Source organism: Paenibacillus sp. Z6-24 (assembly GCF_054161335.1).
In genome coordinates this window covers 4,952,501-4,997,500 of record NZ_CP096398.1, presented here as the reverse complement: position 1 = coordinate 4,997,500, position 45,000 = coordinate 4,952,501, and the positions used below count along the sequence as shown (strand labels likewise).

General features: G+C 46.9%; 38 protein-coding genes, 1 tRNA gene, 2 rRNA genes, 1 other RNA gene and 1 riboswitch (2 of these 43 only partly in view). Of the genes, 34 read left to right on the top strand and 8 right to left on the bottom strand.

The window, feature by feature from the left end; genetic code table 11:
• Together M1D61_RS21645 and rrf are read left to right on the top strand one after the other, a co-directional pair.
• Nucleotides 1-1,385 (top strand): 23S ribosomal RNA (locus tag M1D61_RS21645); it begins 1,539 nt to the left of the window's first position.
• 71 nt (nt 1,386-1,456) lie between these two features.
• Nucleotides 1,457-1,573, top strand: a 5S ribosomal RNA gene (rrf, locus tag M1D61_RS21640).
• Nucleotides 1,574-1,888: 315 nt separating this feature from the next.
• Here the strand turns inward: rrf and M1D61_RS21635 are convergent.
• Nucleotides 1,889-2,512: a stalk domain-containing protein gene (locus M1D61_RS21635; RefSeq protein WP_458120563.1), complete on the bottom strand. Its 624-nt coding sequence runs from the start codon at nt 2,510-2,512 to the stop codon at nt 1,889-1,891.
• A 588-nt stretch (nt 2,513-3,100) separates the two neighbouring features.
• On the opposite strand from M1D61_RS21635, the gene guaB reads away from it, so the two are divergent.
• From guaB to M1D61_RS21595, 8 genes are all read left to right on the top strand, one after another.
• Nucleotides 3,101-4,558 carry an IMP dehydrogenase gene (gene guaB / locus M1D61_RS21630; RefSeq protein WP_046216667.1) on the top strand — a complete coding sequence of 486 codons (1,458 nt, stop codon included), beginning with the start codon at nt 3,101-3,103 and terminating at the stop codon, nt 4,556-4,558.
• A gap of 411 nt (nt 4,559-4,969) precedes the next feature.
• The gene (locus M1D61_RS21625) at nt 4,970-6,310 is read left to right on the top strand and encodes a D-alanyl-D-alanine carboxypeptidase family protein (protein ID WP_458122583.1); all 1,341 of its coding nucleotides are present in this window, start codon (nt 4,970-4,972) and stop codon (nt 6,308-6,310) included.
• Between the two features lie 274 nt (nt 6,311-6,584).
• Entirely contained in the window at nt 6,585-7,466 is an 882-nt protein-coding gene (gene pdxS / locus M1D61_RS21620; RefSeq protein ID WP_046216668.1) for a pyridoxal 5'-phosphate synthase lyase subunit PdxS, read from the top strand.
• A 16-nt stretch (nt 7,467-7,482) separates the two neighbouring features.
• Nucleotides 7,483-8,067, top strand: coding sequence for a pyridoxal 5'-phosphate synthase glutaminase subunit PdxT (pdxT, locus tag M1D61_RS21615; RefSeq protein ID WP_458120562.1), 585 nt, complete (start codon nt 7,483-7,485; stop codon nt 8,065-8,067).
• Nucleotides 8,068-8,355: 288 nt separating this feature from the next.
• Nucleotides 8,356-9,642, top strand: coding sequence for a serine--tRNA ligase (gene serS, locus M1D61_RS21610; RefSeq protein WP_458120561.1), 1,287 nt, complete (start codon nt 8,356-8,358; stop codon nt 9,640-9,642).
• 61 nt (nt 9,643-9,703) lie between these two features.
• Nucleotides 9,704-9,792, top strand: a tRNA-Ser gene (locus M1D61_RS21605).
• 198 nt (nt 9,793-9,990) lie between these two features.
• Entirely contained in the window at nt 9,991-10,890 is a 900-nt protein-coding gene (locus M1D61_RS21600; protein WP_458120560.1) for a YitT family protein, read from the top strand.
• 226 nt (nt 10,891-11,116) lie between these two features.
• Nucleotides 11,117-12,190 (top strand): hypothetical protein, encoded by a 1,074-nt coding sequence (locus tag M1D61_RS21595; RefSeq protein ID WP_458120559.1) that lies wholly within the window; start codon nt 11,117-11,119, stop codon nt 12,188-12,190.
• Between the two features lie 83 nt (nt 12,191-12,273).
• Here the strand turns inward: M1D61_RS21595 and M1D61_RS21590 are convergent, their stop codons facing one another.
• The 4 genes from M1D61_RS21590 to motA form a co-directional block, all read right to left on the bottom strand.
• Nucleotides 12,274-12,897 (bottom strand): GNAT family N-acetyltransferase, encoded by a 624-nt coding sequence (locus tag M1D61_RS21590; RefSeq protein WP_458120558.1) that lies wholly within the window; start codon nt 12,895-12,897, stop codon nt 12,274-12,276.
• 15 nt (nt 12,898-12,912) lie between these two features.
• Complete coding sequence (gene tadA, locus M1D61_RS21585) at nt 12,913-13,398, bottom strand: tRNA adenosine(34) deaminase TadA (RefSeq protein ID WP_052723929.1); 486 nt, start codon at nt 13,396-13,398, stop codon at nt 12,913-12,915.
• A 335-nt stretch (nt 13,399-13,733) separates the two neighbouring features.
• Nucleotides 13,734-14,585 (bottom strand): flagellar motor protein MotB, encoded by an 852-nt coding sequence (locus M1D61_RS21580; protein WP_458120557.1) that lies wholly within the window; start codon nt 14,583-14,585, stop codon nt 13,734-13,736.
• Nucleotides 14,569-15,375, bottom strand: a complete 807-nt coding sequence (motA, locus tag M1D61_RS21575; protein WP_458120556.1) for a flagellar motor stator protein MotA — start codon at nt 15,373-15,375, stop codon at nt 14,569-14,571. The genes M1D61_RS21580 and motA overlap by 17 nt, the downstream gene beginning before the upstream one ends.
• Nucleotides 15,376-15,561: 186 nt before the next feature.
• On the opposite strand from motA, the gene M1D61_RS21570 reads away from it, so the two are divergent.
• Nucleotides 15,562-15,855 (top strand): hypothetical protein, encoded by a 294-nt coding sequence (locus M1D61_RS21570; protein ID WP_458120555.1) that lies wholly within the window; start codon nt 15,562-15,564, stop codon nt 15,853-15,855.
• A gap of 138 nt (nt 15,856-15,993) precedes the next feature.
• Here the strand turns inward: M1D61_RS21570 and M1D61_RS21565 are convergent, their stop codons facing one another.
• Nucleotides 15,994-16,491, bottom strand: a complete 498-nt coding sequence (locus M1D61_RS21565; protein ID WP_458120554.1) for a GNAT family N-acetyltransferase — start codon at nt 16,489-16,491, stop codon at nt 15,994-15,996.
• A 429-nt stretch (nt 16,492-16,920) separates the two neighbouring features.
• On the bottom strand, nt 16,921-17,391 hold the full coding sequence (locus M1D61_RS21560; RefSeq protein ID WP_458122582.1) for a C40 family peptidase: 471 nt from the start codon (nt 17,389-17,391) through the stop codon (nt 16,921-16,923).
• A gap of 11 nt (nt 17,392-17,402) precedes the next feature.
• Nucleotides 17,403-17,541: riboswitch (cyclic di-AMP (ydaO/yuaA leader) on the bottom strand.
• Nucleotides 17,542-18,071: 530 nt separating this feature from the next.
• Here M1D61_RS21560 and M1D61_RS21555 point away from each other — a divergent pair.
• The 6 genes from M1D61_RS21555 to M1D61_RS21530 all read left to right on the top strand — a co-directional run bounded on the left by M1D61_RS21555 (nt 18,072) and on the right by M1D61_RS21530 (nt 25,298).
• The gene (locus tag M1D61_RS21555; protein WP_458120553.1) at nt 18,072-18,590 is read left to right on the top strand and encodes a YwhD family protein; all 519 of its coding nucleotides are present in this window, start codon (nt 18,072-18,074) and stop codon (nt 18,588-18,590) included.
• Nucleotides 18,591-18,939: 349 nt separating this feature from the next.
• Nucleotides 18,940-20,370 (top strand): ATPase domain-containing protein, encoded by a 1,431-nt coding sequence (locus M1D61_RS21550; RefSeq protein WP_458120552.1) that lies wholly within the window; start codon nt 18,940-18,942, stop codon nt 20,368-20,370.
• Between the two features lie 17 nt (nt 20,371-20,387).
• Complete coding sequence (locus M1D61_RS21545) at nt 20,388-20,639, top strand: hypothetical protein (protein WP_017815678.1); 252 nt, start codon at nt 20,388-20,390, stop codon at nt 20,637-20,639.
• Complete coding sequence (locus M1D61_RS21540) at nt 20,626-22,845, top strand: response regulator transcription factor (protein ID WP_458120551.1); 2,220 nt, start codon at nt 20,626-20,628, stop codon at nt 22,843-22,845. Before M1D61_RS21545 ends, M1D61_RS21540 begins: the two co-directional genes overlap by 14 nt.
• A gap of 428 nt (nt 22,846-23,273) precedes the next feature.
• Nucleotides 23,274-24,554: an MHYT domain-containing protein gene (locus M1D61_RS21535; RefSeq protein ID WP_458120550.1), complete on the top strand. Its 1,281-nt coding sequence runs from the start codon at nt 23,274-23,276 to the stop codon at nt 24,552-24,554.
• A gap of 60 nt (nt 24,555-24,614) precedes the next feature.
• A complete protein-coding gene (locus tag M1D61_RS21530; protein WP_458120549.1) occupies nt 24,615-25,298 on the top strand; it encodes an EAL domain-containing protein in 684 nt (227 codons plus the stop codon).
• Nucleotides 25,299-25,342: 44 nt separating this feature from the next.
• On the opposite strand, the gene M1D61_RS21525 is transcribed toward M1D61_RS21530, so the two are convergent.
• Nucleotides 25,343-25,990 (bottom strand): DNA-3-methyladenine glycosylase, encoded by a 648-nt coding sequence (locus M1D61_RS21525; protein ID WP_458120548.1) that lies wholly within the window; start codon nt 25,988-25,990, stop codon nt 25,343-25,345.
• 213 nt (nt 25,991-26,203) lie between these two features.
• On the opposite strand from M1D61_RS21525, the gene speE reads away from it, so the two are divergent.
• The 17 genes from speE to M1D61_RS21440 all read left to right on the top strand — a co-directional run.
• Nucleotides 26,204-27,034, top strand: a complete 831-nt coding sequence (gene speE / locus M1D61_RS21520) for a polyamine aminopropyltransferase (protein ID WP_046216635.1) — start codon at nt 26,204-26,206, stop codon at nt 27,032-27,034.
• Between the two features lie 275 nt (nt 27,035-27,309).
• Nucleotides 27,310-27,723, top strand: a complete 414-nt coding sequence (locus tag M1D61_RS21515) for a DUF1934 domain-containing protein (protein WP_458120547.1) — start codon at nt 27,310-27,312, stop codon at nt 27,721-27,723.
• Nucleotides 27,724-27,837: 114 nt separating this feature from the next.
• Nucleotides 27,838-29,517 carry an arginine--tRNA ligase gene (gene argS / locus M1D61_RS21510; protein ID WP_458120546.1) on the top strand — a complete coding sequence of 560 codons (1,680 nt, stop codon included), beginning with the start codon at nt 27,838-27,840 and terminating at the stop codon, nt 29,515-29,517.
• A gap of 216 nt (nt 29,518-29,733) precedes the next feature.
• Complete coding sequence (gene rpoE / locus M1D61_RS21505; protein WP_458120545.1) at nt 29,734-30,303, top strand: DNA-directed RNA polymerase subunit delta; 570 nt, start codon at nt 29,734-29,736, stop codon at nt 30,301-30,303.
• A 486-nt stretch (nt 30,304-30,789) separates the two neighbouring features.
• On the top strand, nt 30,790-32,391 hold the full coding sequence (locus tag M1D61_RS21500) for a CTP synthase (RefSeq protein ID WP_046216644.1): 1,602 nt from the start codon (nt 30,790-30,792) through the stop codon (nt 32,389-32,391).
• A gap of 389 nt (nt 32,392-32,780) precedes the next feature.
• Nucleotides 32,781-33,161, top strand: coding sequence for a response regulator (locus tag M1D61_RS21495; RefSeq protein WP_458120544.1), 381 nt, complete (start codon nt 32,781-32,783; stop codon nt 33,159-33,161).
• Nucleotides 33,162-33,327: 166 nt separating this feature from the next.
• A complete protein-coding gene (fba, locus tag M1D61_RS21490) occupies nt 33,328-34,182 on the top strand; it encodes a class II fructose-1,6-bisphosphate aldolase (protein ID WP_458120543.1) in 855 nt (284 codons plus the stop codon).
• Between the two features lie 211 nt (nt 34,183-34,393).
• On the top strand, nt 34,394-35,668 hold the full coding sequence (locus tag M1D61_RS21485) for a UDP-N-acetylglucosamine 1-carboxyvinyltransferase (RefSeq protein WP_458120542.1): 1,275 nt from the start codon (nt 34,394-34,396) through the stop codon (nt 35,666-35,668).
• 207 nt (nt 35,669-35,875) lie between these two features.
• Nucleotides 35,876-37,237 carry a transcription termination factor Rho gene (gene rho, locus M1D61_RS21480; RefSeq protein ID WP_458120541.1) on the top strand — a complete coding sequence of 454 codons (1,362 nt, stop codon included), beginning with the start codon at nt 35,876-35,878 and terminating at the stop codon, nt 37,235-37,237.
• Between the two features lie 64 nt (nt 37,238-37,301).
• Nucleotides 37,302-37,568, top strand: an RNA gene (ffs, locus tag M1D61_RS21475) — signal recognition particle sRNA large type.
• 210 nt (nt 37,569-37,778) lie between these two features.
• Nucleotides 37,779-39,509 (top strand): DNA polymerase III subunit gamma/tau, encoded by a 1,731-nt coding sequence (dnaX, locus tag M1D61_RS21470; RefSeq protein ID WP_458120540.1) that lies wholly within the window; start codon nt 37,779-37,781, stop codon nt 39,507-39,509.
• Between the two features lie 40 nt (nt 39,510-39,549).
• The gene (locus M1D61_RS21465) at nt 39,550-39,861 is read left to right on the top strand and encodes a YbaB/EbfC family nucleoid-associated protein (RefSeq protein WP_046216627.1); all 312 of its coding nucleotides are present in this window, start codon (nt 39,550-39,552) and stop codon (nt 39,859-39,861) included.
• Between the two features lie 51 nt (nt 39,862-39,912).
• The gene (gene recR, locus M1D61_RS21460; protein WP_458120539.1) at nt 39,913-40,509 is read left to right on the top strand and encodes a recombination mediator RecR; all 597 of its coding nucleotides are present in this window, start codon (nt 39,913-39,915) and stop codon (nt 40,507-40,509) included.
• A 217-nt stretch (nt 40,510-40,726) separates the two neighbouring features.
• Nucleotides 40,727-41,839 carry a LacI family DNA-binding transcriptional regulator gene (locus tag M1D61_RS21455; RefSeq protein WP_458120538.1) on the top strand — a complete coding sequence of 371 codons (1,113 nt, stop codon included), beginning with the start codon at nt 40,727-40,729 and terminating at the stop codon, nt 41,837-41,839.
• Complete coding sequence (locus M1D61_RS21450; RefSeq protein WP_458120537.1) at nt 41,836-42,711, top strand: carbohydrate ABC transporter permease; 876 nt, start codon at nt 41,836-41,838, stop codon at nt 42,709-42,711. The genes M1D61_RS21455 and M1D61_RS21450 overlap by 4 nt, the downstream gene beginning before the upstream one ends.
• Before the next feature lie 117 nt (nt 42,712-42,828).
• Entirely contained in the window at nt 42,829-43,704 is an 876-nt protein-coding gene (locus M1D61_RS21445; RefSeq protein ID WP_082097057.1) for a carbohydrate ABC transporter permease, read from the top strand.
• A 63-nt stretch (nt 43,705-43,767) separates the two neighbouring features.
• Nucleotides 43,768-45,000 carry the 5' portion of an ABC transporter substrate-binding protein gene (locus M1D61_RS21440; protein WP_458122581.1) on the top strand. The gene runs 51 nt beyond the window's last position, so only the first 1,233 of its 1,284 coding nucleotides appear in the window; its start codon is at nt 43,768-43,770; its stop codon lies beyond the right edge, outside the window.

Genomic DNA, 45,000 nt, shown 5'->3' with positions numbered 1-45,000 from the left:
TAAATCCGCACACTCCAAGGCCAGGCTGTGATGGGGAGCGAAAATTACAGTAGCGAAGGTCATGATCTCACACTGCCAAGAAAAGCCTCTAGCCAGGAAGCAGGTGCCCGTACCGCAAACCGACACAGGTGGGCGAGAAGAGAATTCTAAGGCGCGCGGAAGAACTCTCGTTAAGGAACTCGGCAAAATGACCCCGTAACTTCGGGAGAAGGGGTGCCCCGGTAGTGTGAATAGCACGAGGGGGCCGCAGTGAAAAGGCCCAAGCGACTGTTTAGCAAAAACACAGGTCTGTGCGAAGCCGCAAGGCGAAGTATACGGGCTGACGCCTGCCCGGTGCTGGAAGGTTAAGGGGAGTGGTTAGCGCAAGCGAAGCTATGAACCGAAGCCCCAGTAAACGGCGGCCGTAACTATAACGGTCCTAAGGTAGCGAAATTCCTTGTCAGGTAAATTCTGACCCGCACGAATGGCGTAACGATTTGGGCGCTGTCTCAACGAGAGATCCGGTGAAATTTTAATACCTGTGAAGATGCAGGTTACCCGCGACAAGACGGAAAGACCCCATGGAGCTTTACTGCAGCTTGATATTGAACTGGGGTGCGATTTGTACAGGATAGGTGGGAGCCTACGAAGAGGGAGCGCAAGCTTCCTTGGAGGCGCCGTTGGGATACCACCCTGATCGCATCTGAGTTCTAACCTGGTACCGTAATCCGGTACAGGGACCGTGTCAGGTGGGCAGTTTGACTGGGGCGGTCGCCTCCTAAAATGTAACGGAGGCGCCCTAAGGTTCCCTCAGAATGGTTGGAAATCATTCGAAGAGTGTAAAGGCATAAGGGAGCTTGACTGCGAGACCTACAAGTCGAGCAGGGACGAAAGTCGGGCTTAGTGATCCGGTGGTACCGCATGGAAGGGCCATCGCTCAACGGATAAAAGCTACCCTGGGGATAACAGGCTTATCTCCCCCAAGAGTCCACATCGACGGGGAGGTTTGGCACCTCGATGTCGGCTCATCGCATCCTGGGGCTGAAGTAGGTCCCAAGGGTTGGGCTGTTCGCCCATTAAAGCGGTACGCGAGCTGGGTTCAGAACGTCGTGAGACAGTTCGGTCCCTATCTGTCGTGGGCGTAGGAAATTTGAGAGGAGCTGTCCTTAGTACGAGAGGACCGGGATGGACGCACCGCTGGTGTACCAGTTGTTCCGCCAGGAGCATCGCTGGGTAGCTACGTGCGGAAGGGATAAGCGCTGAAAGCATCTAAGCGTGAAGCCCCCCTCAAGATGAGATTTCCCAATTAGTAAGACCCCTTGAAGACGACGAGGTAGATAGGTTGGGGGTGGAAGTGCAGCAATGCATGGAGCTGACCAATACTAATCGGTCGAGGGCTTATCCAAAAAGCTTCTAAAACAGCGAAGTTTCGTTTCGGATTCAGTTTTCAGGTGATTAACACCTGCAAGGTAAGACGTTTGGTGATGATGGCGGAGGGGTTCCACACGTACCCATCCCGAACACGACCGTTAAGCCCTCCAGCGCCGATGGTACTTGGACCGCAGGGTCCTGGGAGAGTAGGACGTTGCCAAGCGACGAAAAGAAAGACGTTATCCAACTGGATAACGTCTTTTTTGTATGGCTCCTGTTTAGATTAGTACTTAAATCATTGGTTTAATAAGAAGGAGCAATAGAGCGATAGAGTATTATAATACGCGATAAAGATTTTCATAACCTGTAAAACATAATTAATAGCAGTGTCTGCTGATTAGGCCACTCTACCATTTAATGTATAAATAAAAGACTCTTTCCCAATGGAAAGAGTCGTAGTAATATCTCACCAAACTATTTTTTTATGCATAATCTATTATTTACCTTAGTTTTTTGACTAACTTTAACACCATTACAATTAGTCGTCATTGCCAGTAGTATCATTATTCTGACTCGGGTTAGTCGATCCACCCGTAGTTGTGTCTACAGTAGTTCCAGAAGCAGGACTGCTTACTTCACCGCCAGTCGTAGAATCTACAGTTCCGCCATTGCTGTTTACCGTACCGCTATTGGTTGTTTCTGTGAACGGATTAGTTGTGCCTGTTGTATCTGTACTCGTACCTGTAGTACTACCATTTGAAGTTGTACCAGTTGTAGTATCAGTAGTCGTTCCTGTAGTGCTGCCAGTAGTACCTGTAGTGTCAGTAGTTGTTGTTCCATCTGAAGTAGAAGTACCTGCATACGTATTACCTGTAGTTGTAGTGAGCTGTACAGTGCTTGTAGCTGCATTATACACTACATTGGCGCCCATCAATTCTGCTGTAGCACGAATAGGAAGATAAGTAGTGCCGTTGTAGGTTAGAGGAGTTACGGCTTTGCCATTAGCGGTTTGCAGAGTCGCCGGATTACCATCTACCTCTACTTTGATTTGATCATTTAAATATGCAGTTACTTCCTCCATGTTTGTAGCAGCCAGTGCACCAGTACCTGTACCAATTAACAGAGCAGAACCAACGAGTAAAGAAGCAATACCTTTTTTCATAATCAATCTCCTTTCAATGCTATAGTGGTTTGTTTATAAAGTACCCAATATAATGGACCTTATTCATATATTTGGAAAAAACTTAGATGAAATTTTGAGTGGATTCGGATAAATGAGTCGGAACCAAAAATGTAACGCAGTTAAATACACTATGAAGTTATGGCTTTTTGCTTTGCATTGAAGGGTATAATTATGTTTTTATTTTTATATAAAGGTGGATGTACATGAGTATATGCTTGGTTAAAATGTTATTACACCCATGTCCTCTTAGAGAGGACATGAGTACTCCAGTTAAGAGCAAAGACTTGGAATTAGGGGATATTGTCGGAACGTTCTTGACAGCCTATAACCCCTTTGCTAAGATGGCAATAATATATTTTCAGAAACTTATTTTCAAGGCGTACATTTCCTTGTTATTTAAGGTTTTTAATAGAGTATCCGGTTGATTGAATACTTCTGAAAATAGCTTTAACGGAAGATTTCAGAGGGTTTACGATAGATGATCCTGGAAGTCTGTACAGAGTAGGCGAGCGGAATGAATTATTCAATATGGTGAGTATGAATTCAACTAAAGGGAGGAACATCCTCGTGTGGGAAACAAAATTTGCTAAAGAGGGACTAACATTTGATGACGTACTGTTAGTACCGCGTAAGTCCGAAGTGTTACCAAAAGAAGTGAGCGTAGCTACAACATTAAGCAAAAATGTAAAACTGAATGTGCCTTTGATCAGTGCAGGTATGGATACTGTTACGGAAGCTGCAATGGCTATTGCCATGGCTCGTGAAGGTGGTATCGGTGTTATTCACAAAAATATGCCTGTTGAACAGCAGGCTGAAGAAGTAGATCGTGTAAAACGTTCCGAGAGTGGTGTTATTACCAATCCATTCTCGCTCACTCCGGACAAAATGGTATCTGATGCAGAAGCAGTTATGGCTAAATACCGTATCTCCGGTGTACCGATTGTAGACGAAAACAAAACACTGGTCGGCATTATTACCAACCGCGATCTGCGTTTTATTCATGACTACAACATGAAAATCAGCGAAGTGATGACCAGCGAGAATCTGGTAACTGCTCCGGTAGGTACTACACTGCAGGAAGCCGAAGTACTTCTGCAAAAGCATAAAATCGAAAAACTGCCTCTGGTGGATGATAACAATATCCTCAAAGGTCTGATCACGATCAAAGATATCGAAAAAGCGATCCAATTCCCAAATGCAGCGAAGGATGCTCAAGGGCGTCTACTGGTCGGTGCGGCTGTTGGTGTGTCCCAGGATGCATTTGCACGTGCAGAAGCACTGGTTAACGCCGGTGTAGACCTTCTTGTCGTAGACTCCGCACACGGTCATCACATTAACATTTTGGATGCGGTTCGCAAGCTGCGCTCCATGTTCCCTGAGCTGACGATTGTAGCAGGCAATGTGGCTACAGGCGAAGCTACCCGTGATCTGATTCAGGCAGGTGCTTCTGTTGTTAAGGTTGGTATCGGTCCGGGATCGATTTGTACAACTCGTGTTATCGCTGGTATCGGCGTACCACAGGTTACCGCGATCTATGATTGTGCTACTGTAGCCCGTGAGTATGGCGTACCGATCATTGCAGATGGCGGTATCAAGTACTCCGGTGAAATCACCAAAGCACTGGCAGCAGGCGCGGATGCAGTTATGCTGGGCAGTATGTTTGCCGGTACAGAAGAAAGCCCGGGCGAATCCGAAATCTATCAGGGTCGTCGTTTCAAAGTATACCGTGGTATGGGTTCCATGGCTGCGATGAAGCAGGGTAGTAAAGATCGTTACTTCCAGGACGATGACAAAAAGCTCGTTCCGGAAGGCATTGAAGGCCGTGTCGCTTACAAAGGACCATTGTCGGATACTGTTCATCAGCTTATTGGTGGCCTGCGCTCCGGTATGGGTTACTGTGGTACAGCTGATTTGACTGAATTGCGCAATGATACGCAATTTGTCCGCATCACTGGTGCCGGTCTGCGTGAGAGTCACCCGCATGATATTCAGATCACCAAAGAAGCACCGAACTACTCTCTGTAATATAGAGTGTTCTGTTCTGCACTATATGATTGACGTTAGGACAAGCTTGTGATTTTCAGCAAGCTTGTCTTTTTTTGCATGTCGCCGTGTGCTAAAATGAGAAAGTCATTGTGATATTGGGCTTTTCCGTATGCTAGGCCTGTTACATAAGCAGCTATTGCATCGAATGGGTCATTGATTGGCTCTGGTGAATAGCTGAATTATCCGGGATTGAATCATTGTGATCATTCGGATATAGGATTTTACCGGCTATCATCATTATGGAACTGCAAGAATGCCAAATGCTGTATATTACATGAACAACATAAGCTACGATTTGAGGGGAGCATTAATACATTGGAACGCAAGTTATTAACGCAAAAAGGTAAGAAGTCGAAACGTCAATTGATCAAAAAAAGTGTAGCATCGCTGATGCTTGTAAATATGCTATGTATATCTACGATTATTCCTACGGCTGCTATGGCAGCATCTGCTGCTACATCCAATACTGCTGCAGATTCAAAGTCCACAGAAGCAGCTGATACTAAAACAGGGTCTGCTGTATCCAATATCAAGGCTCCTGAGCTGCAAGTAAAATCTGCAGTATTGATGGAAGCGTCAACCGGTAAGATTTTGCTTTCAATTAATAGCGATGAAGCTCTGCCGCCTGCGAGTATGTCCAAAATGATGACAGAGTACCTGGTGTCCGACTACGTTAAACAGGACAAGATCAAATGGGATGATGAAGTAACTGTATCCGAGAACGCAGCAGCCCAGATCGGTTCGCGTGTATTCCTGGCTGCAGGTGACAAACATACTGTGCTGGATTTATACAAAGCCATGGCTATTGGTTCAGCCAACGATGCTTCTGTAGCACTGGCTGAACATATTGGAGGAACAGAGAAAGACTTTGTTAAACTGATGAATGCCAAAGCCAAAGAATTTGGGATGAAAACAGCTCATTTCGCTAACTCTACAGGCCTTAACGTTGCCGATATGCCGGAAGCGAGCCGTCCGGATGATGGTAAAGAAACGATTATGTCGGCGATGGATACGGCTATTCTGGCTCGTCATATTGTCGATGATCATCCAGACTTTAGCGATGTAACCAGTATTCAATCGTTCAAGTTCCGTCCAACAGATAAAGATCCGGTTGTAAACTGGAACTGGATGCTGGAATCTAACTCTTCCATTACTAACTTCAAAGCTTATGCCTACCCAGGTCTGGATGGCCTCAAGACGGGTCATACGGCGGCTGCCAAGCAGTGTTTTACAGGAACAGCAGAACGTAACGGTATGCGTCTAATCAGCGTGGTCATGGGAGCAGAAACCGAAGCAGAGCGCTTTAAGCAAACGAAAAAGGTACTTGATTACGGCTTTGATAACTTTGAAGTAAAACAAATTATCGGTGCAAAATCAGCGGTATCCGGTCTAGCGACCATCCCTGTAGTCAAGGGTGCAGCAACAGAGGTGCCTGTTGTAACGGATGCAGCAGTTAACGTAGTTGTACCAAAAGGCACAGAGCCTAAAAACGTAACTTATACTGTAGCTCAATCCGATGAAGCGGCACGTACTGCTCCAATCGCAGCAAGCAAAGCGCTTGGCACGATTACGTATACGTACAAAAATGACAGCATCGCTCAGGATCAGGTGACTACCGTAAACCTGATCGCTGCCGAGCCTGTCGAAAAGGGAAGCTGGCTGCGCCTGTTCTTCCGTTCGATCGGAGATCTGTTTGGCGACTTGTTCGACTCTGTCAAAAACATGTTCTAATCGATTATCATTGCTGCTGCTGACGGGGAGTATGGCGCATTTTGATAACACGTCATAACTTCCTTGGACGGCTGCTTTTTCACTTTACCCGCTCGAAGTAAATGTATTGTATATTGCAGAAGTGTCATGTAAAATTATGAGTTAGATTCTGTCCTGTAATCTGCGCTGGCAGTGCGTATAACTTCGATAGCGTAGGCTGACGGAATCATATTATTTTAGGAAGTCAGCATTATGCGATGCACAATGCTTACAGAAAGAATCAGGAGGCATGGACATGGAAACTGGTACATCGAGAGTTAAAAGAGGTATGGCAGAAATGCAAAAAGGCGGCGTCATCATGGACGTCATGAATGCGGAGCAGGCAAAAGTAGCCGAAGCTGCTGGTGCGACAGCGGTTATGGCTCTCGAGCGTGTACCTTCTGATATTCGTGCAGCCGGCGGAGTAGCCCGTATGGCTGATCCGACGATTGTGGAAGAAGTCATGAAAGTGGTATCCATTCCTGTTATGGCCAAAGCACGTATTGGTCACTATGTAGAAGCTAAAGTACTGGAGTCACTGGGTGTGGATTATCTCGATGAGAGCGAAGTATTGACCCCTGCTGATGAAGTATTTCATATTGATAAACACGATTTTACCGTACCATTCGTATGTGGTGCCAAAGATTTGGGCGAAGCACTGCGTCGTATTGGCGAAGGTGCATCGATGATTCGTACAAAGGGTGAGCCAGGAACAGGCAACATCGTTGAAGCAGTACGTCATATGCGTCATATTAACAGCCAGATCCGCAAAGTACAGAACATGTCCAAGGACGAACTGTATGCAGAAGCGAAAAACCTGGGTGTAGCCTATGATCTGCTGATTGGCGTACATGAGAACGGCAAGCTGCCGGTAGTTAACTTTGCAGCCGGTGGAGTAGCAACACCAGCGGATGCGGCACTGATGATGCATCTGGGTGCTGACGGCGTATTCGTAGGCTCCGGTATTTTCAAATCGGACAGCCCTGAAAAATTTGCCCGTGCTATTGTCGAAGCAACGACGCACTTTAACGATTACAAGCTGATCGCCGAAGTATCCAAAAATCTGGGTGCTCCGATGAAAGGTATTGAAATCTCCAAATTAACTGCGGGCGAGCGCATGCAGGACCGCGGCTGGTAAGAAAGAAGGATTGCACATGAAAATCGGTGTCTTGGCACTGCAGGGTGCCGTCGCAGAGCATATCCGCAGTCTGCAGCTGGCAGGAGCGGAAGCAGTTACTGTCAAGCGTGTAGAGCAGCTGGACGAGATCGACGGAATTGTTATTCCCGGCGGTGAGAGTACAACGATCGGCAAGCTGATGCGTCAATATGGCTTTATAGAAGCTTTACAGCAGTTTTCTGCCCAGGGCAAGCCGCTATTTGGAACTTGTGCCGGATTGATCGTGCTGGCTGAGCGGATTGCCGGTCACGATCAGGCGCATCTGTCCCTGATGAATATGACCGTGTCCCGTAATGCTTTTGGCAGACAGCGGGAGAGCTTTGAGACGGATCTGGAAGTCAGAGGAATCGATGAACCGATTCGTGCAGTATTTATCCGTGCACCGCTGATTCAGGAAGTCGGCGAAGGTGTGGAAGTATTGTCTGTGTATCGGGATGAGATTGTAACGGCAAGGCAGGGACATTTGCTGGCCTGCTCCTTCCATCCGGAACTGACGGACGATTATCGTCTTCATCAGTACTTTGCGGATATGGTGGCACAGTCACTGTCTGCTGCCCATTAATCTGTCTATTGCCGCTATACAGGATGAAGCAGTAGGTTCATCCTGTATGTAGAAACGCAGGAACGTATACAAGCAGGAATGTATAGGATAGACCATACCTTAACTCTTGGCAGCTTCCGCAGACAGGATCGTATTTCTCTTTGCGGATTGCGGCAAGTTCTCACTTGCCCGGTACAGTGTAGTGTTCTTCCAGCAGATTAGAGCCTTTACAGGCTGCTGCGGAAGGACTGCCCTGTCGGCGAAAAAGAGAACCGGGAGTTAAGGTTATTTTATTAGGAGGGGTTATTTATGTTAGATGTCAAAATACTGCGTAATGACTACGATCGTGTAGCCACAGCGCTGCAAAACCGCGGCAAATCGCTGGATCTGATCGCAGGCTTCCCGGAGCTGGATACCAAGCGCCGCGAGCTGCTGCAGGAGACCGAGCAGCTGAAAAACCGCCGGAATACCGTATCCGGAGAAGTGGCTCAGCGTAAAAAAAATAAAGAAGATGCCGAAGAACTGATTCTGGAAATGCGTCAGGTATCCGATCGGATCAAAGCATTGGACGAGGAAATCCGTAACCTGGAGACCGAGATCGACGCGCTGACCCTGTCCATTCCGAACTTGCCTCACAGCAGCGTTCCTGTAGGTGTATCCGAAGACGATAATGTGGAAGTACGACGCAATGGCGAACCACGCCAGTTTGATTTCACACCAAAAGCACACTGGGATGTGGCACAGGATCTGGGGATTCTCGATTTTGAAGCCGGCGCTAAGGTAACAGGGTCCCGTTTTACTTTTTATAAAGGAATGGGTGCACGTCTGGAGCGCGCGTTGATTAACTTTATGATGGATCTGCACAGTGAAGAGCACGGCTATGAAGAGATTCTGCCGCCATATATCGTTAACCGTGATAGCCTGGTAGGTACGGGCCAGCTGCCGAAGTTTGAAGAAGATCTGTTCAAACTGACTGATTCGGACTACTATCTGATTCCTACAGCTGAAGTGCCGGTAACCAACTACCATCGTGAAGAGATTCTGTCCAAAGAAGATCTGCCCAAGCACTATGTTGCCTACAGCTCCTGCTTCCGTTCCGAAGCCGGTGCAGCCGGACGGGATACACGCGGTCTGATTCGTCAGCACCAGTTCAACAAGGTCGAGCTGATTAAACTGGTTGAACCGGAGACTTCTTATGAAGAATTGGAGAAAATGACAGCCAATGCGGAGCGCGTACTGCAGCTGCTGGGTCTGCCATACCGTGTACTGGCTCTCTGTACCGCCGATATGGGCTTCAGTGCGGCCAAAACTTATGATCTGGAAGTATGGCTGCCGGAAAGCAATATGTATCGTGAGATCTCTTCCTGCTCGAACGTAGAGGACTTCCAGGCGCGCCGTGCAAGTATCCGCTATCGAAAAGACAGCAAGGGCAAGCCGGAATTCGTACACACGCTGAACGGTTCGGGTCTGGCTGTAGGCCGTACGGTAGCTGCCATTCTGGAGAACTACCAGCAGGAAGACGGAAGTGTCGTGGTACCTGAAGTGCTTCGTCCGTATATGCGCGGTGTAGAAGTAATTGGCGGTACAGCGAAATAAAAGTTGTCATGACTAAAGATGTATGATATGATATTTGTGTTGTGCAATATTAGCATTTAATGGAGAGGTACCGAAGCGGTCATAACGGGGCGGTCTTGAAAACCGTTAGGGTGCAAGCCCACGTGGGTTCGAATCCCACCCTCTCCGCCATACATCTACAATAACCAAGTCGTTCCGAACAGGGACGGCTTTTTTTGTGTTTCTGTATAATACCCGCTTGATTTATATAGGATGAACCGCCAGTTTATGCCATAATATAAAGGTGAACGTTGTGCATTTTCCATGCAGTTGGAAAAAAGTTGCCACCATGTGGCATGAAAATACGTACATAGAAAAAGGAGGATCGCCATGGCTGTCAAACAACCTCCAGTATCCGAGTTCGCACCGGTAGAACACGGAAGACGTTCACTGAAGAGTACGCTGATTCGCTCGCTGCTGATTGTCCTCGGGGCTATGACGGTAGCCGCTTCACTTGAGCTGTTTCTGGTACCCAATAATATTACGGATGGCGGGATTACAGGCATATCCATTATCATGTCTTTTTTGACGGGATGGAAACTGGGTGTATTTCTGTTCGTGCTGAATATGCCATTTCTCGTGCTTGGTTATAAGCAGATTGGCAAAACTTTTGCTTTATCCACACTGCTGGGCATTACTGTGATGTCGATAGGCACACTGCTGCTGCATCCGGTAGAAGCAGTAGTAAAGGAAACGGTGCTGGCTTTTGTATTTGGCGGGATGTTCCTCGGATTGGGGACAGGACTGGTTCTGCGCTCCGGAGGATCGCTCGATGGAACAGAGATTATCGCTATTTTGCTGTCCCGGCGGTCGGTTTTCTCGGTAGGGGAAATCGTTATGATTCTGAACGTATTTATACTCTGCGGCGCAGGATTTGTATTTGGTTGGGACCGGGCAATGTATTCCATTATCGCGTATTATATTGCTACCAAGGTTATCGATATTACAATCGATGGCCTGGATCAGTCCAAGTCGGTATGGATTATTAGCGAACGAACACATGATATTGGCGATGCGATTATCAGCCGACTCGGAAGAACGGTTACTTATTTATCCGGAGAAGGTGGATTCTCGGGGGAAGAAAAGAAAGTGATTTTCTGCGTCATTTCCCGGCTGGAAGAAGCCAAGCTCAAAGAGATTGTAAATCATTTTGACGAAAATGCATTCATGGCGGTAGGTAATATCCACGATGTCAAAGGTGGCCGTTTCAAAAAACAGGATATTCATTAAAGCCCCCTCTGCAGGAAGAAATTAGATATAATCTGGTACAAAAAGGTGACTATCCTAATTTATGTGTTATATTGAACGGCTTTAGCAGTTATTTATAACCAATTTAAGGTTTGTCATTTAAAATGCTGCCAAAATGGTTTATCATGGATGCGGAGTCCGTAAACCGTTTGCTTTTGACAAGTGGAGCAATACTTCATTGATGGACACAAACGAAAGGGGTAACAACATGAACAAAAGATTGACTGGAAGCCTTTTGGCGATCCTGCTGGTATTTACACTAGCACTGGTAGGCTGTACCAAGAAAGAAGAACCTAAAGCGGCTGTAAAAGCAGCAGCAACCAACGCTGCCCAAATGACATCGTATGCAATGACAAGTCAGTTTAAAATTACAAATCTGGCATTTACAACTGCCGATGGTAAAGCATCTACAGATCCGACCACTGCACAGATTGCTAATACGCTGAAAAATGCGCAGGTCTCTGTAACCGGTATGTATCAAAGCAACCCGATGCAAACGGAAATGACGATGAACGTAAACCTGAGCGATGGCGCTATCAATATCAAGCTGCCAATGATCATGACACAGGAAACCATGTATGTAAAAATTCCGCAAATTCCAATGCTGCCTCTGCCAGAGACAGTAGTCGGTAAATTCCTGAAGCTGGATCTGAAAGAGCTGGCTGAAATGGAAGGACAGGAATATAAGCCGCTGAGCGTAGAGACCAGCCAAAAGCTGTCCCAGGAGCTGTCCAGCGCGGTACTGGATAAATACGATCAAGCGAAATATTTCAAAGATATAGACAAAAAAGATGCAGCCCTGCCTGAAGGCGTGGATGCCAAGCAGGTTGTTCAATTCGCAGTAACGAACGAAAATGCCAAAGAAGCCGTAACCATTTTCGTGAAACAGGCACTGCCAGCTGTACTGGATGTACTATCCAAGGAAGAATACCGTTCTGCACTAAATATCACGCAATCGGATCTTGATGAAGTGAAAAAATCACTGCAGTCTGAAGATTCCCAGAACGAATTCACCAAAACGGTGAATGAGATGGATAAATACATGACGCTGAATCAGTTCCATGTAGATACAGCAATCAACGATGACAACTTCCCGGTATATCAAAAGATGGTTATGGATGCGGTATTCGCCAATCCGGATACCAAAGAAAACGTGAAGGTAGCACTGGAAGGAAGCAGCCAGTACTCCAAAATCAATGAAAAACAAACATTCAGCCTGGGTATTCCAACAGGTGATGATGTTGTAACAATGGATCAACTGCAGCAGGAAATGGGCTACTAAGATCTGGAATTCGCAGCGTAAATGATGAAGACAGGGAAGCCGCTTATGCAGCTTTTCACTATTTCAGACAAAAGCCTCACCGTTCATAGCGAACGGTGAGGCTTTTTCTGTTGAGACCCTGATATACCGGCGGTGGAAGAGAAAGAAGGTTCCTCCAAGTCACTGGCGAGAATGGCATAGATCTGATGATCTTCCCACTGGCCGTTAATTTTGACGAGCTGACGGGCAATGCCTTCCGGCTGGAAGCCGCATTTCTCCACTACACGGCGTGAGGCTGTATTATGGGGGATAATTCCCGCCTGGATACGATGCAGCCCCAGAGAGCGAAATGCGTACTCCACAATCAGTTTGACGGCAGCTGTCATATAACCTTTTCCCTGATGAAGATGACTCAGCGAATATCCGATTTCGGCGAACTGACCCACACCGCGCACAATATGACTGAGCGAGATGGTCCCGATCAGCTGCTGACTCTGTGTGATAAAGATGCCAAACAGATATCCCCAGTCCTCTGCCGCTTCCTGGCGGCGCCGGTAGATCAGATCGAGCTGGCTGGCTAATGTAAAGAATTCTTCCGGATACCTTGGTTCATATTGCTGATTGGCTTCCCGGCTCTGAAGACGGAGCTGCAGCAGGGACTCGGCATCATCGGGATGAAGCTGCCGGACATGAATTCCTGTATGGGCATGGTAAAGCTCAATAGACATCGATCCATCCTCCTTTTACTCAGGCTGCAGTGGCTTCGGTTTCTTGAGGCGAAGTCGAAGCTCGCGGAAGAAGCGGGTTAACAGCGAGGCGCATTCTTCCTGCAGAATGCCTTCCAGCACTTCGGTACGATGATTAAACCTTGGTTCCTGGAGCAGATTCATCAGGGTACCCGCACAGCCGGCCTTGGGATCGACGGTACCGTAGACGACATTGGGAATACGGCTCTGTACGATAGCTCCTGCACACATCGGGCAGGGCTCCAGCGTTACGTATAATGTACAGTCTAATAGCCGCCAGGAACTGAGCGATTCACTCGCTTCCCGGATCGCCAAAATTTCGGCATGGGCGGTAGCATCGTGAGTCGTCTCCCGCAAATTATAACCGCGTCCGACGATCTCATTATTTTTGACAATAACCGCACCGATAGGTACTTCACCCAGTTTTTCTGCCTTTTCCGCTTCCCGGATGGCCTCTCTCATCCAGTGCGTATGTTGTTCCATTAAAATTGAAAACACTTCCTTTTTGTATGACTATTTATCGTACTTGTACATCGAACAAATATTCGTTGTTAACAGCTTGTGGATAGAATTGTGGATAACTTTATTTTGCTGTGGAAAACCTTGCTGTGTAAGCGTTCTGTGGATAAATAAGTACAAATAAATCATCCGAAATGCCTGAATATCATGATTTATGCCCTTATATAATTGTAGGCAATACCGGATTTCTTTTCAATCGGCTAAGACAAACAGATTGATGAAAAAGCCAAAAACAGGCGGATACAGAATGCTCTGTATCCGCCTGTTTTGAAGAAGATCGCGGTGTAACTTATTATTTATTATTTGTTGTTATCTGAGATCGATTGAAGAGTAGGTTTCACGTCATTGTCTACATATTTACGGACAATGGCCACTTCAACCCGGCGGTTCTTGGCACGACCCACATTGTTGCCGTTACTGTCGATTGGGCGATATTCACCATAACCGATCGCACTGAATTTGCGCGGATCCAGATTCTTGTTTAGCAGCATAATCTGCATAAAGTTGAGTGCACGATCCGAACTCAGATTCCAGTTGGATGTATACCGGGAATTCGAGATTGGAATATTGTCCGTATGGCCGGAGACAATAACATCGTAATTTGGAATTTCCTGCAGAATGAAGGCCAAGGACTTGGCGAGCTTGCGGGAGTCTGGCTTCACGGTAGCCTGTCCGGAAGCGAACAGGGTATTATCACTGATTGTAATGCTCAGTTCGGACTGGTTCAGCTTGGTAGTCAGCTGAGTGCTCAATCCATTTTCCTTGATATACTTATCCAGCTTGCGCTTAAGGTCTTCCAGATCCTTCTGTTCCTGCTTTTTCAAATGCTCGCGCAGTTTTTGCTTGGAATTGGCTGATGTATCCTGAGGTGAAGCAGCTGCTGCAGCTGCTGTTGAATCCTGAGGATCTTTGTTCGGTACTTTACCTGCAGTTGGAGCCATCGCGTTCTCGTTAAGTACGCCTGTACCTCCGGAAAATGCAGCACTGAGTGCCTGAGCCATCTGTTCAAACTTGGCTGCATCCATTGAACTCATGGAGAACAGGGTAATGAACAGAGCGAGCAGCAGCGTCATTAAGTCGGAATAGGGAAGCAGCCAGCTTTCATCCGCATGCTCCTCATGTGGTTCATGCCGTTTACCCTTCTTGCTCACTGGCGTTACCTCCTCCATCAGCATCCATTGCAGCTACTTCTGTAGGGGTCAGGAACACAGACAGTTTCTGGCTGATGGCCATGGTTGATACGCCTGATTGGATAGACAGAAGTCCTTCGACCATCATCAGCTTTACTTCGACTTCTGTTTTGGACAGACGCTTCAACTTGTTGGCCATCGGATGCCAGAGTACGTAACCACTAAAGATACCGAGAACGGTTGCGATAAACGCACCGGCGATTGCGTGAGACAGTTTACCCATATCACTCAAATCGGCAAGTGCAGCGATTAGACCTACTACGGCACCGAGTACGCCGAGTGTAGGAGCATACATACCTGCTTGGGTAAAAATTAGGGCACCCGAACGGTGACGCTCCTCGGTTGCATTAATATCTTCCATCAGAACATCCTGAACGAATTCCTGATCGTTACCATCAATGATCATACGCATACCATTGCGAAGGAAGGTATTATCAATCTCTTCGACTTTGGATTCCAGTGCAAGCAATCCTTCACGACGGGTAATGGAAGCCCATTCCATAAACATACGTACCAATTCTGTTTTGCTCATAAGCGGTTTTTCTTTGAAAATAATACCGAAAAGCTTGGGAATACGTTTTACTTCCGGCATCGGGAATGCCATAAAAATCGTACCTGCCGTACCTACGAAAATAATAACGTATGCTGCAGGGTTGTTGACCAAACTGATCAGTGGAGCTCCTTTGAGCATCATCCCGACAACCAGGGATAAAAACCCAAGTGCCAGACCAATAATTGTTGAAATTTGCATAATACACCTCGTCCATGAGTATATAGTTTATTTCTTGCATCATTCTCTTCCATGGAATGATGGCGTTGCTTGAAAGCTGATACTTTTTTATCGACAGAATATGATACTTTGTTAAGAGTTTTTTGAGTTATAATGGAAAGAAGTTGGCAATTGTGACAATATGGGCAGTTTGGAAGGAGTAGAGGTATGGGAGTAAAACACGGTCGTGATTATGAAGGGATCCTGGAGGATCTGACTACAGCGCTGAATCTGATACCGGACAGCTATATGTTCTTTCATATGGAATCCAAGGAATGGGAAGCTCTGCAGGATAGCGAAAAGCGCGAAGTGCAGGAAGCGCTGGCAGAGGATCTTTTCTATGCACTGGGTTCAGAATCAATGATTCATGTAGGCAGTGGAATTGTTATTTATGATTCGGATACGCATCGTATTAATATTCTGATCGGTGAAGAGGAAATGACTTTTGTATCGCTGATCTGATCATAGATATATCTGGGCGTCTATATAGAACATCCGGAGAGGCAAATTGCCGTTGTACGGAAGCCGGGCTCCAACATAAATGAGAAAGCCCACAGCCTGTTATGCTGTGGGCTTTACTTTGTAATGGGAAAAGCTGCTTCAGATGTGCTGCTGGGTATAAACCATACAGTAAAATGGTTTCATGCCGTCCGGGGTGCGCCGTGTATACGTATCGGTAATCTGAAAACCGGCCTTCTGATACGTCCGGATCGCACGTTGATTCCAGGTGAGCACTTCGAGATCAATTTCCGCCTCCGGATTACGCTGGATAGCTGCTCTCACAATCGCCAGGGTGAATTCAGCTCCATATCCATTGCCGCATAGATCGGGCCGCATTCCGATGCCAAGCCGTATCGTATCCTGGAGAGGAAAAAGCTGGGCAAAGCCAGCCAATCCTTTGTCTGCATCCAGCACAGCCAGATACTGTTGCTCCCGCAGTTCGGGATCTCCAAACTCAATCTCCAGCTCCTGCATCTGGTCCCATGACATCCATCCGTAAATGTCATAAGGCGGTTCATATACCCATTTGCAGATTTCGGCCGCCTGCTGTTCAGTCAGGGGAGCGGTATGGAAATATGGAGCAGAAAGCGGACTCATAAGGGCACCTCCTTATCTTCAATAATATATAACGCATGCTGATATAGCATCATGTATAGTTACCTCAAATTATAAAACTCGGCCGAGGCATGTTCAAGTCTTCTTGCCTTGTTGCCGGAAAAGGGAATGTAGGGAAGAAGAGAGGTTTAGAGGGTGATGGAGAAGTTAGAGAACAGGCATGAGCTACACATTATAATTAAATATTAATTTTTACTGGAAAAAGTGTTTACCATAATTAAAGACAGGGTATTATAATAGTAGACATAACTGCCTGATTCGTTGAACTTCATTATTTTTCGGAACATATGTAACCAATTCCCAGGTCAGTACGTCTATATAAGTAATCCATAAAAAAAACCGCAAAAGATTCTGGCGGGAATCTTCCACGGTTGCTAATTAAATATATGATTAAGATAGAATAGCTGTTAATTATTCGGCCGCATAGTTGCTGTAAGAAAAGTTGCTCATTACACGCTTAGCGCCCACATAACGGTTCTGGTAGTAGTCCATATCAATATTATCAATTCGTACACCTTTGGATGTAGAAGCGTGTGCGAATTGGCTTTTGCTTACCATAACACCTACATGAGAGACGCCTGCCCCTGAAGTGTTAAAGAATACCAGATCCCCAGCTTGCAGATCACTTTTGGATACCGCATCGCCCACTTGATACTGAGAAGTAGATTGGCGAGGCAGATTGATATTCATTTGACCAAATACATATTGAGTAAACCCGGAGCAGTCGAAACCACTGAAGGATGTTCCACCAATACGATAAGGTGTACCCATGGCTGGTTCGATGATCTGGTCCATTTTGGAATCTGCGTTTGCACTGCTATTCCCCATAACAGTAAACGCAATTGCGAATCCCATTAGTGCGGCGGTTAGTTTCTTTTTCATATTCAAAATCATTTGTCCCCTTCCAATGCCTGCGAGGTTAGCTTAAGGATTCGGTAGAAGGTTTCCCCTATGATCCCTCCGAAACAAGATCAATTCACCCAAAACGGTTCCCCCGCTTCCCGGTGCCACGGAATTTGGCTTCACACTTATTGATTGCACCGTAGTCCATATTCACTTCACGACAAATTTCATCTTTTCTGACAAAAGTTACAAGCTTTGTTCTTAAAGTTTACAAAGTTGTTACTAATAACTCGCTGGATTTATTTTAACAGAGGTTTTTTACTTTGGCAAACGTTTATTCAGCCTTTTTTAAGGATAATTGGCTAAATGAATTCGCTAGCAAGCGAGAAAGCCCGTCACTATCAGCTTTGTAATTATTAAAAAAAATTAATCTTTTCTGCTCAGCAGTTGATTTTTACTGCCGATTAAAGCTTATTCTTGACTGTTCTTAACTCTTTTTCGGTTATAATTTTGTAAACTTTATACATTTAAGAGAATTAAATTTGTGTTTTAATTAAAAAAGTGACAAGAATCGACGTGCGTTGGCTTTTAATCCATTATTCGTTACAATAATAATGATGTAATATGTACAATAAATACTGGCGGGCAAATAAGCCCATTTTACCATTATAAACAGTTATTACTCATATATCCAATATAGAAAGGGAGTTAATAGACTTATGGAACAGAATCAATCGGGTAAAAAGGCGGTATCCCTGAATATTATCAGCAGCAGTACCAAGAGCAGCAAGCACAAGGGCTTTGGTGCCGGTGCTATTAATTTGAATAACGTTTCTCCTATTATAATAGATCGTGGTGAAGCACGGATCGATATTGGTGCCATGCATGCCAAGAGCAAAGTGGAGCGAGGCATTAAGTTTACGCCTAACCGTGAGGAAGTTGAGGGCGGACGTCAGGTATGGGTTGTCTGGCTCGCTGTAGACAAGCTCGCCGAAGGAGCAAACTATGCCGGAGCAACTGCCTGTGAGATGTGGATTAACGAAGAAGAGAAAAAAGGCTGGAAAATTCTCGCCGAGCATGTGAATAAACTGGATTATGCAATCAAACGCCGGGTAATGCTCGAAGGACTGGATGAAGAAGCCAAGGGGGCTCTTCGCCAGCTGCTGGTGAGTCATAATGAAGAATGGTGGAATAACTCTTCGGAGGAATTGAAGCAGGCATTGGAACCTCAAGCATAATAATGAAAAAATAGGTAAAAATTTTTAATCTTTTTACAATGATTATGCGTAGGAATAGTATAAGGAAAAAGCTGGAAATCTTGGATGGTTTCCGGCTTTTTATTTGAATAGGGCGGCTGCTGGGAACGATAGACAGCACCCATGAAGAGGCATAATAATTTATTGTGGATACCTCATTGATAATTGGAAAAAAAGGGTATAATTGAGTAAACACCTTTCTATTTCTACCAAAATGGAAAATACCTTTCTCCAAACCGTCATACGTTGTTATAATTGCTATACAGTCATCTTCGTAGGAAAAGCTACCCCTTGCTTGACTAAAATATTCTACAGATGGAGGGAGCAGTATATGCAGAAAAAGAAGGCTGTTCAAACAGGTATACCGGGTCTGGATGATATTCTATATGGTGGCGTCCCGCCCGGAGCTGTAGTTATTCTGGAAGGTGAACCAGGAACCGGTAAAACGACATTCGGTATGCAATTTTTGGTTGAAGGTGCAGTAAAGCATAATGAACCGGGGCTTTATATTACATTTGAAGAACTCCCGGAGCAAATTTATGATGATATGACCGGATTTGGCTGGGATTTACGTGAGCTGGAGAGGCAGAACAAGCTGCGCGTCATATGTATGGAACCGGATATTTTGCTGGAGCAAATGCTGCAACCTCACGGCCTGTTCGAGCAGATTGTGAATGAGATCGGATGCAGACGGGTCGTTATCGACAGCATCAGTCTGTTTAGAATGGTAGGAGATGAAGAGAACGTACGGACGAATGTGTATTCCATCCGTAACATTATGCGTAAGCATACATTGACTTCATTTTTCATTCGGGAATATTCTGAATTTGAAGGCATGAGCATGCCTTTTGAGAATTACATCTGTGATGGCATTGTGCGTCTATCCCTGAAGCCGCTGATGGACAAGTACCGCAAGCGGACGATTGAGGTGCTCAAAATGCGTGGTACACGTATTCTGGAGGGCGAACATACCTACAAATTTATCCATAATGGCGTATATATCGTGCCTTCTTTGTCAATGGCCGAAGATAAGATGCTGATCCGGGAATCGGAAGTATTGTCTACAGGCATCGACTCCCTGGATGATCTGCTGGCAGGAGGAATTCCAAGGGGTAGCGTATTTATGATTGATACCAACAGCAAGGCCAATTACCGATATCTGCTGTCTTCGATCTATTCCCAGCGTATCAAGGATGACGATTGTACGGTGACGATGATGTCCGGTAATACCCCACTGGATACGTTTGCCGATACGATCGAGCTGTTCGGCGTTTCGCTCAGAGAAGCGGCAAGCAAAGGAAAAGCTTTCTTTATTGAACATTACCGCAGAGCGGTGGAGTCGGGTCTGGAGAAAGCGATTATCCGTGTGGACAAAGTAACCAATGAAGAATATGCACAGGTACTTAATGAGCGATTGAACCCAATTTTCGAGTGTGAAGAATTGTGTGACAAGCGCTGGTTTGTATATTATGATCTGAATACGATTATTTCCGAGCGAGGAAAAGATTTCCTGCTTCGTTATTTTGCGGAAGAGATGTCGATGTGGCGTTCGATGGGTATTACCATTGTAGTACATTGCAACTTTGCCGAGATTGGTACAGAAACGGCTTCGTTCCTTGAGCGGACATGCAATGGCGTAATCCGTACCTGGGTGGATGGCAATTACCAGTATCTGCAGGTGACCAAATCTCCGAGTGGGCGTGTATCTGCTCCACATATTATCGCAAATGTAGCCGAGAAACCTTTCGTACAACTGATATAAGGAGGGATTGGAACCTTATGGTGGCAGAAAGTGATGTGATTACACTACAGATGGAATGCACGTTGTTTTTTGAAAATAATCCGTATGCGATCGAGACAAGCAGCGGATTATCCAAGCGGCTTGGCCGCAGCCAGCAGGTAACGGAACAGGCACTGAACCGTCTGGCGGAGATGTCCATTTTGGAAAAAAACGGACAGGGTATGCGTGCGATCTATCGATATAAAGCTCCTTATATACAAACAGAAGTGGATCTGAATGCTTATGATTGATACTCACTTGATGAACGACACCAGAGAGATTTGCCAGGAACTTCAGGATACGTATGCACAATTGACGAATTTGCTTGTCTTTGTGACGAACCATGAGGGCCAGCTGATCACGGCTCCTTCCAATATTGAAGATTCCTCTGTCTTTGACAAGTATGCCGATGATCTCAAAAACATGTTCAAGACGGAGATTGATAAACTGCAGGGAATTCGCCATACTATTTTGTCCGATCAATGGGTGCCTGGCGTAAAATGGCTCATTGCACCGGTATCGGTAGATCAGTCCATTACAGGCATCTATGTATGGGCCGGTATATTGATTCAGCAAGGGACGCTTCAGTCCATTACGACGCACCCGAATTATTTGCAGCCGGAGAGCGGGGCGCCTGCTGACTTTATTGAGTTAATGCGCAGCTGGATTCGGCATAGCGGCGAAATTTCTCCGGAACAAGAGATTTTTAAACGTGAGAAAATTACGAAATTCGCCAAGGCACTGTCGCTTATTCTGAAATCCAGCTTCAAGGAAACCCGGTTAACCGAGCGTCTAAACGCGCTCAACGAGACACTGATTACCGAGCAGGCTACCGGCAATCCGATCGAGGAGATTACAAGAGCGGTACTGGCGAGCAGCGATCTGGCGGATATTTTTGGATTCGCTCTCAAAACGGCTCCGGGCAAGTATACGATCATGAACAGTATGGGTATGGGTACCAATTCGCTGGGCGGCTCGGTGTTCCACGAAGGTGAAGGTTTCCTTGGACAGGCCGTACTTAGTCCGCAGCCGAGTCGCTGGAGAGATATATCGAGAGACCCGAGAAACCACTTTTTTCAGCAAAAGGGGCTGGATTCCATCTATGAAGTCCAATGCTTCCCGATCCGTTATGAGAATGAGGTATATGGACTTTTATTTGGGTTGAGCTTCAAGGAACGTTCCATACCGAGCATAAATCCGCAGTTTGAAGAGACGATGATCTCACTGATGGGTTGGTATATCGGCAATCATATTACGTATGAAAAAATGGAAAAGCAGCTGCAGCGGTTCAAGCCGCTGATTGAGCTGTCGCGCATGATTATATCGGTGCAGGATATCCAGCGTGTTATGTTTATGCTGGTGGATATGAGTCTTAATCTGGTGTGGAATCCGTCCGCATCCATTGTGGTACATCGTTCTTCAGAAGATGGAAAAATACAGATGGTCGCGCGAGGTATGCAAAGTCCCAAAGGGGAAACTTATGCCAAGGATGTTGCCCGCCGCTATCTCGATAATAATGATAACCCGTCTGCGAATTCCTTTATTAATTCCAATACGCCATTCTCCCTGATGCTGGAGTATCCGATTGTCTATGCCGATCGTACCAGAGCTGTACTGGCTGTTGCTGTCAGCAACGAGCAGGAAGGCGAGGAATGCCGCGAGATTCTGTCTGCTCTGGCGATGATGGGCAGTGTGGTGATGAAATCGGTGCATGACCGGCAGCAGTATCTGTCGAACAGCAACCGATTTGCCCATATTTTGCATGAAGCGATTCGGGAGTGGAATATAGCGCATTACCAGCTGACTGCCGATGCACAGAAGATCGTACAGGAATTTGCCATGTGGGGCGGGATCAGCAAGGATGAGGCAGATGTCATCGGCCGAGCCTGTCTAATGTCATGTACGGATCCTTCCATGCTGCGCAGCTTCCCGCATTTGTTCCAGCAGGAAGCGGAAATGATCGAGGATTACAAGCATATACATGACGCCCAGAATATACTTGGCACCGGTTCCTATTCCAAGGGCGGCCAAATAATGGCATTGGCTTTTGCTATTGCCAGTGCCGGCGATCACGATATGCGCGTTGTGAATGATCTGCAGATCAACGGTGTCGATCAGGGACTGGTCAGTCAGTTCCGTCTGTTTATACTCAGCAGACATACGCTTCAGACCGAGATTAATCTGGTCGAGGAAAAGGCGCCGGCTGCCCAAACTCTAACTGCCGAAGGTGCAGAAGGCCGTGGACTGGATGCGATTGTAAAGCAGTTTGGATTATCTCCACGGGAGAAGGAAGTACTGGAGCTGGTTGTCAAAGCATCCAGCAACAAGGAGATCGCAGCTACGCTATTCATTAGTGAACATACGGTAAAGAACCATTTGACCAATATATTCAATAAAATGGGCGTAACAGATCGCGCACAGGCGATTGCCGCCGTATTTAATAAAAGTATAGGTTAAACCCTTTTACAGTTGTACAGCTGGGAATTATAGTTGTACGGACAATTACCAAACAATATACGCAAAGGCCATCTTAAAATTTAAGATGGTCTTTTTTGTCGGAATTGCTTTTTTGATGCGATAACCATAATGATCCAAATGTATTGATCATATGTGCTCAATTTACACAACAAATTAATAACCTGCCTCTGAAAAGCAGATCCGTAAATATTGCAAGCTGTATCTATTTATAAACCAAGGATGATCTACTATCACAAAAACGACCGGTAATGCCGTTTTATATACTATACAGTTTAGTAAGTAAGCAGAAGTCTGTGGATAGACGGTAACCTTTATATTACTGTAGTTCTGCTTTGTATTTACCGGCGGATGAGCCATCCGCCTTGTTTGCATAATTAGTATTTTATCTAAAGGAGGGTAGATGAACGATGGAATATGTACATGCACACTATAATCCTTATATCGTAACGCTATCCGTTCTTATCGCTATTCTAGCTTCTTATATCGCATTAAACATAGTGGGCAAGGTTGCCGACTCCGAAGGCAGGCACAAGATCATATGGATGGGTCTGGGAGCCTTTGTAATGGGCAGCGGCATCTGGTCGATGCATTTTATCGGTATGCTGGCTTTGGAAGCAGACATGAGTATGAGCTATGATTTGAAAATTGTCGTGTTATCGGCAGTATTCAGCATTCTGGCTTCCCTGATTGCCTTTTATGTTACCGTGGATACCTTCACCCGGTTGTGGAAAATAATTCTGGGTGGTGCGCTCATGGGAGCCGGCATCATAGCTATGCATTATACCGGCATGTCAGCTCTTCATACAGTCATTATAATTACGTATGATCCCATCTACTGGCTGTTGTCTCTGGCTATCGCTTTACTGGCCTCGTACGCAGCACTGCTGTTTTTCCGCCGTTTCCGTAATCATCACAACTTCAGTATCTGGAAACTCTGCAGTGCCACTGTCATGGGGCTTGCCATCTCAGGGATGCATTATGTGGGCATGGCCGCTGCTCCGTTTTATTATACTCAACAGAAGCTGCAGAGCGTTTCTCCCATGGGCCAGATGTTCCTCATCTCTGCGGTAGCCATTGTCACACTGTTTATTCTGGCTGCTTCCTGGGCTGCCGTATTTGTGGAAAAGCATGTTTTGGAGCGTATGGCCTACAACGATCCGCTGACCGGCTTGCCCAACCGTCACGGACTGCAGCGGTATTTTGCCAAAGAATTTACAGAACAGACAGAAGGCGCTGTGCTGTTTCTGGATCTGGATCGGTTCAAGTCGATTAATGACACACTGGGTCATGATGTGGGAGACGAGCTGCTGATGGAAGTGTCCAAAAGACTGCAGCTTTGCGTGAAAGAGCGGGGAATTGTCTTCCGGCTGGGTGGGGATGAGTTTCTGATCGCTTCCAGTTCAGGTTCGATCGATATGACGGTCCGCCTGGCCGAATCCATTCTGGAATCGATCAAGCAGCCGTATCATCTGGCGAGTAACCAGCTGTTTATTACAGGCAGTATCGGTATTTCTCTTACCCCGCAGCATGGGTTTGAACGTACTTTCCTGATGCGGGCTGCCGATACGGCGATGTACGTATCCAAGAACACCGGCAAAAACAAATATACTATTTTTAGCGAAGACATGAACCAGCGACAGATCCGCCGTATGGAACTGGAGAAGGATCTGCGGAATGCCCAGGAGTAGGAAGAGTTCTTCATTGTATATCAGCCCAAATGGGATTCCCAGCACAACTGCCTGACCGGAATGGAAGCACTGCTGCGCTGGAAGCATCCACAACTGGGAATCGTATCGCCGGGGGAATTTATCCCGATCGCTGAAGAAACTGGCCTTATTATTCCAATGACCGACTGGATGCTGGAAAAGGTATGCGTGCAAAATCTGCTTTGGCAGCAGCAGGCCGGTATTCATATTCCGATATCAGTCAATATGTCAGCACGAATGTTTGAGAGTTCTTCTTTCCCTAACCGTATCGCCCGGATTCTGGAAGAGAGCGGTCTGGAACCGGAATATCTGGAACTGGAAATAACAGAATCGATCGCGATGAATGGAATTGAAGGAACGGTAGAGCAGCTGCAGCAGATTCAGCAGCAGGGTGTGGGCATTTCCCTGGATGATTTTGGCACAGGCTATTCATCGCTGGGTATGCTGGATGAGATGCCTGTCGATATTATCAAAATCGATCAGGTGTTTGTCCGCAATATCGATCATGCGTCCAAGCAGTCGATTATTAGCACCATTATTGCCATCGCCTATAACCTGAACATGGAGATGGTGGCAGAAGGTGTGGAGACCCTGGAACAGATCCAGTTCCTCCAGTCCAAAGGGTGCTATATTATGCAGGGGTATTACTATGGCAAGCCAATGACCGTGGAACAAATGAATGAGTGGCTGGAACAGACAGCCGAGCATATACCGCTGGCTGAGTGAATCTCCGTTCCAGCGGTTTTTTTGCATTGCAACACACCGGGAAACTACAAAATCGGGGGACATCCCGGCAGATAGGGAAGTGGAGTGGTATTTTTGGCGGATACATAAGAATGACCTTTGATATAAAAGCGCCAGGGTTTGGACACATAATCCTGGGCATAATCGATATTGATGCGTGGACCGGACTCTATGTCATAGACCGTGTCTTCAGGAGGATCTTCCAGACGCAGTACACCACCGCTTGCCAGCAGAAGCTGACCGTTGAGCGACTTGTCGATAGAGAGCGCCTGGCAGAGCTTGCCCGGTCCGTTGGAAATGTTTTTGAGCTGGCGGGCGGCGGCCGGACGATGTTTCAGCATGAGCTGTTCATCCCGCAGACTGAGTGGCTCTACCGCCCGGATCAGTACTGCCTGCGGATCATCCTCCTCACCGGTAACGACGTTCAGGCAATGATACATCCCATAGATCAGGTAAATGTAGGCATACCCGCCCTGCCGGAACATCATTTCCGTACGTGCAGTTCTGCGGTTGCCGTAGGCATGACTGCCTTTGTCTTCGGCGCCGCCATAGCTCTCCGTCTCGATGATTCGGCAGCGAATCTCGCCATCTTCCGTAATTCTGCTAATAATTTTGCCGAGCAGCCGGGGAGCGGCCTCCAGTGCTGGCAGCTGTACAATATCGTGAACATTCATGAAGTTCAGCTCCTTTGCGAAGAATAAATGGAATAACGAACCCGGTGCTTGCTGTTACCTTGAGAATTCCTGTCTGTTCTCCATGGAAGCACCGTGGCAAAAAGCTGCTCAAGTTCCTTTTGCAGTCCGGGATTATATCGCGTATAATGCGAATTGAATGATAAGGACTATCCCCTTGATTCAGTTGAATATACGCGAAAGAAGGTAATAAATATGGAATTGTGGTACACCGAGAAACAGACGCCGGTCTTCGGCATTACAGCCAAGATCCGTGAGACTCTGGTGACAGAGAAAACCGATTTTCAGGATCTGGCAATGATTGATACCGAAGAGTTCGGACGCATGCTGGTGCTGGATGGCATGGTCATGACAACGGTCAAAGACGAGTTCGTTTATCATGAAATGGTCGCTCATCCTGCTCTGAACACGCACCCGAATCCGAAACATGTACTCGTTGTCGGCGGCGGCGACGGCGGTGTAATCCGTGAAGTGCTGAAGCACCCGGAAGTGGAAAAAGCGGTTCTAGTTGAGATTGACGGCAAAGTTATCGAGTACTCCAAAAAGTACCTGCCCGAGATCGCCGGCGAGCTGGACAATCCGCGTGTAGAAGTAATGGTAGCAGATGGTTACATGCATATCATCGAAAACAAAAACACATATGACGTGATCATGGTTGATTCCACAGAGCCTGTTGGCCCTGCAGCACCACTGTTCGAAAAAGGATTCTATCAGGGCATCTACGAGACGCTTAAGGAAGACGGTATCTTTGTTGCTCAGACCGACAACCCTTGGTTCAAAGCGGATCTGATCCAGCAGGTGAACAAAGATGTTAAAGAGATCTTCCCGATCGTCCGTGTATACGGAGCCAACATTCCTACTTACCCGAGTGGACTATGGACATTCACCATGGGCAGCAAAAAATATGATCCATTGGAAGTTGATGAGACGTCCATCCCGGAAATGGAAAGCAACAAATACTACACCCCACGTCTGCACAAAGCAGCATTCGCACTGCCTAAGTTCGTCGAAGATCTGTGCAAGTAATATAAACACCAACCTGTATACCCTCTGGTATGCAGGTTTTTTGCGTTTTCTCCGTGGATAAAGGTCTGCTGCACGCTCCGGTGGTATCCCATACGGCCCGATTGGCGGACAGTGAGGGCAGGATTACAGGAAGCACGCTAATTTTTGTCGGAAAAAGCGGCTTTCCCTTCAATATAATGATACAATAGAAGAGAATGCGCTTATTGAATTTATCGTGAAAATGTTCTATATTCAACAAGCCAAGATGGAGTCATACCGAAAATGGAGCTGGGTTTATGACAGAATCGAACGAAGTACGTCTGACACTGCACAGTAACCAGAATGGGGAAAGCGCCACCACCCATTTTACAGGCCAGGCCTTCCAGAAAGGCAGCAGTGTGTATATCCGCTATACGGAATCACCCGAATCGGCACAGCAGGAAGTCCGTACAACAGTAAGGATCAGCAAGGATGAGATCAAGATTATGCGTCACGGCGGCGTAGAAGCGGAGCAGTCCTTCCGTCAGGGAGAACAGCTGACCGGATTTTACCGATCGCCTTTTACTCGTTTCGCCCTGATTACGCATACTTCATTGATTCATAACGAACTGAACGGATATACGGGCAAAATCACCTGGGAATATGATTTATATGTACATGAACAGCTGAGCGGTACTTTTAAGGTCAGCATGGATATACAGATTTCATAGATCCGAACGGTAAATAGCCCTGAAGCATATATTTATGGAATCATCTCCGTCTGTACAGTCCGTACACGGAAAATTAACTCTACGAAGTGCAAGATACAGGAGGAACATTAGACAATGACAGTTAATCCACTGGAACAAAGCCGTAATTCCGTCAAGGAAGCCGTACACGCTGCTGTTCTCGCAGCAGGTATTATAGGTCCCGAAGACATGCCGGAAGTTACGCTGGAAGTACCCAAGGACAAAAATCACGGCGATTTGGCCACCAATATTGCAATGCAGCTCACCCGCATTGCCAAGAAAAATCCGCGTATGCTGGCAGAAAGTATCATCGCCAACCTGGATCTGAAGCAGGGTGGTATTGAGCATGCCGAGATTGCGGGTCCCGGCTTTATCAATTTTACCCTTAACAAAAGTTACCTTTACCCGGTCATCCAGGTTGTTCATGAGCAGGGAGACAACTACGGACGTACCGACAATGGACAGGGCCAAAAGGTCGAAGTGGAATTTGTCAGTGCCAACCCGACCGGCAGTCTGCATCTGGGCCATGCCCGCGGCGCGGCATTTGGGGATTCCCTGTGCAATCTGCTCGATTTTGCCGGCTACCGGGTCACCCGGGAATACTACATCAATGATGCAGGTAATCAGGTATCCAACCTGAGCCTGTCGATTGAAGCACGCTATCTGCAGGAGCTGGGACAGGATGCACCAATGCCGGAAGACGGCTACCATGGTGAAGATATCCGCGGCTTTGCCAGAGAACTTGTTGCTGAAAAAGGTGACAGTCTGCTGTCCATGTCTTCCAGCGAGCGCGCTTCCTTTTTCCGTGATTACGGTCTGAAAAAGGAAATGGAAAAAATTCAGCGCGATCTGGAAGCGTTCCGTGTGAACTTTGACATCTGGTTCAGCGAGACATCCCTCTACGAGAACGGTCAGGTACTGGATGCACTCGGCGAACTGCGCGAGCGCGGTGAAGTATATGAAGAAGAAGGCGCAACCTGGCTGCGTACGACTGCCTACGGTGATGACAAGGACCGTGTACTGATCAAGAATGATGGCACGTACACGTATCTGACACCGGATATTGCCTATCACAAGGACAAGTACGGACGCGGTTATGATCGCATGATCAATATCTGGGGAGCCGACCACCATGGCTATATCCCGCGGATGAAAGCGGCAATGCAGGCACTGGGCAATGACCCGGACAAACTGACCGTATTGATCGCCCAGATGGTCAGCCTGTTCCAGAATGGCGAAAAAGTAAAAATGTCCAAGCGTACGGGTAAAGCGGTAACGATGGAAGATCTGATGGCTGAAGTGGGCGTGGATGCGGTTCGTTATTTCTTCGCAATGCGCAGCATTGATTCCCATCTGGACTTTGATATGGATCTGGCAGTATCCACTTCCAACGAGAACCCGGTATTCTATGTACAGTATGCCCATGCACGGATCTGCAGTATTTTCCGTCAGGCCGAAGAACAGGGCATTACATTGCCGGCGCTGTCGGAGATCGACTACAGTCAGCTGACTACCGAGCATGAATATGCACTGCTGCAAAAGCTTGGCGAACTGCCTCAGGAGATTTCCCTGTCCGCAGACAACTTTGCACCGCATCGCCTGATTCGTTATGTATATGAACTGGCATCCATGCTGCACAGTTACTACAAAGCAGAGCGTACCCTGACCGAAGATCAGCCGAAGACGCTGGCTCGTCTGGCTCTGCTGGATAGCGTTCGTATTGTTATTGCCAATGTGCTTCGTCTGGTAGGCGTATCCGCACCAGACCGTATGTAAGAGGGCGTAATTCGCCGCTTTTCGATGCTTTGTGCGTCAATAGCAGAGTATACCTGTTGTTTTTTGTAAAAAACTTGATTTTTACAGTTAAATAGGGTTTACTTAACTCAGCATTTTGTATAATGTATCGTAGAGCCTTTTCATTCCTATCCGTGCATCACAGGGATAGAATCAAATAAGCAGACTGAAATTGGATCCGAGAGGAAGTGTCCGTAAGTGAGCACACCGCAAGAATTAAAAATTAATCCGGAGAAAGTGCATGAGATCCCGATGGTGGACCTGGCCTTTGCCGTATTGAAAAAAATTAATACACCTTTGTATTACCGTGACCTGATGAAGGAAGTTGCCGAACTGCGCGGTTATACGGAAGAGCAGATTAATGAATATATCGCTCAGCTCTATACCGAGCTGAATATCGATGGACGTTTTGCCTGTGTAGGTACCAACCTGTGGGGTCTTAAGCGCTGGTATCCACTGGAACGTGCGGAAGATCCGGTAGCGAACGCCAAGCGTCCGCGTATTATCAACGATGATAACGACGATGATGATATCGAAGATGATGAATTCAATAACGAAGACGTTGCCGATACAACGGATGAAGATGATGAGATCGAAGATGATAACTACGATGATGTAGATAGCAACGATGATGATGATGATATCTTCACCGAAGACGAAGAAGACACTGCAGACCTGGTCATCGAAGACGAAGATGAGGACGAGGATGAAGACTTCGAAGAAGAAAGTACGGAATTCAAAGAGGATGACACCGAAGAAGAACGTTAATTCCTCAGACCTGCCCGATATGCCGGGCAGGTCTTTTTATGATCATGTATAGTTGGCTCTGGCTGTCAGACAGCAGAGTGATCTACACCGTTGTCATAAAATGGCTTGGCCAACAGCCTGCTTCTGTCTAAATGCAGTTGATTTTCATATCGGGGCAATCTTTCTCGGGATATGTCTTGACACAGTATTGTTGGACAGAGTAAACTATTGCATGGGCTTATGAATTGAACTTATAAATCAACATATATGCAGCGCATAATTGCTGGAATAAATAAAGTGCCCCGTGGCTACGGGTGTCACTTTTTTTGTTTTTTATGGGATATATCTCCCCCCTGAGCATCCTGAAGGTAATGGAATATAACGATGAGTCGATAGGCTGGTAGAAGAAGAATAAGGTGATCTGCCAGTTGTTATGCGAATCACGTTTGGTTCATTGCTGCATGATGCTGATTTGAATTTCCGGATAATAACTTAGGAGGTAATATGGTGACAAAGTATATTTTTGTAACAGGCGGGGTTGTATCTTCACTGGGTAAAGGGATTACAGCCGCTTCACTGGGCAGACTGCTCAAAAACAGAGGTTTGAAAGTAACGATCCAGAAATTCGATCCTTACATTAACATAGACCCGGGAACCATGAGTCCATATCAGCATGGCGAGGTGTTTGTAACCGATGATGGCGCCGAGACGGATCTCGATCTGGGTCACTACGAGCGTTTTATCGATATTAACCTGTCCAAGAACAGCAACGTAACCACAGGTAAAGTATACTCTTCCGTTATCAGCAAAGAGCGCCGCGGCGAATATCTTGGTGGTACGGTACAGGTTATCCCGCATATTACGAACGAGATCAAGGAGCGCGTATTCCGTGCTGGTCGTGAAGCGAACTCTGATGTAGTCATTACAGAGATCGGTGGTACAGTCGGTGATATCGAGAGTCTTCCATTCCTTGAAGCCATCCGTCAGATCAAGAGCGATGTCGGTCGTGATAATGTTATGTATATTCACGTTACACTGATTCCTTACATCAAGGCAGCTGGTGAAGTGAAAACCAAGCCAACCCAGCACAGTGTTAAGGAATTGCGCAGTATCGGTATCCAGCCGAATGTGATCGTATGCCGTACCGAGTACGAACTGTCCGAAGACATGAAAGCCAAAATCGCCCTGTTCTGCGATATCGACGCCAATGCAGTTATTGAGTGCCGTGATGCATCTTCACTGTATGAAGTTCCGCTGAACCTGCGTGAAGAAGGCCTGGACGATATCGTAGTCAATCATCTGAAGCTGGATGCACCGGCTCCGGACATGACCGAATGGGAAGAGCTGCTGAACCGTATTCAGCACCTGGAGAAAACCGTTGAAATTGCTATTGTCGGTAAATATGTTGCCCTGCATGATGCATATCTGAGCGTTGTGGAATCCCTGTCCCACGCTGGCTACCATGCCAATGCAGACGTAAAACTCCGCTGGGTGGACGCAGAAGAACTGACAGACGAGAACGTAGCCGAGAAGCTTGGCGGCATCGGCGGTATCCTCGTTCCTGGCGGCTTCGGCGACCGTGGTATTGAAGGCAAGATCAATGCGATCCGTTATGCTCGTGAACAAAAGATCCCTTACTTCGGTATTTGCCTCGGTATGCAGGTATCCGTTATCGAGTACGCACGTGCATTTGCAGGACTGGAAGGCGCCAACAGCTCCGAGATCAATCCGGCGACACCGTATCCGGTTATCGACCTGCTGCCTGAGCAAAAAGATATCGAAGATCTGGGCGGCACCATGCGTCTTGGACTGTATCCTTGTAAACTGCAGCCGGGTTCCCTGGCTATGGAATGCTATGGCGAAGAGCTGGTATACGAACGTCACCGTCACCGGTATGAGTTCAATAACCAATACCGCGAACAAATTGAAAAAGTTGGCATGAAAATCTCCGGTACTTCTCCAGATGGTCGTCTGGTAGAGATCGTGGAAGTGCCTGATCATCCATGGTTCCTGGCTGTACAGTTCCATCCGGAATTCACTTCCCGTCCGAACCGTCCACAACCATTATTCCGCGAGTTCGTCAAAGCTTCCCTCGCTCATCAATCATAAGAGCGCCGGGTTTAAGATTATACGTTTAATTTTTATTTTTGGCAACCATCCGTATCTGGAAGAAGATGCGGATGGTTTTTTTTGTATAATGGAATCATGCGTATGAATCACGGAGAAATATTGTGCAGGATCGACCTGTTTCCTGACCGGGTCGTTTTCAAAGGTCCGAGTGCCATCGTTTATAGCATATTTTGTCGCAGTATACGCGGTATTTTTCGTAATGATGCAGGATTTGCGCGAAAAAAAGCGAAAGTGTACATTATGTTATTCAAAGTAAAGATTTACATTTCAATCCAAGCAGTATCTATTGGAGTTCGTCATCGTTCTGGATAGTGGATCAATGTACACACAGGGGAATCGATCAGCAGAGACGAAGGGAAAGGTGACAAATGGAACAGAAAAAAATATTAATTGTAGATGATCAGAATGGAATTCGGATATTGCTCGTCGAATTGTTCAGCAATGAGGGATACCAGATGTTCCAGGCAGCCAACGGCAAGGCGGCGCTTGAAGTGGTAGAGCAGGAAGTTCCTGATCTGGTTCTGCTGGACATGAAAATACCGGGCATGGATGGACTGGAGATTTTGCGTCATATCAAATCTACACATCCGCAGATTCATGTCATTATGATGACTGCCTATGGAGAACTGGATATTATCCAGAAAGCCAGGGATCTGGGAGCGATCGGCCACTTTACAAAGCCGTTTGACATCGACGAAATGCGCAAGGCGGTTGATCAGGCTCTGCGCGGCAGCAGTGTGGATCAATAAGCGTCATTTGGAGGATACAAACTTTTTATTTCAATGTGCGAAGCCGCATATTCCTTTTTAAATTGCTTGTTTAGTATTTGAAGTGGGTTATGTTATAATAGGCACGTATGCAGTAGCGGCTTACACATTTTGGGACATACCCAACATTTTTGAGGAGGATGTCATTATGCCATTAGTATCTATGACAGAAATGTTAAACAAAGCACTCGAAGGTAAATATGCAGTTGGTCAATACAACATCAACAACCTGGAGTGGACACAAGCGATTCTGGGCGCAGCGGAAGAAGAAAAATCACCAGTAATCCTGGGTGTGTCCGAAGGTGCAGCACGTCACATGGGCGGATTCACTACTGTTGTCAAAATGGTAGAAGGTCTGCTTCACGATATGAAAATCACTGTTCCAGTTGCGATTCACCTGGACCATGGTTCCAGCTTTGACAAATGTAAAGAAGCAATCGATGCTGGCTTTACTTCCGTTATGATCGACGGTTCTCATCACCCAATCGAAGAGAACATCGAAATGACGAAAAAAGTGGTTGAGTATGCACACGCTAAAGGCGTTTCTGTAGAAGCTGAAGTAGGTACTGTAGGCGGACAGGAAGACGACGTAATCGGCGGTATCATGTACGCTGACCTGGAAGAGTGCACACGCCTTGTTAAAGAAACAGGTATCGATACACTGGCACCGGCACTGGGTTCCGTACACGGTCCTTACCATGGCGAGCCTAACCTGGGCTTCAAAGAAATGGAAGAAATTCGTGACGCGGTTAACCTGCCGCTCGTACTGCACGGTGGTACTGGTATCCCTAAACACGATATCGACAAAGCGATCTCCCTGGGTACTTCCAAAATCAACGTAAATACCGAGAACCAGATCGAATTTGCAAAAGCGGTTCGCAAAGTACTGGCTGACAAACCGGAAGCTTACGATCCACGTACTTTCATCGTTCCAGGTCGCGAAGCGATCAAACAAACCGTTATCGGTAAAATCCGTGAGTTCGGTACAAGCAACAAAGCGTAATTGGCTTTTTGAATGGGCGTAGTGTATATTACAGTATGCAGAAGTTAAAACAGAAATAAAATCGGAACTTTTCCAACTGGAAAGGGTCTAATTAAATAGGTTGTTATGGAGAGCACACCGCTGAGCCGGTGTCTTTCCATTTTAACAGCCAAAATTCAACGGCACATGTCGTTTTATCGGCTGCAAAACACGTAGGGGGATACTAAGCTTTATGGAAAAATTGATGATCAGTGGCGGACGTCCGCTGCAGGGAACTATCACCATCAGTGGTGCAAAAAACAGTGCCATTGCGCTTATTCCTGCGGCATTGCTCGCCGAGTCAGAAGTCGTGCTGGATAACTTGCCCCTTCTGAGCGACGTGGCAGTTTATGCGGAAATTCTTGAAAATCTGGGTGCGAGCGTAAGCTGGCATGAGTTGGATAATCAGATGCGTATTGATCCAAGCAGTGTCAGATCCATTCCAATGCCCAACGGACCTGTCAAAAAGCTGCGGGCATCTTATTATATGATGGGCGCATTACTTGGACGTTTTGGAGAAGCAACGATCGGTTTGCCGGGCGGATGCAACTTTGAACCAAGACCTATCGACCAGCATATCAAAGGTTTTGAAGCGCTGGGTGCTACGGTTACCAATGAACACGGGTCTATTCATTTATATGCCAAAGAGCTCCGTGGAGCCAAAATTTATCTGGACGTTGCCAGTGTAGGCGCGACCATCAACATTATGCTGGCGGCAGCAAGAGCCAAAGGCCATACAATTATCGAAAACGCGGCGAAAGAGCCTGAGATTATAGATGTAGCAACACTACTGAATGCCATGGGCGCCATTATCAAGGGTGCCGGTACAGAGACGATCCGTATTGAAGGGGTCTCTGAAATGCATGGCTGCAGACACTCCATTATTCCTGACCGTATTCAGGCAGGTACGTATATGATCGCTGCAGCGGCAACGCGCGGTGATGTTCTGATTGACAATGTGATTCCCAAGCATCTGGAAGCAGTAACGGCCAAATTGCTGGAAATGGGCGTACATGTAGACGAACTGGATGAAGGTATCCGTGTTCTCGGCAAGTCCACCTATAACCATGTCGATGTCAAAGCGCTCACCTATCCGGGCTTTGCCACAGATCTGCAATCTCCGATGACCAGTCTGCTGACACAGGCGCAGGGAGTCAGCGTATTGAGTGACTTTGTCTACAGCAGCCGGTTCAAGCATGTACCGGAGCTGGCGCGCATGGGAGCCAAGATCAAGGTAGAAGGCCGCTCGGCAATTATCGAAGGCGGCGAACTGAATGCAGCCAAAGTCAAAGCGATGGATCTGCGGGCAGGTGCAGCACTGGTTATTGCCGGTTTGACTGTCGGCGAAGGTATCACTGAAGTATCCGGTGTGGAGTTTATCGACCGTGGTTATGATCATCTGGTAGATAATCTACGCAATCTGGGTGCCAATGTATGGAGAGAGACGCTGGAAACACGTACTCTCTGATTTGTTTGTCCCTCTTACAGGGAGGAGAATTCACTTGTATTTCCCAAAATACATACCTCTTGAATATCTCCTCCCAAAATGGGTAATGCTATCCTATGAATGAATTTGGAAGTATCCACTCCGTATAATTCAATCTTCTGATTATTCCCAACATTATTCTATCGATCGTCTCAACATTCTCTATAAAATTGAATAGGTGGTTATTGTATGGATTTACAAATTTCCGATTTGGAAGAAATGAAACTGACCGATTTATACAAACTGGCCAAGCAGTACCAGATTCCGTATTACGGGCAGCTCAAAAAAAAGGAACTGATCTTTGCAATCCTACGTGCACAGGCAGAACGCAGTGGACTGATGTTCATGCAAGGCGTTCTTGAAATTCTGCCGGAAGGCTATGGATTCCTGCGACCGATCAACTATTTGCCAAGTGCAGAAGATATTTATATTTCCGCATCACAGATTCGCAAATTCGATCTGCGTACCGGTGATCTCGTATCCGGTAAATGCAGAGCACCCAAAGAAAATGAACGTTACTTTGGCCTTCTGCAGGTCAATGCCGTCAACGGTGTCAGTCCGGAACAAGCGGCAGAACGCCTTCATTTCCCTGCGCTGACTCCTCTCTACCCGCAAAAGAAGCTGGTTCTTGAGACAGCTCCCAACAAACTCTCTACACGGATCATGGATGTACTCGCTCCTGTCGGATTGGGGCAGCGTGGTCTGATCGTAGCACCTCCCAAAGCCGGTAAAACACTCCTGCTCAAAGAAATCGCGAACAGCATCTCAACGAACAATCCGGAGATTGAGCTTTTTGTGCTGCTTATTGATGAGCGGCCGGAGGAAGTTACGGACATGCAGCGCTCTGTCAAAGGCGAAGTCATTGCTTCCACATTTGACGAACTGCCGGAAAACCATATCAAAGTAGCCGAGCTGGTGCTGGAACGTGCACTGCGTCTGGTCGAACATAAAAAAGATGTTGTGATCCTGATGGATAGCATTACCCGTCTGGCGCGTGCCTACAATCTGGTGATTCCGCCATCCGGTCGTACACTGAGCGGTGGTATTGACCCGGCAGCTTTCCATCGTCCCAAGCGCTTCTTCGGTTCGGCGCGTAATGTCGAAGAAGGCGGCAGCCTGACGATTCTGGCGACTGCACTGATCGATACCGGTTCCCGTATGGATGATATCATTTATGAAGAATTCAAAGGTACCGGTAATATGGAACTTCATCTGGATCGCAAGCTGTCCGAGCGTCGTATATTCCCGGCGATCGATATCCGTCGTTCCGGTACACGTCGCGAGGAAGATCTGCTTGCCAAGGAAGAGCTTGATACGATCTGGCATATCCGCAAAAACATGAACGATTCCCAGGACTTTGTGGAAGGCTTCCTCAAAAAGCTGCGTAATTCCCAGAGCAATCAGGAATTCCTGGCGTCCTTTGATACCCGGGAAGATAGCAAAAATAGCAGTTCCGGCAGCAAGAAACCGTCGTCTTCTTCCAGTACAGGATCGAACAGTACAGGCAGACGGACAACCCGCTCTACCGCAGCTTCAGCCACAACCAACTGAGCTGTTCAAACATATGCAAAGGATAGTTGCATTGTCTACGTGTGTCAGGTATAATTACTTAATGCCGTGCTAGATGGGGAGGTAGCGGTGCCCTATAACTCGCAATCCGCTATAGCGAGATTGAATTCCTGTCCTAGGTATTGTCGATGTAAGGCAGGTATCTGAGCGCAGTGTTGACGGATGGGTCCTTCGCAAGGAACATCTGTGAACCTGGTCAGGTCCGGAAGGAAGCAGCCATAAGCAGTTTCGTTCTTGTGCCGAGGGAGTGCCTATCCCGAGCTGTTGCTCAGAAGAACCGCTTGGATCGCAATTATCGAAGACAGGTGCACGGTATATAATTAAGCTTATTCATAACACCTTTTGCGTACTGCAACAGGTGTTTTTTGTTTGTGAAATCAGAGTACTACGGTTTTGCTTGGTGCCGATTTATAGTATAATTAAAGGTAAGATCTTTTATTTTGCTCTAATCATTTTTATAAAATAGGACCCTTTGAAGTGATATATATCAGGGGTAGCAATATACAGGAAAGAGGGTAAGCAAGTGGAACATATCGCACTTTATCGTGCTTGGCGGCCGCAGTCGTTTCAGGACATGGTAGGACAGCAGCATATCATTCAGACACTGCAGAATGCCATTCGGGAAGAGCGTATTTCACATGCCTATCTGTTTAATGGTCCCAGAGGTACAGGTAAGACATCTGCTGCCAAAATTCTGGCCAAAGCCATTAACTGTGAAAAAGGCCCGGCGATCGAGCCATGTAATGAATGCGAGACCTGTAAACGGATCACTTCCGGCAATATTATGGATGTACTGGAGATTGACGCCGCCTCCAACCGGGGTGTCGAAGAAATCCGGGATCTCAGGGAAAAGGTAAAATATGCGCCCACCGAAGTCCGGCGTAAAGTATATATTATAGATGAAGTCCACATGCTGACGACGGAAGCGTTTAATGCGCTGCTCAAGACGCTGGAAGAGCCGCCAGGCCATGTGGTTTTTATACTGGCAACGACCGAACCTCACCGTCTGCCGGCGACAATCATTTCACGCTGTCAGCGGTTTGATTTCCGCCGTGTCTCTTTGCAGGAGCAGACCGAACGTCTGCAGCTGATCTCCGAACAGGAAGGGCTGGAGTCGGAGAGGGATGCACTGGAGTATATCGCACGCCTGTCTGATGGCGGGATGCGGGATGCACTGAGTATTCTCGATCAGGTATCTTCATTTACCGAGGGCAAGATCACATATGCACAGGTGCTGCAGATGACAGGCGGTATCGCATCCGAGCAGTTTGCCGAACTCGCTTCGGCCTTGCTGCAGAATGATGTGGGCAAGGTGCTGCATATGGTAGAATCATTTATGCAGGAAGGTAAAAGCGCAGAGAAATGCATGGAGAATCTGCTATACTATTTCCGTGATGTGCTGATGATCAAAATGATCCCGCAGGCTGGTGATTTGACAGAGCGTATGCTGAACCCGGATAATTTCCGCGAGACAGCGGCCGCCTTTACCAAAGAGCAGCTGTTTGCCATGATTGATACACTGAATCATTACCAGACCGAGATGAAGTATGCGACCCAGCCGCAGATGCTGTTCGAAGTGGCGCTGCTCAAACTGAGCAGTATCCCGGGTGGAGGGGCAGAACCTTCTTCCGGCGCAGCCTCGGTAGCTGCCAGTCCGGCAGATGCTGGCGAGATCCGGCAGCTCAAGCAGCAGCTGGCTGCGCTGGAGCAAAAGCTGGATAAGGCTCTTCAATCCGGCATTGCTGCCGGGGGAGAAGCCGCAGCTTCCGCCAATACGGGAAGACGTGCACCAGCGCCGAGAATATCGTCAGCAGCGAAGATTCCATCGCAAATGTCTCATTATGTGGCTAACCGCAATCATGAAGACTTTACGAAAATCTCCGGTTCCTGGAGCAAAGTACTGCAGCGTGTCAAAGAGGTCAAAGTTACTATTCACGCCTGGTTTGTCAACTGCGATCCGGTATCCTTTCATGAAGATGCCGTTCTGGTAGCGTTCAAGCATGATATGCACCGGGAGACGATCGAGAAGTCTGCCAACAAGCAGGTGATTGAGTCGGTACTGAATGAAGTACTGGGCGGTTCCTACCGTCTCGTTACGATGATGCAAAAAGACTGGATGGACGCTATTGAAGGAACGAGCGAGCAACCCGGTGAAGAACTCAAGCTTGAACATGAAGAAGCTTCCAATAGTGATGCACTGGTGGATGAAGCGATTCAACTGTTTGGTGAGGAGCTTGTCGTAATTAAGGAATAATAATAAATGAACGTATACTTTATTAGAGGAGATGATTGGAATGGGTAACATGAATCAGATGATGAAGCAAGTGAAGAAGATGCAGGAGCAAATGCTGAAAGCACAGGAAGAACTGGGTTCCAAAACCGTATCCGGTACTGCTGGCGGCGGTGTAGTCTCTGTTGAAGTAAACGGACACAAAAAAATTATGTCTATTAATATCAAGCCGGAAGCGGTAGATCCGGATGATGTAGAAATGCTGCAGGATCTGGTACTCACAGCAGTCAACGATGCAATGAGCAAAGCGGAAGAGCTGGCGAACCAGGATATGGGTAAATTTACAGGTGGAATGAAGATTCCTGGCCTGTTCTAAAATAACAGATCGGCATTAGCCAAATGACCGGTCTCAAAGGAGATCGCTGTATTGTATTATCCCGAACCGATTGCTAAATTGATAGATGCTTTTACGCACTTGCCGGGAGTAGGACCGAAGACAGCCGGTCGGCTTGCCTTTCACGTTCTTCGCATGAAGGAAGATGACGTGATCGATTTTGCCAAAGCGCTGGTCAATGTGAAGCGTAATCTTCATTACTGTTCGATATGCGGTAATATTACCGATGCAGATCCGTGCCAGATCTGTCAGGACAAAACAAGAGATGCATCTGTCATTTGCGTGGTGCAGGAGCCCAAGGATCTAGTGGCTATGGAGCGTACCCGGGAATTCGACGGCTATTACCATGTACTGCATGGAGCCATTTCACCGATTGAAGGTATTGGTCCTGATGAGATCAAGCTCAAGGAGCTGCTTAACCGCCTGAGTGATGAGCGGGTGCAGGAGCTGATTCTAGCGACGAATCCTAATATTGAAGGCGAAGCGACAGCCATGTACATTTCCCGTCTGGTCAAGCCGTTTAATCTGAAAGTTACTCGTATTGCTCATGGTCTGCCGGTTGGCGGCGACCTGGAATACGCGGATGAAATCACCTTATCCAAGGCTCTGGAAGGGCGCAGAGAACTATAAGCATTTACAGAATGATCATAAAGTCTTTTCACACAAGGCGTCAGGTCCCATTTTATGGGGAACTGGCGCTTTTTTGTTATATTTTCGCATTTTGGGGTATATGTTATTAGCCATTCACTGGGAACGTTCCCAGTATAAAATACAGTATCACTGCTGTATTCGGATATACCATACCAGATCAACCAACCCTGTACATAGAGAAAGAAAGGGAGAATTTATGGGACCCACCATTCATGATGTAGCACGATTGGCCAATACGTCCAAAAGCACGGTGTCCCGCTACCTCAACGGCCAGCGAGTCAGAACGGAAACGCAGGAGGCGCTGGAAAAGGCCATCAAAGAACTTAATTACCACCGCAATATGAACGCCCGCAGACTGGTTATGAACAAAACATTCAATATCGGTGTCATCGTGGATAATATATCCAATACTTTTTACTCCGGCATTATACGCGGAATCGAGCAGGTTATTCATACCCATGGATACAACAGCGTGTTTTACAGCTGGGATTCCAACCAGCCGCAAGAAAGCCATATGGAGCGCAAACGGGAAAGCTCCTTTTTGAAGCTGCTGTATGAAGGGCAGGTGGACGGTATCATTTTACTCAGTTTCAAAAAGCGGTCCAGGAATGAGCTCGAAGAGATACGTCAGATGCCCTATCCGGTTGTGCTGATCGGAGACTATGGAGAGCTAGAGGATATTTTGGCTGTAGATGTGGATAATGGGGCGGGTATTGTAGAAGCGGTACAGTACCTTTATCAGCTGGGACATCGGCGGATAGCCTACATATCTGGACCCGAATATGCTACAGCCAGTGCATATCGCTTTCGAGGTTACTGCGAAGCACTTGAACAGTATCAGCTGGAATACGACCCGGCATTGGTAATGTCTTCGGATTGGAGCAAGGAGGGAGGTTATCAGGCGATGATGAACCTTCAGCAGCAGGCCAGTTTTACAGCAGTGATTGGCTCCAACGATGAGACAGCGATCGGAGCGCTTCGTGCAGCCAGGGAATCCGGGTTGTCTGTGCCGGAGCAGATGTCTGTGATCGGGTATGACGATATTCCAATCTCGGAATGGGTAAGGCCCGCGCTGACAACCATCCGGCAGCCATTTGAAAGTATAGGGCGTCAGGCGGCAAAAGGTTTATTTGAACGGCTGCATAGAGAGCCGCTGCCGCCGCACTCATCCGCTGCTGGACAGCAAAATGATGTAATTTCGGAGCCATTATCCCGAGAAGGGCAGGTGTATCTGCTCCAGCCTTCACTGGTTATCCGGGATTCCTGTGCAGGACCTATTACCGACTTCGCCAAAGGGGGACAATCGTGAATTCCAAGCTCGCCAAATACTATTTCGGGTACATCTTCGTTGCCCCGTTTTTCATCTCATTTGCCATTTTTGGATTGGTGCCGATCCTGTATACGCTGTACCTGAGCTTTACCAACTGGGATGCTTTTAATGACCCGGTATACAACGGAGTCGGCAACTACACCCGCCTGCTGCATGATACCGCCTTTTATCAGTCAATTGGCAATACACTAATCATCTGGATCTTCTCTATCGTTCCACAGCTGCTTATTGCTGTTACACTCGCCATTATCCTCAATGAGAAGTTTATTCGGGGCAAGCATTTTTTCCGTGCAGTTTGTTATTTCCCTAATATTATTACGCCAGTAACGCTGGGTGTATTGTTCAGCCTCATTTTCGACTGGCAGACCGGCAGCATCAACAAGCTGTTAACAACCATCGGTCTGGTGGAAGACCCGATTAACTGGTTTAACAATCCATGGTGGTCCCGTCTGATCGTAGCGGCGGTTATCTGCTGGCAGAATTTCGGCTTTAATATGATCGTCTTTATCGCCGGATTGCAGAGTATTCCGGATGAAGTATATGAGGCATCCCAGGTAGATGGAGCGAGCGGCTGGCAGAAGACACTGTATGTGACGATCCCTCTGCTGCGACCGGTGTTTATTTTCACACTCATCACCTCCGTCATTGGAGGCCTTCAGCTGTTTGACTCGCCGTATATGATCGGTAACGGTCCGAATAACACGACCCGGACGATGATTATGTATCTGTACGAGACAGCCTTCAAAAACTTCAATTTCAGTTATGGTGCAGCAATTGCTTATGGAGTCTTTGTCATCGTCATGTGTTTTACTGCTGTTACGATCTGGCTTACACGTAAGCGGGAACAATAGACAGCTATATCCTATATCAAACCAGCAGTAATCCGCTGCTATCACTAAATCATGCCGGTTACGGATTATTTGTTCTAATAGGAGCCTGCCCGGTAATCAGGATCAAGGAGGTTAGAGATGGAGTCGAGCAGTACCATAACAAACAAAGCACCTGAAGAGAACAGGGGAAAAGCAGGTCCACTGATAGCCAGACTGCTCATTTATCTGTTTCTGATCGGGAGCGCAGCCATTTGTTTGATTCCTTTTTACAGCATGTTCATCACGGCAACGCATACCAACTCCAGTATTGCCCGTCAGCTGCTGCTGATTCCTGGAGACCAATTATTAAACAACTATCATCGACTGATTGAGACGGTGCCGATCTGGCGTGGTTTTGCCAACACGACATTGATCAGCGTGGTCTCAACCGCATTGGCTGTATATTTCTCTGCACTGGCCGGTTACGGATTTTCCAAATATCGCTTTAGTCTTAATAATGTGCTGTTCGCTATTGTACTCGGTACGATGATGATCCCCGGTCAGCTGGGCATTATCGGCTTTTACCGGCTGATTGATTCTTTTGGCTGGCTGAACACCTACTGGCCGCTTATCCTGCCATCTATTCATAATGCATTTGGTGTTTTCCTGATGAAGCAGTTTGCCGACAGTTCCGTGCCTTCCGAGATTATTGAGTCCGGCAGAATAGACGGCAGCGGAGAATTGTATATTTTTCACCGTTTGGTACTGCCGCTGATGATGCCCGGGCTGGCGACACTGGCTATCTTCACCTTTATTGGCAAATGGAATGATTTTCTTAATCCGCTGATCATCCTGTTTGATAATGAGCTGCAGACGCTTCCGGTCATGATTGCAGGTGTCAAATCACAATTCACCGCCGATTTTGGAGCCCAGTATGTAGGAATTGTGATTTCGATTATTCCTATCCTGATCGTATTTTCGGTTATGTCCAAACGCATTATCAGCAGTGTGGCAGCCGGAGCGGTCAAAGGCTAATCCAGCCCCAATTGAAGCATATTTATAACTTCCACTATCAAAGGAGAATATAACGTGAAAAAAATGAATATCTGGAAAATAAGCATTGCTGTCCTGCTGGTTGCTGCATTACTGGCAGGTTGTGGAGGCAAAGACGAACAGGCTGCACCAAGCCAGCCTGCCCGCAACGCTAATGGGGAACTGGAAGGCAATCTGGTGGTCTGGACATTCTTTGATCAGGTAGAAGATATGGCTGCTCAGTTTATGAAAGACAACCCCAAGGTAAAAGTGGAAGTTAAAACTTTCCCTGGGGATGATTATCAGACCAAGCTGCTGACAGCTCTTCAATCCGGTCAGAATGTGCCGGATGTATTCGATCTGGAACGCTCTTATATCGGCAAGTTTATTGATTCCAAATATCTGACCGATCTGTCAGCAATGGGAGCAGAAGATCTGGTTGCCAATTATGTTCCTTATGTACAGGCACTCGGCCGCGCTTCCGACAATACGATTCGCGCTGTATCCGATCACTCTTCGCCGGGAGGCTTCTGGTATATCCGCGAGAATGCCAAAAAGTACCTCGGTACAGATGATCCCGATCAGATTAGCGAGATGGTAGGCAGCTGGGACAAAGTCATCGCTCTTGGCAAAAAAGTCGAACAACAAAGCAAGGGACAGGTACATCTGATCTCCAATTCAGGAGATCTGTTTGATATCGAAGCATACAACACTGAGCCATGGGTCAAAGAAGGCAAGTTGAACATCGACCCCAAGTGGGAGCAATACTACAATATCCAGCGCGAAATCAATAACAACAACGTAGATGCCAAGCTTTCCTTTATGTCCGCTGGCTGGGGAAATGCGCTTAATGACGGCAGTGTCGTTCTGACTACAATGCCGGCATGGGCTTCATTCATGATCGATAACGACAATGGATCAGCCAAAGGCAAATATGGCGTGGCACGTACACCGGAAGGCTACTATAATGGTGGAACCTACCGCGGCATTTATCAGGATTCCCCCAATAAAGAACTGGCTTATGAATTCATCAAATACATTGCCGATGAGAAGTGGCAGCAGCATAACCTGGAGACTACAGGCAATATGCCGGGTAATGCCAAAGTGTACGAGAAGAACATGAAGTCGTTCACTTCCGAGATCACGGGCGATCAGAAAGTAATGGAAGTATACTATGACGTAGTCAAAGACCTGCCAGCCATCCAACCGGATAAATACAGTGAAGAGATCCTGGGAACATGGCGTAAAATAGCCAAAGAGGGAATAACCAATCATACCAACTATGCTACAGTCGTTGCG

Bases quoted from the DNA above. Each gene is read 5' to 3' on its own strand.
- M1D61_RS21635 (WP_458120563.1), bottom strand. From the start codon at position 2,512: ATGAAAAAAGGTATTGCTTCTTTACTCGTTGGTTCTGCTCTGTTAATT.
- M1D61_RS21625 (WP_458122583.1), top strand. From the start codon at position 4,970: ATGCTTGTAAATATGCTATGTATATCTACGATTATTCCTACGGCTGCT.
- pdxS (WP_046216668.1), top strand. From the start codon at position 6,585: ATGGAAACTGGTACATCGAGAGTTAAAAGAGGTATGGCAGAAATGCAA.
- pdxT (WP_458120562.1), top strand. From the start codon at position 7,483: ATGAAAATCGGTGTCTTGGCACTGCAGGGTGCCGTCGCAGAGCATATC.
- serS (WP_458120561.1), top strand. From the start codon at position 8,356: ATGTTAGATGTCAAAATACTGCGTAATGACTACGATCGTGTAGCCACA.
- M1D61_RS21600 (WP_458120560.1), top strand. From the start codon at position 9,991: ATGGCTGTCAAACAACCTCCAGTATCCGAGTTCGCACCGGTAGAACAC.
- M1D61_RS21595 (WP_458120559.1), top strand. From the start codon at position 11,117: ATGAACAAAAGATTGACTGGAAGCCTTTTGGCGATCCTGCTGGTATTT.
- M1D61_RS21590 (WP_458120558.1), bottom strand. From the start codon at position 12,897: ATGTCTATTGAGCTTTACCATGCCCATACAGGAATTCATGTCCGGCAG.
- tadA (WP_052723929.1), bottom strand. From the start codon at position 13,398: ATGGAACAACATACGCACTGGATGAGAGAGGCCATCCGGGAAGCGGAA.
- motA (WP_458120556.1), bottom strand. From the start codon at position 15,375: ATGCAAATTTCAACAATTATTGGTCTGGCACTTGGGTTTTTATCCCTG.
- M1D61_RS21570 (WP_458120555.1), top strand. From the start codon at position 15,562: ATGGGAGTAAAACACGGTCGTGATTATGAAGGGATCCTGGAGGATCTG.
- M1D61_RS21565 (WP_458120554.1), bottom strand. From the start codon at position 16,491: ATGAGTCCGCTTTCTGCTCCATATTTCCATACCGCTCCCCTGACTGAA.
- M1D61_RS21560 (WP_458122582.1), bottom strand. From the start codon at position 17,391: ATGAAAAAGAAACTAACCGCCGCACTAATGGGATTCGCAATTGCGTTT.
- M1D61_RS21555 (WP_458120553.1), top strand. From the start codon at position 18,072: ATGGAACAGAATCAATCGGGTAAAAAGGCGGTATCCCTGAATATTATC.
- M1D61_RS21550 (WP_458120552.1), top strand. From the start codon at position 18,940: ATGCAGAAAAAGAAGGCTGTTCAAACAGGTATACCGGGTCTGGATGAT.
- M1D61_RS21545 (WP_017815678.1), top strand. From the start codon at position 20,388: ATGGTGGCAGAAAGTGATGTGATTACACTACAGATGGAATGCACGTTG.
- M1D61_RS21540 (WP_458120551.1), top strand. From the start codon at position 20,626: ATGCTTATGATTGATACTCACTTGATGAACGACACCAGAGAGATTTGC.
- M1D61_RS21535 (WP_458120550.1), top strand. From the start codon at position 23,274: ATGGAATATGTACATGCACACTATAATCCTTATATCGTAACGCTATCC.
- M1D61_RS21530 (WP_458120549.1), top strand. From the start codon at position 24,615: ATGGAAGCACTGCTGCGCTGGAAGCATCCACAACTGGGAATCGTATCG.
- M1D61_RS21525 (WP_458120548.1), bottom strand. From the start codon at position 25,990: ATGAATGTTCACGATATTGTACAGCTGCCAGCACTGGAGGCCGCTCCC.
- speE (WP_046216635.1), top strand. From the start codon at position 26,204: ATGGAATTGTGGTACACCGAGAAACAGACGCCGGTCTTCGGCATTACA.
- M1D61_RS21515 (WP_458120547.1), top strand. From the start codon at position 27,310: ATGACAGAATCGAACGAAGTACGTCTGACACTGCACAGTAACCAGAAT.
- argS (WP_458120546.1), top strand. From the start codon at position 27,838: ATGACAGTTAATCCACTGGAACAAAGCCGTAATTCCGTCAAGGAAGCC.
- M1D61_RS21495 (WP_458120544.1), top strand. From the start codon at position 32,781: ATGGAACAGAAAAAAATATTAATTGTAGATGATCAGAATGGAATTCGG.
- fba (WP_458120543.1), top strand. From the start codon at position 33,328: ATGCCATTAGTATCTATGACAGAAATGTTAAACAAAGCACTCGAAGGT.
- M1D61_RS21485 (WP_458120542.1), top strand. From the start codon at position 34,394: ATGGAAAAATTGATGATCAGTGGCGGACGTCCGCTGCAGGGAACTATC.
- rho (WP_458120541.1), top strand. From the start codon at position 35,876: ATGGATTTACAAATTTCCGATTTGGAAGAAATGAAACTGACCGATTTA.
- M1D61_RS21465 (WP_046216627.1), top strand. From the start codon at position 39,550: ATGGGTAACATGAATCAGATGATGAAGCAAGTGAAGAAGATGCAGGAG.
- M1D61_RS21455 (WP_458120538.1), top strand. From the start codon at position 40,727: ATGGGACCCACCATTCATGATGTAGCACGATTGGCCAATACGTCCAAA.
- M1D61_RS21445 (WP_082097057.1), top strand. From the start codon at position 42,829: ATGGAGTCGAGCAGTACCATAACAAACAAAGCACCTGAAGAGAACAGG.